This window comes from Stenotrophomonas sp. YJH_SMC_65 (assembly GCF_059369475.1).
This window is the reverse complement of record NZ_JCAFSR010000006.1, coordinates 341977-390205: the sequence shown is the minus strand read 5'-3', so window position 1 is coordinate 390205 and position 48229 is coordinate 341977. Positions and strand designations below refer to the sequence as shown.

General features: G+C 67.8%; 43 protein-coding genes and 1 pseudogene. 23 read left to right on the top strand and 21 right to left on the bottom strand.

Annotation, left to right across the window (positions count from 1 at the left end; translation table 11 throughout):
- Nucleotides 1-439: 439 nt before the first annotated feature.
- Together AC5P7A_RS14010 and AC5P7A_RS14005 are read right to left on the bottom strand one after the other, a co-directional pair.
- Nucleotides 440-1264: a helix-turn-helix transcriptional regulator gene (locus tag AC5P7A_RS14010; RefSeq protein WP_069117884.1), complete on the bottom strand. Its 825-nt coding sequence runs from the start codon at nt 1262-1264 to the stop codon at nt 440-442.
- Nucleotides 1261-1965, bottom strand: coding sequence for a VIT1/CCC1 transporter family protein (locus tag AC5P7A_RS14005; protein WP_014648397.1), 705 nt, complete (start codon nt 1963-1965; stop codon nt 1261-1263). The genes AC5P7A_RS14010 and AC5P7A_RS14005 overlap by 4 nt, the downstream gene beginning before the upstream one ends.
- Before the next feature lie 152 nt (nt 1966-2117).
- Here AC5P7A_RS14005 and AC5P7A_RS14000 point away from each other — a divergent pair, with 152 nt between their 5' ends.
- On the top strand, nt 2118-3482 hold the full coding sequence (locus AC5P7A_RS14000) for a glutamate--cysteine ligase (protein ID WP_014648396.1): 1365 nt from the start codon (nt 2118-2120) through the stop codon (nt 3480-3482).
- A gap of 122 nt (nt 3483-3604) precedes the next feature.
- Here the strand turns inward: AC5P7A_RS14000 and AC5P7A_RS13995 are convergent, their stop codons facing one another.
- Nucleotides 3605-4663, bottom strand: coding sequence for an NAD(P)-dependent alcohol dehydrogenase (locus tag AC5P7A_RS13995; RefSeq protein ID WP_329768578.1), 1059 nt, complete (start codon nt 4661-4663; stop codon nt 3605-3607).
- A gap of 107 nt (nt 4664-4770) precedes the next feature.
- Here AC5P7A_RS13995 and AC5P7A_RS13990 point away from each other — a divergent pair, with 107 nt between their 5' ends.
- Complete coding sequence (locus AC5P7A_RS13990; RefSeq protein WP_014648394.1) at nt 4771-5655, top strand: LysR family transcriptional regulator; 885 nt, start codon at nt 4771-4773, stop codon at nt 5653-5655.
- 152 nt (nt 5656-5807) lie between these two features.
- On the opposite strand, the gene AC5P7A_RS13985 is transcribed toward AC5P7A_RS13990, so the two are convergent.
- A complete protein-coding gene (locus tag AC5P7A_RS13985; protein ID WP_032960688.1) occupies nt 5808-6470 on the bottom strand; it encodes a TetR/AcrR family transcriptional regulator in 663 nt (220 codons plus the stop codon).
- Nucleotides 6471-6545: 75 nt separating this feature from the next.
- Between AC5P7A_RS13985 and AC5P7A_RS13980 the strand changes: the two genes are divergently transcribed.
- Complete coding sequence (locus AC5P7A_RS13980; RefSeq protein WP_032960687.1) at nt 6546-7241, top strand: DAPG hydrolase family protein; 696 nt, start codon at nt 6546-6548, stop codon at nt 7239-7241.
- A 12-nt stretch (nt 7242-7253) separates the two neighbouring features.
- Here the strand turns inward: AC5P7A_RS13980 and AC5P7A_RS13975 are convergent, their stop codons facing one another.
- Complete coding sequence (locus tag AC5P7A_RS13975; protein WP_495220219.1) at nt 7254-7670, bottom strand: VOC family protein; 417 nt, start codon at nt 7668-7670, stop codon at nt 7254-7256.
- Between the two features lie 114 nt (nt 7671-7784).
- Here AC5P7A_RS13975 and AC5P7A_RS13970 point away from each other — a divergent pair, with 114 nt between their 5' ends.
- Nucleotides 7785-8462, top strand: coding sequence for an SMI1/KNR4 family protein (locus AC5P7A_RS13970; RefSeq protein WP_317222417.1), 678 nt, complete (start codon nt 7785-7787; stop codon nt 8460-8462).
- Between the two features lie 101 nt (nt 8463-8563).
- Here the strand turns inward: AC5P7A_RS13970 and AC5P7A_RS13965 are convergent, their stop codons facing one another.
- A complete protein-coding gene (locus tag AC5P7A_RS13965) occupies nt 8564-9667 on the bottom strand; it encodes an alkene reductase (protein WP_495220218.1) in 1104 nt (367 codons plus the stop codon).
- A gap of 129 nt (nt 9668-9796) precedes the next feature.
- Here AC5P7A_RS13965 and AC5P7A_RS13960 point away from each other — a divergent pair, with 129 nt between their 5' ends.
- From AC5P7A_RS13960 to AC5P7A_RS13935, 6 genes are all read left to right on the top strand, one after another.
- Nucleotides 9797-10702 (top strand): LysR family transcriptional regulator, encoded by a 906-nt coding sequence (locus AC5P7A_RS13960; protein WP_495220217.1) that lies wholly within the window; start codon nt 9797-9799, stop codon nt 10700-10702.
- A 70-nt stretch (nt 10703-10772) separates the two neighbouring features.
- Nucleotides 10773-11048: a formaldehyde-responsive transcriptional repressor FrmR gene (frmR, locus tag AC5P7A_RS13955; protein ID WP_005411009.1), complete on the top strand. Its 276-nt coding sequence runs from the start codon at nt 10773-10775 to the stop codon at nt 11046-11048.
- A 58-nt stretch (nt 11049-11106) separates the two neighbouring features.
- A complete protein-coding gene (locus AC5P7A_RS13950; protein WP_053496254.1) occupies nt 11107-12216 on the top strand; it encodes an S-(hydroxymethyl)glutathione dehydrogenase/class III alcohol dehydrogenase in 1110 nt (369 codons plus the stop codon).
- Nucleotides 12217-12224: 8 nt separating this feature from the next.
- Nucleotides 12225-12581 (top strand): YqcC family protein, encoded by a 357-nt coding sequence (locus tag AC5P7A_RS13945; protein WP_053496250.1) that lies wholly within the window; start codon nt 12225-12227, stop codon nt 12579-12581.
- 63 nt (nt 12582-12644) lie between these two features.
- The gene (gene fghA, locus AC5P7A_RS13940) at nt 12645-13475 is read left to right on the top strand and encodes an S-formylglutathione hydrolase (protein WP_262088137.1); all 831 of its coding nucleotides are present in this window, start codon (nt 12645-12647) and stop codon (nt 13473-13475) included.
- Between the two features lie 159 nt (nt 13476-13634).
- Nucleotides 13635-15080: a GGDEF domain-containing protein gene (locus AC5P7A_RS13935; RefSeq protein WP_049408786.1), complete on the top strand. Its 1446-nt coding sequence runs from the start codon at nt 13635-13637 to the stop codon at nt 15078-15080.
- A 39-nt stretch (nt 15081-15119) separates the two neighbouring features.
- Here AC5P7A_RS13935 and AC5P7A_RS13930 read toward each other — a convergent pair.
- Nucleotides 15120-15589 (bottom strand): annotated as a pseudogene (locus AC5P7A_RS13930) (hypothetical protein).
- A 5-nt stretch (nt 15590-15594) separates the two neighbouring features.
- Nucleotides 15595-16041, bottom strand: a complete 447-nt coding sequence (locus AC5P7A_RS13925; RefSeq protein ID WP_046432504.1) for a universal stress protein — start codon at nt 16039-16041, stop codon at nt 15595-15597.
- Nucleotides 16042-16182: 141 nt separating this feature from the next.
- Between AC5P7A_RS13925 and AC5P7A_RS13920 the strand changes: the two genes are divergently transcribed.
- The 4 genes from AC5P7A_RS13920 to AC5P7A_RS13905 all read left to right on the top strand — a co-directional run bounded on the left by AC5P7A_RS13920 (nt 16183) and on the right by AC5P7A_RS13905 (nt 21295).
- Nucleotides 16183-17100, top strand: a complete 918-nt coding sequence (locus AC5P7A_RS13920; RefSeq protein ID WP_014648381.1) for a LysR family transcriptional regulator — start codon at nt 16183-16185, stop codon at nt 17098-17100.
- Nucleotides 17101-17253: 153 nt separating this feature from the next.
- Nucleotides 17254-18783, top strand: coding sequence for an MFS transporter (locus AC5P7A_RS13915; protein ID WP_495220216.1), 1530 nt, complete (start codon nt 17254-17256; stop codon nt 18781-18783).
- A 20-nt stretch (nt 18784-18803) separates the two neighbouring features.
- Entirely contained in the window at nt 18804-19886 is a 1083-nt protein-coding gene (locus AC5P7A_RS13910; protein ID WP_346601676.1) for an HlyD family secretion protein, read from the top strand.
- On the top strand, nt 19883-21295 hold the full coding sequence (locus tag AC5P7A_RS13905; RefSeq protein ID WP_495220215.1) for an efflux transporter outer membrane subunit: 1413 nt from the start codon (nt 19883-19885) through the stop codon (nt 21293-21295). The genes AC5P7A_RS13910 and AC5P7A_RS13905 overlap by 4 nt, the downstream gene beginning before the upstream one ends.
- 173 nt (nt 21296-21468) lie before the next feature.
- On the opposite strand, the gene AC5P7A_RS13900 is transcribed toward AC5P7A_RS13905, so the two are convergent.
- The 5 genes from AC5P7A_RS13900 to AC5P7A_RS13880 all read right to left on the bottom strand — a co-directional run bounded on the left by AC5P7A_RS13900 (nt 21469) and on the right by AC5P7A_RS13880 (nt 26246).
- Nucleotides 21469-21807 carry a hypothetical protein gene (locus AC5P7A_RS13900; RefSeq protein WP_005410998.1) on the bottom strand — a complete coding sequence of 113 codons (339 nt, stop codon included), beginning with the start codon at nt 21805-21807 and terminating at the stop codon, nt 21469-21471.
- A gap of 77 nt (nt 21808-21884) precedes the next feature.
- Entirely contained in the window at nt 21885-22826 is a 942-nt protein-coding gene (locus AC5P7A_RS13895; protein WP_032956590.1) for a DegV family protein, read from the bottom strand.
- 95 nt (nt 22827-22921) lie between these two features.
- Entirely contained in the window at nt 22922-23554 is a 633-nt protein-coding gene (locus tag AC5P7A_RS13890) for a 2-hydroxychromene-2-carboxylate isomerase (protein ID WP_495220214.1), read from the bottom strand.
- A 20-nt stretch (nt 23555-23574) separates the two neighbouring features.
- Entirely contained in the window at nt 23575-24837 is a 1263-nt protein-coding gene (locus AC5P7A_RS13885) for an amidohydrolase family protein (protein WP_262093055.1), read from the bottom strand.
- Complete coding sequence (locus tag AC5P7A_RS13880) at nt 24837-26246, bottom strand: amidohydrolase (protein WP_495220213.1); 1410 nt, start codon at nt 26244-26246, stop codon at nt 24837-24839. Before AC5P7A_RS13880 ends, AC5P7A_RS13885 begins: the two co-directional genes overlap by 1 nt.
- 255 nt (nt 26247-26501) lie before the next feature.
- Between AC5P7A_RS13880 and AC5P7A_RS13875 the strand changes: the two genes are divergently transcribed.
- From AC5P7A_RS13875 to AC5P7A_RS13865, 3 genes are all read left to right on the top strand, one after another.
- Nucleotides 26502-29888 (top strand): autotransporter domain-containing protein, encoded by a 3387-nt coding sequence (locus AC5P7A_RS13875; protein WP_495220212.1) that lies wholly within the window; start codon nt 26502-26504, stop codon nt 29886-29888.
- Between the two features lie 117 nt (nt 29889-30005).
- Entirely contained in the window at nt 30006-30782 is a 777-nt protein-coding gene (locus AC5P7A_RS13870) for an AMP nucleosidase (RefSeq protein ID WP_005419211.1), read from the top strand.
- Between the two features lie 43 nt (nt 30783-30825).
- Nucleotides 30826-31365, top strand: coding sequence for a DUF924 family protein (locus tag AC5P7A_RS13865; RefSeq protein ID WP_014648372.1), 540 nt, complete (start codon nt 30826-30828; stop codon nt 31363-31365).
- Nucleotides 31366-31484: 119 nt separating this feature from the next.
- On the opposite strand, the gene grxD is transcribed toward AC5P7A_RS13865, so the two are convergent.
- Entirely contained in the window at nt 31485-32411 is a 927-nt protein-coding gene (gene grxD, locus AC5P7A_RS13860; protein ID WP_049440649.1) for a Grx4 family monothiol glutaredoxin, read from the bottom strand.
- A gap of 59 nt (nt 32412-32470) precedes the next feature.
- Here grxD and AC5P7A_RS13855 point away from each other — a divergent pair, with 59 nt between their 5' ends.
- Nucleotides 32471-33250, top strand: a complete 780-nt coding sequence (locus AC5P7A_RS13855; RefSeq protein WP_049440647.1) for a polysaccharide deacetylase family protein — start codon at nt 32471-32473, stop codon at nt 33248-33250.
- Nucleotides 33251-33350: 100 nt separating this feature from the next.
- On the opposite strand, the gene AC5P7A_RS13850 is transcribed toward AC5P7A_RS13855, so the two are convergent.
- Genes AC5P7A_RS13850 through AC5P7A_RS13840 form a run of 3 tightly spaced genes read right to left on the bottom strand, consistent with a single transcriptional unit; the run spans nt 33351 to nt 35970 of the window.
- The gene (locus AC5P7A_RS13850) at nt 33351-34070 is read right to left on the bottom strand and encodes a class I SAM-dependent methyltransferase (RefSeq protein ID WP_134809270.1); all 720 of its coding nucleotides are present in this window, start codon (nt 34068-34070) and stop codon (nt 33351-33353) included.
- A gap of 4 nt (nt 34071-34074) precedes the next feature.
- Nucleotides 34075-34692, bottom strand: coding sequence for an SGNH/GDSL hydrolase family protein (locus tag AC5P7A_RS13845; protein WP_032956572.1), 618 nt, complete (start codon nt 34690-34692; stop codon nt 34075-34077).
- A 3-nt stretch (nt 34693-34695) separates the two neighbouring features.
- Entirely contained in the window at nt 34696-35970 is a 1275-nt protein-coding gene (locus AC5P7A_RS13840; protein WP_227864568.1) for a pyridoxal phosphate-dependent aminotransferase, read from the bottom strand.
- Between the two features lie 114 nt (nt 35971-36084).
- On the opposite strand from AC5P7A_RS13840, the gene rsgA reads away from it, so the two are divergent.
- Together rsgA and AC5P7A_RS13830 are read left to right on the top strand one after the other, a co-directional pair.
- On the top strand, nt 36085-37194 hold the full coding sequence (rsgA, locus tag AC5P7A_RS13835) for a ribosome small subunit-dependent GTPase A (RefSeq protein WP_032956568.1): 1110 nt from the start codon (nt 36085-36087) through the stop codon (nt 37192-37194).
- A gap of 126 nt (nt 37195-37320) precedes the next feature.
- On the top strand, nt 37321-38574 hold the full coding sequence (locus AC5P7A_RS13830; protein ID WP_053495753.1) for a flavohemoglobin expression-modulating QEGLA motif protein: 1254 nt from the start codon (nt 37321-37323) through the stop codon (nt 38572-38574).
- A 439-nt stretch (nt 38575-39013) separates the two neighbouring features.
- Here AC5P7A_RS13830 and AC5P7A_RS13825 read toward each other — a convergent pair whose 3' ends face one another.
- From AC5P7A_RS13825 to AC5P7A_RS13810, 4 genes are all read right to left on the bottom strand, one after another.
- Nucleotides 39014-41311 carry a TonB-dependent receptor gene (locus AC5P7A_RS13825; RefSeq protein ID WP_126411349.1) on the bottom strand — a complete coding sequence of 766 codons (2298 nt, stop codon included), beginning with the start codon at nt 41309-41311 and terminating at the stop codon, nt 39014-39016.
- Between the two features lie 228 nt (nt 41312-41539).
- Nucleotides 41540-42280 (bottom strand): acetoacetyl-CoA reductase, encoded by a 741-nt coding sequence (gene phbB, locus AC5P7A_RS13820; RefSeq protein WP_005419193.1) that lies wholly within the window; start codon nt 42278-42280, stop codon nt 41540-41542.
- A 24-nt stretch (nt 42281-42304) separates the two neighbouring features.
- Nucleotides 42305-43633 carry a CitMHS family transporter gene (locus AC5P7A_RS13815; protein ID WP_005419191.1) on the bottom strand — a complete coding sequence of 443 codons (1329 nt, stop codon included), beginning with the start codon at nt 43631-43633 and terminating at the stop codon, nt 42305-42307.
- Nucleotides 43634-43708: 75 nt separating this feature from the next.
- Complete coding sequence (locus AC5P7A_RS13810) at nt 43709-44848, bottom strand: OprO/OprP family phosphate-selective porin (protein WP_053496099.1); 1140 nt, start codon at nt 44846-44848, stop codon at nt 43709-43711.
- Between the two features lie 242 nt (nt 44849-45090).
- On the opposite strand from AC5P7A_RS13810, the gene AC5P7A_RS13805 reads away from it, so the two are divergent.
- From AC5P7A_RS13805 to AC5P7A_RS13795, 3 genes are read left to right on the top strand one after another with little or no spacing between them, the layout of a single operon-like run.
- Nucleotides 45091-45780 carry a response regulator transcription factor gene (locus AC5P7A_RS13805; protein ID WP_005419188.1) on the top strand — a complete coding sequence of 230 codons (690 nt, stop codon included), beginning with the start codon at nt 45091-45093 and terminating at the stop codon, nt 45778-45780.
- Nucleotides 45773-47164, top strand: a complete 1392-nt coding sequence (locus AC5P7A_RS13800; protein WP_014648362.1) for a sensor histidine kinase — start codon at nt 45773-45775, stop codon at nt 47162-47164. Before AC5P7A_RS13805 ends, AC5P7A_RS13800 begins: the two co-directional genes overlap by 8 nt.
- A complete protein-coding gene (locus tag AC5P7A_RS13795; protein WP_014648361.1) occupies nt 47161-48216 on the top strand; it encodes an ABC transporter substrate-binding protein in 1056 nt (351 codons plus the stop codon). Before AC5P7A_RS13800 ends, AC5P7A_RS13795 begins: the two co-directional genes overlap by 4 nt.
- Nucleotides 48217-48229: the final 13 nt, after the last annotated feature.

Sequence of the window (48229 nt, the reverse complement as noted above, 5' to 3'; positions counted from 1 at the left end):
CGGCTGTGCGTTCGGGCGCTTGCGAAGCAGTGCTTCGCAAGCAAAGCGCCCTCACCCATGGGGGCTTGGCCGCGGCATCCATGCCGCGGACACTCCCGCAACCGGACCCACCCCGCCTTCGACAGTTTTCCGCGATCTGTCAGCTCGCGGGGTCAGATCCGTTTTCCGCAGGAAAACGGATCTGACCCCGAACTTCATTCGATATCTGACAGATGTGTCGACCAAGGTCGACACCTACCAACAGCCGCGAAGATCTGTCAGAGGTGGGGCGGTGTGGGTGGGCAGGACCGTTGGCGCCATGGATGGCGCCATCGAGCCCCCATGGATGGGTTTACGGCGTGTCCTGCCCACCCACATCGCCCCGCCCTCCCACGGATAGCCGCTGTTGCTGTTGCTGTCGCTTCGGCCGTTGCCCTGGCTCGTAGCGGCTGCAGGGCCCTCAAATGTCTGTCGGAGCCAGCCCGTACTGCTCGGCGAAGCGCTTGCTGAAACTGGCCGCAGACCGGTAGCCCGCGCGCGCGGCCACGGTCTTCAACGGCAGGTCGGTGGTGTAGAGCAGCTGCATGCCATGTGCCAGCCGGGCCTCGGTGAGCAGCTGGCGCAGGCTGGTGTCCTCGGCCGCCAAGCGACGGCGCAGGGTCGCGCCGCTCAGCGCGAACTGTTCTTCCACATCGCGTGATTGCCAGTCGCGTGCTGGTTCGGCGGCGATGCGGTCGCGGATCTGTTCGCCCAGGCTCGGCGCCTGCGGCAGCAGCAGGTTGCCGTGGCCCTGTCGGCACAGGGTCAGCACCAGCGAGGCCAGGGCCAGCCGCGCGTCGCTGTAACGGCCGTCCTGCAGCGATTGCCGCCACTGGCGCAGCACCGCGCCATGGTCGATCAACGGCAGTCGCGCCATCGCCTGGCCGGGGGCGGGAAGCTCTTCATTCCAGAGCGTACGCGCCGCCGCCAGCACTTCGGTGCAGAGCGGCACGATGGCACTGAGGTAGCGGCCGCTGCAGGGATCGGGGGTGTTGACCACGTCGATGCGGCACCGCTGGGTCAGCAGCAGGATGTCGCCGGGAACGAACGTCAGCGACTGGTGTGCGGTACGTACCTGCTTGCGGCCTTCCAGCAGGATCGCGAACTGCGGTTGCGGAACCTCCACCGAGCTGGCGCCATGCTCGCGGCGTGCGGTGATGCAGGCATAGCCCTCGGCGCGCCCGCAGCCGGCCAGGCTGGCCATCTCGGCCAGCAACGCAGTGGCCGCTGGCAGCATGCCGGTCATGACACCTGGGCACCGAACAGGCGACCGACGCCGGCCGCCGCAGCCATCGCCAGCGCGCCCCAGAACATCACCCGGACCGCGCCGCGTACAGGCGGTGCGCCCCCGGCCTGGGCCGCCACCGCGCCGGTCAGGCACAGGCCGAGCAGGGTGCTGGCCGTGGTCATCAACGCAACCTTGTCGGTCGGCGCGAGCAGGGCGGTCAGCACCGGCAGCGCCGCACCGCAGGTGAACGCACCGGCGGAGGCCAGCGCCGCCTGCAGCGGGCGCGCGCGCAGGGTGTCAGTGATGCCCAGCTCATCGCGGGCGTGGGCACCCAGTGCATCGTGGGCGGTAAGCTGTTCGGCCACCTGCCGGGCCAATGCAGGCTCCAGGCCGCGGTGGCGGTAGATCGCGGCCAGCTCCTCCAGTTCGCTGTGCGGGTCTTCGCGCAGCTCGCGCTTTTCCATTGCCAGGTCGGCCGCTTCGGTGTCGGCCTGGGTCTGCACCGACACATACTCGCCGGCGGCCATCGACATCGCGCCGGCCACGGTGCCGGCCACGCCGGTGGCAAGGATAGTGGTGGCGGAGGCGCCGCTGGCCGCCACGCCGACCACCAGGCCGGCCACCGAGACGATGCCATCGTTGGCCCCCAGCACGGCGGCACGCAACCAGCCGACGCGCTCGGAGCGGTGCAGTTCGGGGTGTCGCGAATGACGGTTCATGACGCCGAGTGTACGAGGGTCAAGAGGGCGTCGGTAGGATGCTGAAACCCGTCACCGTCGCATGACGCAACGGGGTGCCACGCTATAGTGCGCCCTTGCGATGGAAGGCCGCGAGCCCCACATCCCCCGCCACCGTCCAGCGAGCCTTCCCCTTGTCGAGCCCCAGCCACGTCGCCGATACCCCCATTACCGACCGCTCGCAGCTGGTGGAGGTGATCGCCTCCGGCGAGAAGCCCCGCGCGCAGTGGCGCATCGGCACCGAGCACGAGAAGTTCGGGTTCCGCCTGGATGACCTGCGCCCGCCGACCTTCGAGGGCGAGCGCGGCATCGAAGCGTTGCTCAACGGCCTGGTCCGCTTCGGCTGGGAGCCGGTGCAGGAAAACGGCAACACGATCGCGCTGCTGCGCGACGGTGCCTCGGTGACGCTGGAACCGGCTGGACAGCTGGAACTGTCCGGCGCGGCGCTGGAGACCATCCACCAGACCTGCGTGGAGACCGGCACCCACCTCAACGAAGTGGCACAGGTGGCCGGCGAACTGCAGCTGGGTTTCCTCGGCATGGGCTTCCAGCCGAAGTGGAAGCGCGATGAAATGCCCTGGATGCCGAAGGGGCGCTACAAGATCATGCGCTCGTACATGCCCAAGGTCGGTTCGCTGGGCCTGGACATGATGACCCGCACCTGCACGGTGCAGGTGAACCTGGACTACGCCACCGAAGCGGACATGGTGAAGAAGTTCCGCGTGTCGCTGGCGCTGCAGCCGATCGCCACCGCGCTGTTCGCCGATTCGCCGTTCACCGAAGGCAAGCCGAACGGCTACCTGAGCTACCGCTCGCACATCTGGACCGACACCGACGCCGACCGCACCGGCATGCTCGACTTCGTGTTCGAGGATGGTTTTGGTTACGAGCGCTATGTCGACTACCTGCTCGACGTGCCGATGTATTTCTCCTACCGCGATGGCATCTACCACGACGCCAGCGGGCAGAGCTTCCGCGATTTCATGCAGGCCAGGCTGCCGGTGCTGCCGGGTGCGCTGCCGACGCTGCGCGACTGGTCGGACCACATGACCACCGCGTTCCCGGAAGTGCGCCTGAAGAAGTACCTGGAAATGCGCGGTGCCGATGGTGGCCCGTGGAGCCGCCTGTGTGCGCTGCCGGCATTCTGGGTGGGCCTGTTGTATGACGACACCGCACTGGATGCCGCCTGGGACCTGGTACGCGATTTCACCCTGGCCGAGCGCCATGCACTGCGCGACGGCGTGCCGAAGCATGCGATGAACCTGCCGTTCCGCAATGGCACGGTGCGCGACCTGGCCCGCGAAGCGGTGAAGATTTCCGTCGAAGGCCTCAGGCGCCGTGCGGCGCGCAATGCCGACGGCCAGGACGAGAGCAAGTTCCTGGACGTGCTGCAGGAGATCGTCGAATCCGGCCTGACCCCGGCCGAGCGCAAGCTGGCGCTGTTCCATGGCCGCTGGCACGGCGACGTCGATCCGGTGTTCCGCGAGTTCGCGTACTGAGTGGATTGCGGTAGTGTCGGCCGCTGGCCGGCAGATGTATGGGGTTGCCGGCCAGCGGCCGGCACTACCAGAAGAAAAACCCCGGCATTGCCGGGGTTTTTCTTTTTCGCATCTGCCCTGGATCAGGCGGCGTTCTGCATCGTCGCCATGTCGATCACGAAGCGGTAGCGCACATCGTTCTTCGCCATGCGTTCCCAGGCTTCGTTGACGTTCTTGATGTCGATGATCTCGACGTCGCTGACGATGCCGTGCTCGGCACAGAAGTCCATCATTTCCTGGGTTTCGGCCATGCCGCCGATTGCCGAGCCGGTCAGGTGCTTGCGGCCGAAGATCACGCTGCCGCCGGTCAGCGGCGGGTCCAGTTCGGTCAGCACGCCGACCAGGCACATGGTGGCCTCGCGCTTGAGTAGGCCCATGTACGGGTTGGTGTCATGGCCGACCGGGATGGTGTTGAGCAGGAAGTCGAAGCTGCCGGCGTGCGCCTTCATCTGCGCGGCATCGCGCGAGACCAGTACCTCATCGGCGCCCAGGCGCTTGGCATCGGCACCCTTTTCCGGCGTGGTGGTGATCATCACGACGTGCGCGCCCAGTGCCTTGGCGAACTTCACGCCCATGTGGCCAAGGCCACCGAGACCGATCACGCCCACCTTCTGCCCCGGGCCGACCTTCCAGTGGCGTAGCGGCGACCAGGTGGTGATGCCGGCGCACAGCAGCGGGGCGGCCGCCTTCAGGTCGAGGGTGTCGGACACCTTCACCACGAAGCGCTGCTCGACCACCACGTGGTCGGAATAGCCGCCGTAGGTCGGCGCGCCGGTTTCGCGTTCACGGCCGTTGTAGGTCCAGGTCGCGCCTTCGGCGCAATATTGCTCCAGATTGTGCTCACAGGCGTCGCAGTGGCGGCACGAGTCGACCATGCAGCCGACGCCGGCGTGGTCGCCGACCTTGAAGCGGGTGACGTTGCTGCCGACTTCGGTCACCCGGCCGATGATCTCGTGGCCCGGCACCATCGGGTAGATCGAGCCACCCCAGTCATCGCGGGCCTGGTGCAGGTCGGAATGGCAGATGCCGCTGTAGAGGATCTCGATGCGCACGTCGTCCGGGCCGACCGCGCGGCGTTCGAACTCGTACGGGACAAGCGGGTCGGTATGGGAATGGGCGGCGTAACCACGGGCGAGGGACATGGGGAATCCTTGGCAGGGTTTATCGAAAGGCGTTTTACAATACGCCCCGCAACCAGCAGCAAGAAGCGCGGATATCGGCATGATTCATCAAGTGAAACTGCACAATCGTGGCCACTGACAACCTCTCCCACCTGGCCGCGTTCGCCGCGGTCGCCCGCCACCGCAGCTTCCGCCGTGCCGGCGCCGAGCTGGCGCTGTCGACCTCGGCGGTGAGCTACGCGATCCGCGCGCTGGAGGAACGGTTGGGGGTGGGCCTGTTCCATCGCACCACCCGCAGCGTGGCCCTGACCGAGGCCGGGCAGCGCCTGCTGGAGCGGTTGCAGCCGGCCCTGGGGCAGGTGCATGACGCGCTGGAGGAGATGAACCACTTCCGCGCAGCCCCGGCCGGCCTGCTGCGCATCAACGCCACCCGCGCGGCGGTGCCGACCCAGCTGGGGCCGCGGCTGGCGCGCTTCCTGCACGCCCATCCCGACGTGCGGGTGGAGCTGACCGAAAATGACGGCCTGGTCGACATCGTCGCCGAAGGCTATGACGCCGGCGTGCGCCTGCATGAGTTCGTGCCGGAGGACATGGTGGCGGTGCCGATGGGGCCGCCGCTGCGCGGGCTGATCGTCGGCTCGCCGGACTACCTGCGGCGTCGGCCGGCACCGCAGCATCCGCGCGACCTGGCCGCGCACGAATGCATCCGCTTCCGCTTCGCCAGTGGGCACCTGTACAAGTGGCAGTTCGAGCGCGATGGGCAGGCGCTGGAGATCGACGTGCCCGGGCGGTTGACCCTGTGCGAGCAGGGCACGATCGTGCGCGCCGTTCTGGATGGCATCGGCCTGGCGTACGTGCTGGAAGACACGGCAAGGCCGTACATCGAATCGGGGCAGATGGTGGCGGTGCTGGAAGACTGGAGCGAGCCGTTTGCCGGCTTCGCGCTGTACTACCCGAAGCAGCGGCAGATGCCGGGCGCGTTGCGTGCGTTCGTGGATATGTTGCGCGAGTGAGTTGCGATGGATGACGTGGTGCCGACCAACGGTCGGCACCCACCGGGGCAGGCCATTGCCAACCAACGGTCGGCACCTGCCGGGGCAGGGCGTTGCCGATCAACGAATCGACATCGGCCGGTAGATCCACGCCATGCGTGGATGGCACCACGCTACGGCCCTTGCAACACCGGCGCCAACAACGCCACGCACTCACGCAGATGCATCTCCACCGGCGCATCCTCGGCCACCACGCCGATCACGCGTTCGCGCAGCGGCTCGGCCACGGCCATCGCCAGGATCAGCCGCGCCATGCATGCGGAATCTCCCTCGCGCAGCAGTCCACGCTGCTGCTGACGTGCCAGCCAGTCGGCCAGCAGCGCACGGCCGCGTTCGATGCCGTTGTCGAGGTAGGCCTGCAGCAGCGCGTCCTTGCCGGGGAAATCGGTGGCCAGCAGGCGGAACACCTGCACCGCCTGCGCCGATAGCGCCTGCGTGCACACCGCGTGCAGGATGTCCTGCAGCAACGGCACGACCTCTTGGGCATTGCGCGCATCACGCTGCAGCTGTGGCGCGAAGCCGTCGGTCCACTCACGCACCGCCAACCCGACCAGCTCCTCGCGGTTGCTGGCATGGCGGTACACGGTCTTCTTCGCCACCCCGGCGTGCGCCGCCACCGCTTCAATGGTGGTGGCCTCGTAACCCTGTGCCAGCAGCAGCTCCAGCGTGGCCTGCAGCACCGCGTGGCGGACTTCGGCTTCCGGTCGCGCAGGGCGGCCACGGCGGCGGATCGGCGATGTGGGCGCGGGCAGGGTGGTGCTGTTCATTGCGCCCATCTTACCGCATCCGGTTAATTGCGAAACGTAAAGCGTTTCCGTATTTTCGGGTCTCCCAACCCGTAGGAGACTCCCATGGATACCGCTGTGAACGCTCGCCCCTGGCTGGACCACCACGATCTGCTGGACCCGGCGCCGATGCATCTGGAAACCGGCATCCAGCGCCGCGAAGACGGCACGCTGCTGGTGGCGGTGCGCACCGATCTGCACGGCTGCAAGGGCCGCATGCTGGACTGGTGGTTCACCTTCTTCGAGACCACCCAGCACATCCGCTGGTGGCATCCGGTCGATCATGTCGAGCATCGCGGCTGGGACGAGGCCTGGCAGCGCGGGCGCAGCTACCACGGCGCCAGCATCCATGCGGTGGAATCGCTCGCTGACATTCCGCCGGTGGCGGCGCGCCTGAAGTTCCATGACCCGCGCACCTTGCTGGTGCCCGAACGCCTGCAGGCGGCACAGGATGCAGGCCATGTATCGGCGGTGATCGCCGCGCGCATCGGCTTCGGTGATCACGTGCGTCTGGATGTACAGGGCGATCCCTGCGATGGGCAGATGCTGCATGTGGCGCGCGATACGCCGTTTGGCTGCGTGCTGCGCAGCCGCTTCGTGCTCGGCCTGGATAGCGCCGATCCGCGTCGCGATGCCGGCGACGCGGTCGGCCTGGGCCTGCTCAAGCATTGCTACACGGAGTTCAGTTTCCTGTCGCGCCTGCTGCCCTCGCTGTACTACGGCGAGCGCGCCAACGGCGAAGCGGTGCCGTTGCCGTGGTGAACGGTGCAACGGTCATTCAACCAGCGCGTCGTAGCCCTCGCCACTGAACTGGATCAGGCAGAAGCCGTGGCCGAAGGGATCGGCCAGCACGGCGATGTGCCCCCAGCGATGCTCGCGCACGGACTGCTCGAGTGTCGCCCCGGCTGCAACTGCACGTGCCAGCGCGGCTTCGATGTCATCCACCACCCAATCCAGGTGCAGCGGCGTCCAATGGCGCTCGTAGTCGCGCAAGTCGCCGTCTTCGGTGGCGGCGCTGCCGGCCTCGTTGTGCAGCAGGTAGAGCGGCGTTGGCCCACCGAGCAGCTCCACGGCGCCCGGGCCGAGACGGCGGCCGATGCGCAGGCCGAAGGCCCGGATGTAGAAGTCTGCGGCGGCGGCCAGGTCGGGCACGTCGAGGTTGACGATGAAGCTGTGGGCTGTGGCGTTCATGGCAGCGATGGGCGGCATCCGGTGGTCGCAGTCTAGTCCTGCCGCGTGGTGCCGCCGGTTCATCTCCTGCGCGGATTCGGGCAAGCTGGGCGGTCTCCATCGACAAGGACATCCATGAGCGCGCTATCCGGCATCGAACAGGCCACGGGCCAGACCTTCCCGCCCCTGTTCAAGCAGTTGCATGCAGCGGGTCGGTTGAGCTGGGGTGCTCCCCATCCGGAATGGTCCGAGGTGGTATTCCCGGCGCTGCAGGCAGAACCGCCGGTGCTGCTGTACGCCCAGGACTATGAGCCGTTGGAGGACGATGAACTGCTCGAGGCGTGGCAGGAGCTGACCGCAGAGGATCATTACAATCCCCTGCGCACTGACCTGCAGTTGCTGCCCTTTGCGCGGACCGGCGCGGGTGACAGCTACTGTTTCTGGAGCAACGCGCCCGGTTTCAGCGAACCGCCGGTGGTGATGGTGTGGCATGACGACGACCGTGCCGATGTGCTGGCCGCCAGCTACCAGGATTTCGTGTTCCGCAAGATGGTCGAAGCGGTTGCCGACTACCAGCGGCCGTACACGCTGCTGTCGCGCGGCGAGCTGGCCGGGAATCTGCAGCGCTGGCTGCAGACTCACCATTCCTTCCTGCGCGGCGACCAGTACGCGGCATTGCAGCGGCTGTTCGCCCGCGTTGACGATATTGAAGAAGGGAACTTCAGCGAAGACGAGGCACAGGCCATCGTCGCTGAAGTGATCGGCTTCGAGCGGCTGGACGAGTCGTTCGCCTACGTGCGCGAGGACGCCTGAAGGCCGGGGTCGGATCCGCGCGCAGCGTGGCTCTGACTCCTTGTTCGCCGAGCAGGGGTCAGAGCCCTTTCCGTTGGAAAGGGATCCGACCCCGTGCGGGATCAGCCTGCGGCCGGGTAATCGAGATAGCCCGCCTCGCCGCCCCCGTAATAGGTGCTGCGGTCGGGCGTGGCCAACGCGATGTTGCGCTGCAGGCGTTCGACCAGATCCGGGTTGGCGATGAACGGCTGGCCGAACGCGGCAAGGTCGATGGTGCCGGCCTCGACCAGCTGCAGGGCGCGTTCGCGGGTCATGCCGCCGGCCAGGATCACGGTGCCACCGTAGGCCTGCTTGAACTGCTGCAGGAAGGCCTCGCCCAGCACCGACTGGCCCGCCTGCTGGTTGTCGTTGAGATGCACATAGGCCAGGCCGCGCTTGCCCAGTTCCTCGGCCAGGTACAGATAGGTGGCCTCGTTGTCGGGGTAGAACGGCATGTCGAAGGTGAGATTGTTCGGTGCCAGGCGCACGCCGATGCGCTGCGCACCGATGCGCTGGGCCATCGCATCGACGGTGTCCAGGATCAAGCGCGCGCGGTTGGGCAGCGAGCCGCCGTAGTGATCTTCGCGCTGGTTGATGACCGGGTTGAGGAACTGTTCGAACAGGTAGCCGTTGGCGGCATGCAGTTCGATGCCGTCGAAGCCGGCGGCGATGGCGTTCTCTGCGCCGCGCACGAAGTCGTCGACGGTGCCGGGGATCTCTGCGGTCTCCAGTGCACGTGCCGGGGTGGGATCGGCGTGGCCGCGGCTGCCATCCTCCAGGTACACGAACGAGGTGTTCTTCGGTGCGCTGGCCACCGGGCGGGTACCGGCGCTGACCGGCTGCCCACCGTCGGGCTGCAGCGAGGAATGCGACATGCGGCCGACGTGCCAGAGCTGGGCGAAGATCGTGCCCTGTGCGGCATGCACCGCCTCGGTGACGAGCTTCCACCCGGCCACCTGCTCGGCCGACCAGATACCCGGGACGTCGATGTAGCCCTGGCCCTGCGGCGAGACCGGGGTGCCTTCACTGATGATCAGGCCGGCGCTGGCGCGCTGCCGGTAGTACTGCGCGGTGAGTTCGTTGGCGACCGCACCGGGGTTGCGGGCGCGGGTCATCGGGGCCATCGCGATGCGGTTGCGCAGGGCGGTGCCTGCCAGATCGAAGGGGCGGAACAGGGCGGCGATCATGTCGGTCATCTCGGTGTGGGGGAAGGCGCCAGCGGCGCGATGCACACAGGATGGAGTTGACATGCGGACGCATAAAGCGCTTCGATCTCCCTGGGCGCGGGACTATTTGTCCCCAATGGAGCGTGATAGATGCTGCCGCTGGAATCGTTGAATGGCCTGGTGACCTTCGTTACCACGGCCCGCTCAGGCAGCTTCACCGAGGCTGCCGACGCGCTGGGCATCTCGCGCTCGGCAGTGGGCAAGGCCATCGCCCGGCTGGAAGCGCGGCTGGGCGTGCGCCTGTTCCACCGCACCACGCGGCGCATCGCGCTGACCACCGATGGCGAGGCGTACTACGCATCGTGTGCGGCGGCGCTGGAAGAAATCTCCGCCGCCGAAGCCTGCCTGGGGTCGGCCGGCCTGCCCAGCGGACGGCTGCGCATCGACATGCCGTCCTCGTTCGGGCGGCTGGTGGTGCTGCCCGTGCTGCTGCGCCTGTGCCGGCAGTACCCGGACCTGCAACTGACGATGACCTTCACCGATCACTTCGTCGATCCGGTCGAAGAGGGCATCGACCTGCTGATCCGCTTCGGCGGGTTGCACCAGGCCGAGCACCTGGTCGCGCGCCGGCTGGGTCGCCAGCGCCTGGTCACCTGCGCATCGCCGGAGTACCTGCAGGCGCATGGCGTGCCAGCGACCGTGGAGGAACTGGCGCAGCATCGCAGCATCGTCGGCTTCCGCCATGGGCAACCGGTGGCGTGGCGGATTGGCAGTGATGACGCCGAGGGAACGTTCATCCCGAACGCGGCCTACCAGCTCAACGATGGTGACGCAGTGATCGATGCGGCCATCGCAGGACTGGGCATCTGCCAGATGCCCATTTCACTGGTACGCCGACATCTGGAATCCGGCGCGCTGCACTCGGTGCTGGATGCGCACATGCAACGGCATATCGACATCCATGCGCTGTGGCCACCGACCCGGCACCTGCGGCCGAAGGTGCGCTATGTGGTGGATGAGCTGGCGCGGCTGGCGGATGAGGGCTTGTTCGATTGAAACGGCACGATTGAGCGGGATGGTTGCCCGTGTATACTATCCCCCAGTATAGTTTCGAGGTGGCCTGATCATGCCGCACTCCCCCGAAGAGAAGAAGAAGGTCCTGGCCCGCGTGCGCCGCATCCGTGGCCAGTGCGATGCGCTGGACCGCGCGCTGGAAGCTGGCGCCGACTGCGGGCCGGTGCTGCAGCAGATCGCCGCCATCCGTGGCGCGGTCAACGGCCTGATGTCCGAGGTGATGGAGGCCCATCTGCGCGAGGAGTTCGGGCAACCCGCCGCCTCCGACGAACAACGCGCCGAACGCGTGCGCGACATGAGCGCGTTGATCCGTTCGTACCTGAAATAAACGACGGCGCAACATGGCGCCGCCCATCCTGTCATTGCCTGTCTCTGGAGAGTCCACCATGAAGTCCCGTGCCGCCGTCGCCTTTGGTCCCGGCCAGCCGCTGCAGATCGTCGAGATCGACGTCGCCCCGCCGAAGAAGGGCGAAGTGCTGGTGAAGATCACCCACACCGGTGTCTGCCACACCGATGCGTTCACGCTGTCCGGCGATGATCCGGAAGGCCTGTTCCCGGTGGTGCTGGGCCATGAAGGCGCCGGCATCGTGGTTGAAGTGGGCGAGGGCGTGACCAGCGTCAAGCCGGGCGACCACGTGATTCCGCTGTACACCGCCGAGTGCGGCGAGTGCCTGTTCTGCAAGAGCGGCAAGACCAACCTGTGCGTGGCCGTGCGCGCGACCCAGGGCAAGGGCGTGATGCCCGATGGCACCAGCCGCTTCAGCTACAACGGTGAGCCGCTGTACCACTACATGGGTTGCTCGACCTTCAGCGAATACACCGTGGTGGCCGAAGTGTCGCTGGCCAGGATCAACCCGGAAGCGAACCCGGAGCACGTCTGCCTGCTCGGTTGCGGTGTCACCACCGGCATCGGCGCGGTGCACAACACCGCCAAGGTGCAGGAGGGCGACAGCGTTGCGGTGTTCGGCCTCGGCGGCATCGGCCTGGCGGTGATCCAGGGCGCGCGCCAGGCCAAGGCCGGCCGCATCATCGCGGTGGACACCAATCCGTCCAAGTTCGAACTGGCGCGCGAATTCGGCGCCACCGACTGCATCAACCCGAAGGACTTCGATAAGCCGATCCAGCAGGTCATCGTTGAAATGACCACCTGGGGCGTGGACCACAGCTTCGAGTGCATCGGCAACGTCAACGTGATGCGCGCGGCGCTGGAATGCGCGCACCGTGGCTGGGGCCAGAGCGTGGTGATCGGCGTGGCCGGTTCGGGCCAGGAGATCTCCACCCGTCCGTTCCAGCTGGTGACCGGCCGCAAGTGGATGGGCACCGCCTTCGGTGGCGTGAAGGGCCGCAGCCAGCTGCCGGGCATGGTCGAGGATGCGATGAAGGGCGATATCGAACTGGCCCCGTTCGTCACCCACACCATGGACCTGGACAAGATCAACGACGCCTTCGACCTGATGCATGAAGGCAAGTCGATCCGTTCGGTGGTCCACTACTGAGCCGCGGCGTGGGCTGGTTCGACGCCCTGCGCAGGCCGCGTGCGGAGGATCCACGCGCGGCCCTGGTCGACCCGATCGAGCAGGCGCTGCGCGCGCTGGGCTGGGTCGAGGGCGACGTGGGTCCACCGCGCGTGGTGGACTCGCCCTTCGGCATTGATGAAATGCCGTTCGAGCACTGGCTGGCACAGGTATTCCTGCCGCGCCTGCACGAAGCCCGCGCCGACGGCCTGTGGCCACCGCGCAGCGACGTGGCGGTCGCGGCGTATCGCAACCTGGACGGCCAGCCTGGCGTCGAATCGTTGCTGCGCCTGCTGGCACAGCTGGATGAACTGATCAACCAAGGCGTCCACGCCGGGCGTGGATAAGCCGACCAAGGTCGGCATCTACCAGAAGCACGCGTGCGCTGACGCGCCGCGCAGGAGAGCACCATGGAACGCATTGAACACCGCGCCTGTTTTGGCGGCTGGCAGGACGTCTACCGCCATCATTCGACCACGCTGGGCTGCGACATGCAGTTCGCCGTGTACCTGCCGCCGCAGGCGGAAACGCAGACGCTGCCGGTGCTGTACTGGCTGAGCGGGCTGACCTGCACCGAGCAGAATTTCATCACCAAGGCGGGCGCGCAGCGCTATGCGGCCGAACACGGCGTGATCATTGTCGCGCCTGATACCAGCCCGCGCGGTGATGACGTGGCCGATGCCGAAGGCTACGACCTGGGCAAGGGCGCAGGGTTCTACCTCAACGCCACCCGTGCACCGTGGGCGAAGCACTTCCGCATGCATGACTATGTAGTGCAGGAGTTGCCGGCGCTGATCGAAGCGGAGTTCCCGGCGACCGGCGCACGCGCCATCAGCGGGCACTCGATGGGCGGCCACGGTGCGCTGGTGATCGCGCTGCGCAATCCGGGGCGCTACCGCAGCGTGTCGGCGTTCTCGCCGATCGTCGCGCCCAGCCATGTTCCGTGGGGGCAGAAGGCCTTCCACGCCTACCTTGGCGACAACCCGGCCGACTGGGCGCAATGGGACGCCTGCGCATTGATTGCCGCGGCCAGCGAGCGCCTGCCGTTGCTGGTCGACCAGGGCGAGGCGGACGAGTTCCTGCAGACCCAGCTGCAGCCGCAGCGCCTGCAGGAGGCCTGCGCCGCTGCCGGCCATCCGCTGACCCTGCGCCTGCAGCCCGGCTACGACCACAGCTACTACTTCATTGGCAGCTTCATCGGCGAGCACATCGCCCACCACGCCCGCGCCCTGCAGGGCTGAGCCCCCGGAAAAAAGGGGACGGAGGGGATTAAGTCGCATTTGCCGCTGTGCCGCAAACGACTTAATCCCCTCCGTCCCCTTTTTCAGCGATGGATCACACCCTCGTGGCGTCGCCCCGCGCTATCGTGCGCGTAGACGGCCTTGCGGATCGGGGGATGCATGCCGGTAGTGCTGGCGCTGCTGTATGTGCTGTGCCATGGCCTGGTGCTGGCCTTGTGGCCTGGTCCGGCCGGGGTAGGCTCCTTCGTTTTCCTGACCGGTGCCCCGTTGCTGGCGGCGGCCGCCTGCCTGTGGCGGGCCCGCCGCGACCGCGCGGCACTGGGGTGGCGCGCCACGGCATTGGCGCTGCTGCTGTGGGCCGGCGGCATGGCGTTCAACATGATCGACGCCCTGGGCGCCGGGCGTGCCGATTTCACCCCGCGCGCAAGCCTGTTCCTTTACGTGCTCTACGGTGTGCCCCTGGTGTTCATCCTGGCCAGGGCGCGCCGGGAACGGGTCAGCATCAGCCTGATCGATGCGGCCATGGCGGCGCTGCTGGGCGTGCTGTTCTTTGTGCACGCGCAGTCGTTCGCCGCCCGCGTTGACATCGACGACCACGCGTTGTCCAACATGCAACGCATGTTCGATATCCAGAACCTGTGCATCGCCGTGTTCGCGGTGGTGCGCTGGCTGGCCGGCGACGTTCCCGAGCGGCGTACCTTTTTCCGCGCGCTGGCGATGTATGCGGCGACCTACCTGTTGGTGGCGTATTACATCAACCACTACACCTCCGGTGATGCGTTCGGTGCCTATGCCGATCTGCTGATCGATCTGCCGTTCCTGCTGCTGGCGCTGCTCGCACTCAGCCAGGCACCGGCGCGGGTCCTGACGCCGCATCCGCGGATGGCGCGCACGGTGCAGGCGGCGGGCCCGATGATCCTGCCGCTGCTGCTGCTGGTGGTGGGCACCCTGGTGGTCGACCATGCCCGGCCCCTGGCCGTGAGCGGTTTCGTGGTGGCGACGCTGGGGTTCGGCCTGCGCAGCATCCTGCTGCAGGTGGACCTGATGGAACGGCAGGCCTCGCTGGACCAGCTGGCGCGCCAGGATGGCCTGACAGGCGTGGCCAACCGGCGCGAGTTCGACGCGCTGCTGCTGGCCGAGTGGAATCGCGCACGGCGCAGTGGCACCGAGCTGGGCCTGCTGCTGTTGGATATCGATCATTTCAAGGCCTTCAACGACCGCCACGGCCATCCCGCCGGCGACCGCTGCCTGCAGGCCGTGGCAGCGGTACTGAAGGCGAGCGCCGGTCGCGCCGGTGACAGCGTCGCACGTTATGGCGGCGAGGAATTTGCGGTGATCGTGCCCGGAAGCGCGCTGTCGGGCGTTCTGGCGCTGGCCGAGCGCCTGCGCCAGGCGGTGGAAGCGCTGCCGTTGCCGGAAGGATCGGTCAGTATCAGCATCGGCGTGGGTTACCTGCATCCGCCGGCTCTGGCCAGTGCCGATCAGTTGCTGGCAGACGCCGATGCCGGCCTGTATGCCGCCAAGCGGGCTGGCCGCAACCAGGTGATCCTGCATGCGCACGTGCTGGATGACGAGGGCAGCACGCACGGAACGATGGACTGTTGAGCAGCTCTCTGCATGCGATCACACGGGGGGCGTGACGGCTTATCGCTGCCGCAACCAGCCGGTCGGATCGAGCAGCCTCAGCCCGACCGGTGACAACGAGCGCTGCCGCAACGGCAGGTTTGCCGCCTGCACGGCCATCGCACAGCGTGCCAGTTGCCGGCGCAACGGTGCCAGCGTGTCGTCTTCGCGGGGCCGCGCATGCCGCCATTGTGCGATGCGCAGCAGGCAGACCAGCAGGTCCAGTTCGCTGGCGGCAATGAAGGGGGAGCCGGCGGGCAACAGGTCGATCGGTGCCGCCGGCGCGGCCAGCAGCGGCAGCAGGCCGATGAAGGCGTCGCAGCCCTCCCGGCCAAGCCCGAGTCCGCTCAGCTGGGCAAGGCCATCGGCCTGCAGATCGGGGTCGCGCAGCTGGCGTATCGCGCCCAGCAGCGCCTGTTCGCCCCGGCCGAACTGTCGACCGAAGGCGCGGTAGTTGACCCGGGGGGAAACAACGGGGAACGGGAGGCCATGGTGGCTAGGGCTGTGGGTCGCGGGTTTCCACCAGCACCGGACAGGGCGCGTGGTCGATGGTCCATTGCCCGATCGAGGGCTCGAACAGGCGTTCCAGCCGGGACAGGTGGCGATGGCCGATCACGATCAGGTCGCACTCCAGGCGCCGGGCCTGCTCGCTGATCACTTCGCCGGGATCGCCGGAGGGGATCTGCGCGATGGCATCGACGCCGCGCTCGCGCAGTTCGGCCAGAGCTTCGGCCAATACTGCCTCGGCGCGGGAGCGCTGGCGGGCGGCTTCCGGATACTCGGTGCGATCGGCTTCGCTGGCATCGGCCGCCAGCGCGAATTCGGGGTCGAGCACGCACAGCAGGTGCAGGCGGCTGTGGGGGCCGGCGATGGCGGCGGCCAGGTCCAGCACGCGTGCGTGCTGGGGGCCACCATCCAGGGCGACCAGCAGGGTAGTGAACATGGATGTCTCCTTGGCGGGACGGGGATGGTCGCCGATGTCACCGCGCGCACCCATGCCGTGCGCGGCAGTCAATGAATGCGTCGAACGCAATCCACGGTGGTCGCAAGTGCCGTAGAGTCATCTGATTTACTGGAGACTGTCATGCCCCTGCCGGACCTGAACCTGTTGCTGGCACTGGACGTGCTGATTGACGAATGCAGCGTGGCCGCCGCCGCGCGCCGGATGAACCTGAGCGCGCCGGCGATGAGCCGCACCCTGGGCCGGATCCGCACTGCGCTGGGTGACCCGGTGCTGGTGCGTGCCGGCCGCGGTCTGGCGCCCACGCCCCGCGCGCTGCAGCTGCGCGAGCAGGTCCGCGATGTGATCGAGCAGGCCCACCGCGTCTTCAACGCCGGTCGTGAAGTGGACATGCGCGTGCTCGAGCGAACCTTCAGCGTGCGCGCCAATGATGTCTTCATCGGTGGATTTGGCGGTCGCCTGCGCGAGATCTTCCGCCAGCAGGCACCGCGCGCGGTGCTGCGCTTCGTACCCGAGGGCGATACCGACGATGATGCGATGGCGCAGGGCCGGATCGACCTGTACATCAGCACCGCCGGCAAGCATGCGCCCGATACCAAGGTGCAGAACCTGTTCAGTACCTCGTTCATGGGCGCCGCGCGCGAGGACCACCCACTGTTCGACGAGGAGATCAGTGCAGAGCGCTTTGCCGCGTGTGACCACATCGCGGTGTCGCGCCGTGGCCTGCCGCGTGGGCCGATCGATGATGACCTGGCCACGCTCGGCCTGCAGCGCCGCGTGGCGCTGATCAGCCCGACCTTCCACGGTGCGATCTTCGCGGCGGCCGAATCAGACCTGATCCTGCCGCAGATGCCAAGCGTGATGCTGGAGCGGATCGTCAGCATGCGCCTGCCGCTGCGCCTGTTCCCGCTGCCGATCCCGGTGCGTACCGCGGCCATCGTGCAGGCCTGGCATCCGCGGCTGGACAACGATGCCGCGCACCAGTGGCTTCGCCGTTCGATCAAGACCATGTGCGAGCGCGTCGAGGACGCCCACCGCTGAGACCCGCAGGCGTGCGCTGGACGCACGCCTGGGATGCCGGCGACGCCATTTTTCACAGGGTACCGGCTCCCTAGACTGCGCTCCCCGGAGTTTCACTGAGCGCATTCCAATGACCCTCAACATGCCGTGCACTGCACGGATCGGCGCCTGGCGATGAGTGCGCCGGCCGCCGCTGTCCCGGCCGCCGCAGCGCCCCGTCCTGCCGCCGCCCCCGGGCTCGATCGCCGCATTCTGGTCGGCCTGTGTGGCGTGCTGCTGGCGGTGCTGGTGTCCGGCTTCAACGAGAACATCACCAAGGTCGCGCTGGCCGACATCCGTGGCGCGATGGGTTTCAGCGTCGACGACGGCAGCTGGATCGTCGCCCTCTACAGCGCGATGTCGGTCAGCGCGATGGCCTTCGCGCCGTGGTGTGCCGCCACCTTCTCGCTGCGCCGCTTCGCATTGGCGATGATCGGTGGCTTCATGGTGCTGAGCGTGCTGTGCCCGCTCGCCCCGAACCTGCAGGTGTTCCTGCTGCTGCGTGCATTGCAGGGCCTGTGCGGCGGTGCACTGCCGCCGTTGCTGATGAGCGTGGCGCTGCGCTTCCTGCCGCCTGGCATCAAGCTGTACGGCCTGGCCGGCTACGCGTTGACGGCGACGTTCGGCCCGAGCATGGGCACGCCGCTGGCCGCGTTCTGGGTCGAGCAGGTGGGCTGGCACTGGGCGTTCTGGCAGATCGTGCCGTACTGCCTGGCCGCCATGGCGATGGTCGGCTGGGGCCTGCCACAGGACCCGCTGCGGCTGGAACGCTTCGCCCAGTTCGATGGCGTTGGGCTGCTGCTCGGCCTGCCGGCGCTGGTGCTGCTGGTGCTGGGCCTGGTGCAGGGCCCGCGGCTGAACTGGTTAGATTCGCCGATGATCACGCTGATGATCGGTGGCGGTGCCGGCCTGATGGTGCTGTTCATGATCAACGAATGGTTCCACCCGCTGCCGTTCTTCAAGCTGCAGTTGTTGGCCAATCGCAATCTCAGCTACTCGCTGGTCACGCTGGGTGGCGTGCTGTTCGTGCTGCTGGCGGTGATCTCGATCCCGTCCGGCTTCCTGGCCAGCGTGCAGGGCTACCGGCCGCTGCAGACCGCACCGATGCTGCTGTGGGTGGCACTGCCACAGGTGATCGCGCTGCCGCTGGTGGCGGCCCTGTTGAACATCCGCGCGGTGGACTGCCGCTGGGTGCAGGCCACCGGCCTGGCGATGCTGGCACTGGCCTGCTGGCTGGGCTCGCACCTGGACGTGGCCTGGATCCGCGACAACTTCCTGGGGGTGCAGCTGCTGCAGGTGTTTGCCCAGCCGATGGCGGTGCTGCCGCTGCTGATGCTGGCCACCGGCGGCCTGGCGCCACAGGATGGCCCGTTTGCCTCGGCCTGGTTCAACACGGTCAAGGGCTTCGCTGCGGTGTTCGCCGGTGGCGTACTGGATGCCATCGCCCAAGGCCGCCGTCATTTCCATTCCACCGTGCTGGTCGACCGCCTTGGCGAGCAACCGTGGCTGGCCGATGGCCCGCAGCTGGGCGCGCGCCTGCATGCACAGGTACAGGCGCTGACTTCGGCCGACCTGTACTGGGTGGTCGCACTGGTGGCGCTGGCCTTCATTCCCCTCATTGCCTGGATGCCCACCCGCATCCATCCGCCACGCGCCGTGGCCTGAACCTTTCGCAGGAACCCCTCATGACGATCAATCGAACCCCTCTCAACACCGGCCTGGGCCTGGGCGTGCTGGCCCTGGCCATCGGCGCGTGGCTGCTGCTGCGCGATGGCGGTCACCAGACCACCAACAATGCGTACGTGGTGGCCGACTACACCCTGGTAGCGCCGAAGATTGCCGGCTTCGTCAGTGCCGTGGACGTAGAGGACAACCAGTCGGTGAAGGCCGGTGACGTGCTTGCCCGCATCGACGACCGCGACTACCAGGTGGCACTGCAGGCTGCGCGTGCCGACCTTGCCAATGCCCGTGCGCAGCTGGCCAATGCGCAGGCCGCACTGGCCCAGCAGGACTCGCTGATCGCGCAGGCCAGGGCCAGCGTCGATGTCAGCCGTTCCGAACTGACCCTGGCCAGTGCCGACCAGCAGCGTTACCGCGAACTGGCCCGTGATGGCGCCGGTACCGTGCAGAACGCGCAGCAGGCGCAGTCGAAGCAGGCCGTGGCCAGTGCGCATCTGCAGCAGGGCCAGGCCGCACTGTCGACCGCACGCCAGCGCACCGACATCCTCAGCGCGGGCGTGCAGGCTGCACAGGCGGCGGTGCAACGTGCAGAAGCGGCACAGGCACGCGCCGAACTGGATCTGTCGCACACCGTGCTGCGCGCGCCGATCGATGGCATGGTCGGTCGCCGCGCAGTGCGCGTCGGTGCCTACCTGACCCCGGGTACGCCGGTGGCTGCGGTGGTCCCGCTGAAGCGCGCCTTCGTGGTCGCCAACTTCCAGGAAACACAGATGACCCGCATGCAGGCCGGCCAGCAGGTCGAACTGAAGGTGGACGTATTCCCGGGCACGCCGCTGCGCGGGCACATCGACAGCATTGCACCAGCCACCGGCGTCACCTTTGCTGCAGTCGCACCAGAGAACGCCACCGGCAACTTCACCAAGGTGGTGCAGCGCATTCCGGTGAAGATCGTGCTGGAGCCGGGCCAGCCGCTGCTGGACCAGCTGCGTGCCGGCATGTCGGTGGAAGCCAGCGTTGACCTGGGCAGCCGCGCGCGTGCGCAGAGCATGCAGCACGGACCGGGCCACAAGCGCGGGGAGGGCGCATGAGCGCCATTACCGTTTTCCGCACCTTAGTTGCGGCCACCCTGTGCACGGCCCTGGCTGCCTGCGCGATGGGCCCGGACTTCGTACGCCCGCAGGCGGAACTGCCCGGCCACTGGCAGGGTGGGGCTGTCGCCGGCAACGCCATCGATCAGGACGCCGCCTGGTGGGCCGGCTTCGACGATCCGCTGCTGGGGCAGCTGGCCCACCAGGTGCTGGCGGCCAACCTGGACCTGCAGCTGGCCGCCAACCGCGTGCAGCAGAGCCGCACCGCGCGCGGCATCAGCGCCGCCGATCACCTGCCCAGCGTCAGCGCGAGCGCCAGTGGCGTGCGTGCACGCAACAGCGAAGTGGGCCTGAATGATCCGTCCGGCAACGGCGGCCGTGATGACTACGGGCTGTTCCAGGCCGGTATCGGCCTGGGCTGGGAACTGGACCTGTGGGGCCGCGTGCGGCGCCAGGTGGAAGCGGCCGACGCGCGCGTGCAGATGGCCGAGGAGGATGCACACGCCGTGCGCATCGCGCTGCTGGCGGAAACCGCGCGTGATTACCTGCAGCTGCGTGCGACGCGGCAGCTGCTGGCGATCACCGAGGACAACCTCAGCATCGCGCATGACATCAAACGGCTGACCGAGGCGCGCCAGAAGCAGGGCGTGGCCAGCACGCTGCAGGTGTCCAGCGCGGCCGCGCAGGTGGCTTCGCTGCAGGCGCGCATCGCGCCGCTGCGGCATCGCGAATCGCAGCTGCGCAATGCGCTGGCGTTCCTGCTGGCACAGCCGCCGCAGGCACTGGACGCGCAGCTGCAGGATGCACGCCGTGACTGGCCGGCGTTGCCAGCGGTGGCGGTGGGTCTGCCGAGTGAACTGGCCGAGCGTCGCCCGGACATCCGTCGTGCCGAGGCGGCACTGCATGCGGCAACGGCCGGCATCGGCGTGGCCAAGGCCAGTTTCCTGCCGCGCATCACCTTGAATGGTGACGCAGGCTTCCAGGCCAAGCAGCTGGATGACCTGGATGGCTGGAACGCGCACCGTTTCAGCATCGGGCCGTCGATCAGCCTGCCGATCTTCCAGGGCGGGCGGCTGAAGGCGAACCTCGCGCTGAGCAGGCTGCAGCAGCAACAGTCGGCCCTGCAGTTCCGCCGTACCGTGTTGCAGGCCTGGCATGAGGTGGACGACGCCATGGATGGCTACAGTGCCGCGCAGCAGCGCACGGTGCAGCTGCACGTGGCGGTGGATGAGAGCGAGACGGCACTGGGGGGGGCGCGCCGGCAGTACCAGGCCGGCGTGGTCGACATGCTGGACGTGCTGACCACCCAGCGCATCGCGCAGGACAACCAGGCCGCGCTGGCCAACAGCCAGGCCGCCGCCGCGATCGCGCGGGTGGAGCTGTACCGCGCGCTGGGCGGTGGCTGGTAGCGATAGGGAAACGCCGGGCCATGCCCGGCGGTTCGTCGGTAGTTGCCAACCTTGGTTGGCAGCTTTTTTGGAGCGCCAACCAAGGGTGGCGTCTACCAGAGCATGGTCATCGGCACCGGGTCGATCACGACACGGGCACGGTAGCGCCGGGCCATGCCCGGCGGGCGGGTGCCTCAACGCACGTCGCGCAGTTCCCAGTGGCTGCCGGCCAGCAGGCGCAGGCGCTGCTTGAACACGTCACTGTCGATGCGGGTGGTGGCGACCAGGTTGATGCGCAGGTCCTTCTGCTCGCCGGTCACGGTGGCCTCCGGGTCGGTCACGCCCCACTGCGGTTCCACCGCATCCGGGTCGGGCTGCTTGGCCTTCCAGCGTTCGAACAGCGTGCCGCTGCGCAGGGCATCCTGCAGCTCTTCGGCGAAACCGGCGGCGCCCTGGGAATGGAAGGACAGGTCAGGGTCGTTGCCGCGGGCCTTGGACGGATCGGGCAGGCTGATGTGGTACTGCGCAGGCATGGAGTTCTCCTTGAAGTGCGGCAAGGCTGGCACAGTCGGGGTGGAATCGATGTGCAGATTCCTGCCGTGGCCAGCGCTCATTCGAACCGATGCGGCCCATCGGCAAATCCCACGGTGACCGCGCCCTTGCCGACGTTGACCATGCCGGTCAGGCTCATCACCGATTCGTACACGGTCACGCCATGGCCGGCGCAGACCTCTTTCATCTGTGCATAGCCGGGCAGGCTGCGCAGCTCGTCCAGTTCGCCGCCGTAGCTGACGCACACCGTCGGCGTCATCAGCCCGGCACGCACGCGCTGGCCGACCACCGCGAACAGCTTCTGCACGGCGCTGTCGAAGCCCTTGATCTTGGCCACTGGCCCGGTCTCGCCACGGTAGCCGTGCAGCACCGGCTTGATGTCCAGTGCACTGCCCAGTGCCGCGCTGAGCAGGCCGACACTGCGGTCGCCCTTGTGCCGCGCGCGTGCGCGCATGTAGTACAGGTCGCGGGTGATCATGTAGCCGTGCACGTTGCCGGCCAGTTCTTCCAGCCGTTCGCGGATCTGCTGCACGCTGGCGCCACTGTCACGCAGGCGGACAGCCTCCACCGCGGTCACGGCCTGCGCGGCGAACAGGTTCTGGGTATCAAGTACGCGCAGCGCGAACGGCGAGTTGTAGCCCGCTGCCTGCCGCACCGGCTTGTAATCGTTGAGGATGGCGAAGCTGGCCTGCAGCGCGTTGTCGTGGATCGGGCTGCGGGTCTTGGTGATGGTCATGCAGAACACGTGGTCGTAATCGATCACCAGCTGCTGCAGGAACAGGTCGCGGATCTGGTTGACGCTGAAGGGGATGGTTTCCGCTTCAGCGCCATGTTCGGCCACATGCGCGTGCAGGAAGCTCAGGGTGGCCTGCTCATCGCGATGATCGGCCAGCACGGCTTCGCCGATCCGTACGGTGATCGGCAGCAGCACGATGTTGTGCTCGGCAATGAAGTCCTGCGGCAGGTCGCAGGCCGAGTCGACGACGATTCCGATGCGCATCCGCGGCTCCCCCTCCAGGGCGGTTGTAGGTTCGGAAATGTGAAATCTATCTCAAATTCTGGCGTGGCGCGCGAGGGAAACGCGGCACGCCCTGTTCAGCGACTGCGCTGCACGGCCACCGGAAGCTCGGCCAGGCGCTGCCATTCGGGCTGCCGCAGCAGATCCGGGTCGGCCAGCACCGCCGCCATCAGTGGGTGGGCGTCGTTGCCCCAGAACAGTTCGCCATCGATGGCCAGGGTCGGCACGCCGAACACGCCGGTTGCAATGGCGGCCTCGGTGTTCCTCCGCAGCTGCTCCTTGACCGCGGGAGTCGCGATGGCGCTGGCGACATCCTCGATCCCCAGCCGCGCGGCTGGTTCGGGCAGGGCCTCGGCGCTGTCGGCGGCATTCCCGTCGCGCCAGATCCAGTCGAACAGCACGTCCACCGCCTGTGCGCTGCCACCCGCGGCCAGGCACAGGCGCAGGGCAGACAGCGGATTGAACGGGTGGCCCGGCGGGAACCGCAGCGGTGTGCCTTCGGCCTGCGCGGTCCACAGCAGCTGGCGGTAGATGAAGCGGCGCTTGGCCGGAATCTCGGCCGGCCCGAGGTTGCCCAGGTGATGCAGCACGGCACCAAAGGCGATCGGCACCGGCTGGATCCGCGGGAACTCGGGCAGCTGCTTCAGCTTCTGCCAATGCAGGTAGGAGTACGGCGAAACGAAGTCGAAATACCAGCGCAGGGTGGCCATGGTGGTGTCCTTCAATGCGGTCAGGGCTGCGCGTTGCGCAGCAGGTAGCGATCGCGCAGCTCGGTCTGGCGCGAGCGCATCGGCATCGCCCGGCCGCCCAGCCAGACCTGTTCGGCATAGTGCGCCACGTCCAGCGGGTCGCCCTCCCACAGCACCAGGTCGGCACGCTTGCCCGGCTCGATGCTGCCGATCTGGTCGGCCACACCGAACGCCTGCGCCGGCACCCGGGTCAGGCCGGCCAGGCCGTCGGCCCAGGGCAGTCCATTGGCCACGGCATTGCCGGCCAGCTGGCGCATCTTGCGGGCGTTGTGCGAGGCGTCGCCACGCTGCACGAACGAGACCGCCACGCCGGCCCGTTGCAGGCGTGCCGCATTTTCCAGGGTTGCACCGATCTGGTCGAAGCTGGCCGGCAGGTTGGACAGCACGTCGACGAACACCGGCACCTGCGCGGCGGCCAGCTCCGGTGCCAGCTGCCAGGCTTCGCTGCCACCGGCAATGGCGATCTTCACCTTCTCGCGGGCGGCCCAGCGCAGCAGCTGGCGGATGTCCGCCGCACGGTCCACCTCCACCACGATGCGGCCCTGGCCGGCCAGGTAGCGGCCCAGCGTGCGGCGCCCGGCCGGGGTCAGCAGCGCATGCGGTGAGTCCGCGGCGACCTGGCCACGCGCCTCGTCCACCATCTGCTGCAGCAGCATCCATTGCGCCGCACGCGAATGCCCGGTCAGTTCCACTGCGGCCGACCCCAGGCGCAGGAACAGCGCGCGCGGCCCGAGGGGATCGGCGCTGCCGTCCAGCCGCATCACACCGCCCTGGCCAGCGACGAAGCCGCCACCGGTGGCGGCCCCCAGGGCGGTGAAGCCGATGCCGTCCAGGCGCGCCACCGGGATCAGCACCGAGGCCGGGTTGTAGGCCAGGGTGACATCGAATTCGGGGCGCAACGGTTGTTCACCGATCTTCAGCGTGCTGTCGACCGTGCTCGCTTCACCGGAGACTTCTTCGATGCCGATCTCGGTGATGCCCCCGAACAGCGCGGGTGTCAGCGGGCGGCCATCGGCCTCGACGACGTTGGCCCCGGCCGGTGCGGACAGCCCGTTGCCGACTGCGCGGATGATGCCGCCCTGCACCAGTACATCGGCGTGCTGCAGGCTGCCGCGCGCGCTGGCCGTATGTACGGTGGCGTTGCGGACCAGCAGGTCCTGCGCCTGCGCAGCTGCGGAGAGGTAGACCAGCACCATGACCGTAGCGCCGAGCCAAGCCCGGCGACGCTTGTTCAACGCGCCCATCAGTGCACCTCCTGGCCGAGCTGGAAATCGGAACGCGGCGTCGCTGCCGGCGCACTGCGGTCGTACAGGCGGCGGCCGTCGATGAAGACCTGTTCGGCCAGCGCGTAGGAACCGAAGGGGTTGCCGTTCCACACCACTACGTCGGCCATCTTGCCGGCCTCCAGGGTGCCGGTCTGGCCTTCAATGCCCAGCGCTCTGGCGGCATTGGCCGTCATCCAGGTGATGGCATGTTCGGGCGTGATCTCCGGCATGTGCGCGCGGCGCGCGGCGGCGATCACCTTGGCCGCTTCCTGGTTCAGGCGCTGGATGCCTTCGGGCGAATCGGAATGGACGATGGCGCAGCTGTTCTTCGGCCGGTCGACCAGTGCGATGTTCTCCGGAATGCCATCGAAGGCTTCCATCTTGAAGCCCCACCAGTCGGCCCACAGCGCACCGCAGACGCCGTCGGCGGCCAGCCGGTCGGCCAGCTTGTAGGCCTCTACGCCGTGGTGGAAGGCCGCCACCTTGAAGCCGAATTCCTTGGCCAGGTCGAGCATGGTGGCCATCTCGTCGGCGCGGTAGCAGTGGATGTGCACGCGGATGTCGCCTTCGATCGCGCCGGCCAGCGTGTCCAGCTTGAGATCGCGCTTGCCGCCGGCATCACCGGCGCTGTCGCCCTTGTCGCTGCCGAACCAGCCCTTGCGCTTGGCCGGCTTGGGTTTGTTCTTGGCGATGTAGTCGGCAGCATCGATGAAGGCGGCGCGGTAGCCGGCAACGTTGCCCATCCGCGTGGCTGGGGCGACGCCCTTGCCTTCGCCGTAAACCCGTTTCGGGTTCTCGCCGCAGGCCATTTTCAGCCCCCACGGAGCACCCGGGAATTTCATGGCCTGGTAGGTGATGGCCGGCACGTTCTTCAGGGTCACGCCACGGCCACCGACCAGGTTGGCCGAGCCAGGCAGCACCTGCATGCTGGTCACGCCTCCGGCCAGGGCTGTAGCGAAGCCCGGGTCCTGCGGCCACACCGAGTGCTCGGCCCAGACATTGGCGGTGACCGGTGCGGTCATCTCGTTGCCGTCGCTGTGCGCGCCGACGCCCGGGCTGGGGTACACGCCCAGGTGCGAGTGCACGTCGATCAGGCCCGGGGTGACCCACTTGCCCCGCGCATCGATGCGGGTGACCCCGGCATCGGCCTGCAGCTGGCGGCCCACGGCGGCGATGCGGCCCTCGCGCAGCAGCACGTCGGCGTTGTCCAGGCGCTGGCCGGTGCCGGTGAGCACGGTGGCGTTCTGGATCAGCACCGGCGCATCGGGATGCGCCCGGTAGGTGCTGGGGTAGGGATCGGCGACGAAGCGCGAGGCGCCCACCGCCGGTGCCGTGCTCAACGAAACCAGCGCCATCCCAAGAGCGGCGCGCAACACCATCGATGCCATGCAGAGATCCCCAACCCACGCGTGAATCCGCCGACGCTATCCGTCGTCGATACCACTTGCCAAGTGACCTTGGGCAGGGGCAGGGGTGGGGATTTTCCTATACAAAAATTCTGAACGAAGCATTAATTTTTTGTGACACCTGCCGCTACCAACCGGTGGGACAGCGAGCGCTGACCCGCCGTGAGGTGTGCTTTCCATTGCTCCATGACGGAGCTGCACCTGAAATATTTCAAGGAATCAAGGACGTAACTGCAGATGATTGTCTTCCCGTCGTATCGCTCCACCGCTTCCCGCCGCTCGATCCTCCCCTCACCCCTGGCCTCGGCCATTGTTGGCTCGCTGCTGATGGCCGCCGCTCTGCCGGCGCTGGCCCAGGACAGCAACGCAGACGCCTTGTCGCGTTACCAGTTCCAGCGCAGCCTGCAGGCCGCGTCTGCCGCACCGGTCCTCACCGCTTCGCCGTCGCTGGCCGTCGCCGCCGCCGATGTGGAAGTCGATCCGGAACCCATCATGGGCAAGCCGGGTGATGCCGCCAGCTGGCGCACCACCGAATTCAACAGCGACTGGGGCCTGCAGGCGATCAACGCCGATGTGGCCTACGCACGCGGCCTGACCGGCACCGGCATCCGCCTGGGCGTGTTCGACAGCGGCACCGGCCTGGACCACGACGAGTTCGCCGGCAAGGACCACCGCAGCATCCATCTGGCCGACGTGCTGGCCGATGGCAGCCTGTGCGCGCGCGAAGTGCTGAGTGGCCCGGACGCCTGCTTCGCCAGCGACGGTGACCAGGTGGCCGTGTCCTACCAGCTGCTCGACCCGGACTATGCCGATCTGCTGGAGCGCAATGGCTTCTACGAAGGCCTGAGCTACAACGTGCACGGTACCCACGTGTCGGGCACCATCGCCGCCAACCGTGATGGCCACGGCACCCACGGTGTTGCCTTCGGCGCCGACCTGAGCGTGGCCCGCCTGTTCTCCAACAGCGCCACCTACCTGTCGGTGGTGAATATCGGCGGTTCCCTGTATCTGGACGAACAGACCATCGCCGCCATCCAGGCCGACGATTCGATCTACCCGCAGCTGTATGCGCAGATGAACGAGCAGGGTGTGCGCGCCATCAACCACAGCTGGGGCCTGGCCAACGAGCCGACCACAGCGGAAGACCTGGACATGTACCAGTCGCACCCGGTGTTCGCCGCCAGTCTGGCTGCGATGGCCGAAGGTTCGCGCAGCAGCGGACTGATCCAGGTATGGGCCGCTGGCAACACCGATTCGCCCAACACTTCGCCGGAAGAAGCGCCGATTGCCGGCATGTATGCCTCGCTGCCGCGCGCCGTCGCCGACGTCGAGCCGTACTGGCTGGCCGTGGTCAACGTCAATCAGGACCTGGAGCTGAGCAACCGCTCGATGCGCTGTGGCCTGGCGGCGAACTGGTGCCTCGCCGCGCCCGGCTCGAACATCAACTCGACCGTGTACGGTCCCGATTCGGTGATCGAAGGTGATTTCTACGATGACAATGGCAACCTGGTGGTGGACATCATCAGCCAGACCCCGTCGTCCGATTACGAGGAACTGAGCGGCACGTCCATGGCCGCCCCGCACGTCACCGGCGCGCTGGGCCTGCTGTTCGAGCGCTTCCCGTACCTGGACAGCGCGCAGGTGCGCGACGTGCTGCTGACCACCGCCACCGACCTGGGTGCTGCAGGCGTGGACGATGTCTACGGCTGGGGCCTGATGAACCTGGCTGCGGCCGTCGAAGGCTACGGCTCGCTGCGCGTGGACACCGAAGTGGTGATGAACCAGAAGGCCGGCGGCCTGAAGGTGTGGGAAGGTGATGCATGGGACGACTGGACCAATGACATCGGCGGCCCGGGCAAACTGACCAAGAGCGGCATCGGCTGGCTGCGCCTGAGCGGCGACAACAGCTTCAACGGCGCGGTGGTGCGCGAAGGCGTGCTGGAACTGGACGGCGTGAACACGCTGACCAGCGCCGTGGACGTGACCGGCGGAACCTTCCTGCTGAACGGCACCCTGCAGAACACAGCGCTGAACAGCCTGGGCGGCAGCAGCCGCATCACCGCCACCGGTGTGCTGGACGGCTCGGACCTGACCGTCACCGGTGGCGTGGTGTCCTTCAACGGCGTGCAGACCGGCGGCAGCACCTTCGTGGGTGAAAAGGGCACGCTGAAGGGCGTGGGCCAGCTGGGAAACACCACCGTGGCCGGCATCATCGCTCCGGGCAACTCCATCGGCACGCTCACCATCAACGGTGACTATGTGCAGACCGCCACTGGCGTGTACCAGGCCGAGGTGGCCCCGGGCAGCCGCAGCGACCAGCTGCACGTGACCGGCACCGCCACCCTGGGCGGCACCCTGGTGGCGCTGCCGGAACCGGGCACCTACTACCTGGGCGAGCAGTTCAACTTCATCCAGGCCGACGGCGGCGTGAACGGTCGGTTCGCCAGCACCGATTTCAGCGCCTTCTCGCCCTTCCTGCAGTTCGGCCTGGCCTACTCCGCCGCCGGCGCGCGCATTGAAGTGACCCGCGGCAACGCGCTGGCTACCGCGGCCACCACCGCCAACCAGTTGGCCGTGGCCACCGTGGTCGACGGTCTGGCGGTCAACCAGGGCCTGCCGCGTCCGCTGACCATGCTGTTCCCGGAACAGGTGGGCAGCGCACTGGACAGCCTCAGCGGCGAACTGCATGCCGCCACCAGCGCTGCCCTGCTGGAAGGCAGCCGCTACGTGCGTGATGCCGCGCTGGCCCGCCGTGCCGGTGCCGCTGCACCGGGTGCCGAAGGCGGCGACGCCACCGGTGTGTGGGTGCAGGCCCTGGCCGGCAGCACCACGCTGGATGGCAACACCAACACCGCCCGCACCGAAGCCAACAGCAACGGCCTGCTGGTCGGTGCCGACCGCGAGTTCGGCGGCTGGCAGGTGGGCGTGCTGGCCGGTACCGGCCGCACCGACGTGAAGCAGGGCGAAGGGCGCCGTGCGAGGTCGAAGGTGGACAACACCCACTTCGGCGCCTACGCCAGCCACAATTGGGGCGGTTTCGGCCTGCGTGGCGGCCTGGCATGGAGCGAACACGATGTGGACAGTACCCGTGAGCTGGCGTTCGCCGGTTACAGCGACACCCTGAGCGCCCGCTACGACGCGCGTACCCGCCAGGCCTTCATCGAAGCGGCCTACCGCTTCGGTGGCCGCGAGGCTGGCCTGGAGCCGTACGTGCAGGTGGCCCGCGTGGAAGTGGACACCAAGCACGTGAACGAGCGTGGCGGTGCTGCGGCCCTGCAGGGTTCGGTGGACGACGTGCGCACCACCCTGGCCACGGCCGGCGTGCGCTTCGACAAGGGCCTGAAGGCCTCGTTCCAGCAGGACAGCTGGTTGCACGTGCGCGGCGCGGTGGCGTACCGCCACGCCAGCGGCGACCGCAACCCGTCGGCCCGCCTGGGCTTTGCCACCGGCGGTGACAGCTTCGTGGTCAACGGTGCACCCATCGCCGACAGCGCGGTGGTGGCCGAACTGGGCCTCTCGGCCTGGCTGACCGCCAAGCAGCAGCTGGAACTGGGCTACAGCGGCCAGTTCGGCGACGAAAGCCGCGACCACGGTGCCAACCTGCGCTGGTCGGTGCGTTTCTAAGCCACCGGCTTCCGCAGGGAAACCAGGAGGGGCGGCCGTTGGGCCGCCCCTTCTCTTTGTGTGGCAGGGCAGGCGCAGCGTTGCCTACAATGGCGCCCCTGCAGAACCGGACCGGGCATGAAGAGCAAACAGGAAATCGTCGACAACTGGCTGCCGCGTTATACCGGCGTTCCGCTGGACCAGTTCGGCCAGCATATCCTGCTGACCAATTTCGGCGGCTACCTGCACACCTTCTCCGCGCTGACCGGCGCCCCGGTCATCGGCCTGGACCGGCCGATGGCCAGCGCCACCATCGATGGCATCACCATGATCAACTTCGGCATGGGCAGCCCCAATGCCGCGATCATCATGGACCTGCTGTCGGCGGTGATGCCCAAGGCGGTGCTGTTCCTGGGCAAGTGCGGTGGCCTGAAGCGCAAGAACCAGCTGGGTGACCTGGTGCTGCCGATCGCAGCGATCCGCGGTGAGGGCACTTCGGGCGACTACCTGCCGCCGGAAGTGCCGGCCTTGCCGGCGTTCGCGCTGCAGCGTGCGGTCTCGACCATGATCCGTGATCTCGGCCACGACTACTGGACCGGTACCGTCTACACCACCAACCGCCGGGTCTGGGAGCACGACGAGGCGTTCAAGGAGCGGCTGCGGGCGATGCGCTGCATGGCCATCGACATGGAAACCGCCACCGTGTTCGCCGCTGGCTTCGCCAACCACATTCCCAGCGGCGCACTGCTGTTGGTGTCGGACCAGCCGATGATCCCCGATGGGGTCAAGACCGAGGCCTCCGATGCCAAGGTCAGCTCCCAGTTCGTGGAAAACCATATCCAGATCGGTATCGAGGCGCTTAAGCTTATCCGGCGCAACGGCAAGTCGGTCCGCCACCTGCGCTTCGACGAATGATGATGATGGCCTGGCGCGGCGCGCCGGCCCTGGGGAGTAGGTGATGGACGTTGCCGCGCACGTGGTGGAATTCTGGAAAGAGGCGGGCCCTGCGAAGTGGTTCGCCCGCGATGATGCGTTCGACGCGCAGTTCCGCCAGTTGTTCCTGGATGAGCATTTCGCAGCCGCCTCGCGCGCGCGCGAACACTGGCTGGGCAGTGCCGAGGGCGCACTGGCGCTGATGTTGCTGCTGGACCAGTTCCCGCGCAACTGCTTCCGCGGTAGCGCCCATTCCTACGCCACCGATGGCCTGGCCCGGCACTACGCCATGCGCGCCATCGAGGAAGGCCTGGACCTGCAGCTGGTGCCCAAGCTGCGCGCCTTCATCTACCTGCCGTTCGAGCACTCCGAGGATCCGCTGGACCAGGACCGCTCGGTGGCGATGTTCGACGTGCTGGGCGACAAGGAATACCTGCAGTACGCCGAGCTGCACCGCGACATCATCCGCCGCTTCGGTCGCTTCCCCCACCGCAACGCCGTGCTGGGTCGCATTCCCTCACCGGAAGAACTGGACTACCTGGCCGAAGGCGGTTTCGCCGGCTAAGAAAAAGGGGACGGAGGGAATTAAGTCGTTTTTGCCACAAACGACTTAATTCCCTCCGTCCCCTTTTTAGGGGTCAGATCGCCTTTCCGCAGGAAAGGGCTCTGACCCCGGGCCTTCAATCAGTACTTCGGCACGCCGTTGTCGACGTCTTCCGACCAGGCGTTGATGCCGCCGGTGACGTTGAACACCTTGGTGAAGCCCAAGGCGCGGAACTGCTCGGCGGCCTGCGCGCTGCGGCCACCGTGGTGGCACATGAAGGCCAGCGCGGTGTCCTTGGGCAGGGCTTCCAGCGCGGCGCGGCCGTTGCCGTCGAAGGTCTTGAACGGCACGCCCACGGCGGCGATTTCACGCTCGTCGGCCGGGCGCACGTCCACCAGGGTGATGTTGCCGGCACGCACCAGGTCGTCGGCATCGCGCACGCTGATTTCCTGCACCGGCTTGGGCGCATTCGGGTTGTCGATGGCCAGGCCCTTGCCGCGGATGTCGTCCACCCAGTCGATGGTGATGCCGTTGGCGCGACGGGCGCTGGCCAGGTCGAACTGCACGCGCAGGCCGTTGGACTCGGCGGCGATGGCGCCTTCGTCGTGCGGGGCCAGCTGGAAGTTCGGCTGGAAACCGGCGTCGATGGACAGCTGCAGAGCAGCGCCCGGGGCATCGGCCAGCGCGCCCTTGAGCATTTCCACGGCCGCCGGGGTGACGGTGATGCTCGGCGGGGTACGGTCCGGCGCGGCCAGGCCCAGCACGCTGCTCAGCTCGCCGCTGGCAGCCATCTGCAGCACGATGTCGCTGCCGCCGATCAGTTCGCCGTCGATGTACAGCTGCGGAATGGTCGGCCAGTCGCCATAGGCCTTGATGCCTTCACGGATTTCCTGGTCGGCCAGCACGTTGACGTGGGCGAACTCGACGCCGAGGTCCTGCAGGGCGCCCACGGCCTTGGCCGAGAAACCGCACTGCGGCATCGACGGCTGGCCCTTCATGAACAGCACGACGCGGTTGGCGTTGAGGATGGATTCGATGCGCGAACGCAGGGCGGGATCGAGGGACATGGACGTCGGGGTTCCGGGAATTCGAATCATCAATTCTACCCCTCATGGCATCATGGGGGATGAGCAACGCAGGAACATTGCATCGCATCCCGACCCGGCCCTGGCGCTGGCTGCCCTGGCTGGTGGCGTCGCAGCTGGCCGTGATCCTGGTCTGGGCCCTGGCCGGCTGGCACTGGGGGCTGCCCGTGATGGTGGCCAGCCACGCACTGTTCCTGGTGCCGGTATTCCTGCCCAACAGCCGCTTCTACGCGCCGGTGCTGAGCCGGATGGGAGAGGCCGGAAACAGCGTCTGGTTGACCATCGATGACGGTCCCGGCCCGGAGACCCGTGCGGTGCTCGACCTGCTGGACCGCTACCAGGCCCGCGCCACCTTCTTCCTGGTGGGCGAGCGTGCGCTGGCACAGCCGGACCTGGTGCAGGAGATCCTGCGCCGCGGCCACGACCTGGGCAACCACAGCCACAGCCATCCGCAGGCGCGCTTCTGGCGGCTGGGCCCGGCAGCGATGCGTGCCGAGATCGAGGGCTGCCAGCATGCGCTGCAGGCGGTAAGCGGCCGCCCGGTGCGCTGGTACCGTTCGGTGGTGGGCATGACCAATCCGTTCGTGGCGCCGGTGCTGAAGGCGCTGGGACTGGTGCGCGTGGGCTGGAGCGCCCGTGGCTACGACGGTGTCGGCTGCACGCCGGAAGGCGTGCTGTCGCGGCTGCTGCCGGACCTGCGCCCGGGCGCCATCGTGCTGCTGCATGAGGGGGCCGCCCACGGCCACAACCTGGCGATCATCGAACGCGTGCTGCAGGCGCTGGACGAGCGGGGGCTGAAGGCGCGGCTGCCGGTTCCGTAACGCCGGGCCCTGGTGGTGTGGAGCAGCCGAGCATGGGCTCGGCGCCACAAGGGTTGGCGATCATCCTGTGGCGCAGCGCCGGCACATGCTGCACTCGGCGCTACAACGCGGGGCGTTCGGCCACCAGCAACCAGCTGTTGAACGGCGTGCGCCCGTGCAGGGGGCGCGGTGCCGTCACTTTCAATCCGGCCTCGGCCAGTGTCGCCTGCAGCACCTGCGGGTCGGGGTAGTGGCGCGGCCGCGTGCCCATCCAGCCGACCAGCCAGGCCAGCCGGTCCGCCACCCGCGTGGTGCGGTCGCGGCCATCGCCGGTGGCCAGTGGCGTGCGCAGCAGCAGGCGGCCGCCGGGAGCGACCCGCATACTGGCCTCACGCAGCAGTGCCTGCTGTGGGCCCGCGTCCAGGTACTGCAGCACATCCAGCAGCAGCACATGCCCGGCCTGCGCCGGCAGCGGCGCCTGCACGTCCAGACAGTCGAAGCGCACAGCGGGCAGGCCGGTGGCGGCACGCTGGGCACGGGCGATCTTGCCGGCATCCACGTCCACGCCCAGGTAGGGCTGGCAGCCACCGCGCTGGCGCAGCACGTGGGCGAACAGGCCCAGCCCGCAGCCCAGGTCCAGCACGGGTTGCCCGTCGCCAGGCAGGTGCTGCAGCACGCCGTCATACAGCGGGTCGCTGCCCAGCTTGCTGCGGGTGTAGTAGTAGTCGCGGCGGCTGGCCCAGGCGTGTGCGGGGCGGAATGCCTCGGCGATCGCGCGGGCCTGCGCGGCGCTCAAGGGTGTGCAGGGCAGGGGCGGGCCGTTCCGTGGCGTGCCATCCATCGGGTCAGTCCGTTCCGCCGAGCAGGTGGGCGGCGACCGGCAGCGCGCGCGCGCTCCACAGCGCGTACATCCGTGCTGAAGGGTGCAGGCCGTCGTCGGCGATCATCGCCGGGTCGCCACCGTGGTCACGGCTGATGTCTGTGATGTCGACGAAGGCCACGCCCTGCTGGGTGCAGATCACTTCAGCGGCCGCGTTGAATTCGTCGGTCTCGATCTCGATCGCGGCCAGGTCACGGCCGCTGCCGATACCGAACGGCGTCGCGCCCCAGTCGGGGAAGGACAGCACCAGCACACGCCCGGGGCGGCCACCGGCAAAGCCGATCGCCCGCTGCAGCAGGGCGTGGAACTGTACGCGGTACTCGTCCAGCGGCCGGCCGCGGTACTGGTTGTTGACGCCGATCAGCAGGCTGACGAAATCGAACGGGCCCTGCGGCGCGGCCGCATCGATGCCGGCGTCCAGCTCGTCGGTGGTCCAGCCGGTGGTGGCGATGGTCTGCGGGTCGGCCAGCGCCACATCCTGCGCACGCAGGGCGGCGGCCAGCTGGTGTGGCCAGCGGCCTTCAACGGCAACGGCTTCTCCGATGGTGTACGAATCGCCCAGCGCCAGGTAGGACAGCGCCACGGCTCAGGCCACCGAACGGCGCGGCTTCAACGGTACGACCTTGGTCGCGTCCTCGGCACGGCGGGCCAGCACGCGGTCGATGCGGGCGAACACATCGCGCATCACCGAGGCTTCCGGCAGCAGGGTCACGCGGAAATGATGGCGGTAGGGCACGTTGAAGCTGGAACCCGGTACCACCAGCACGCCTTCATTGTTCATCAGATCCAGCGCGAAGTTGTGGTCGTCGAAGCCCTTGGCGGCGGCACCGACCACGGCCGGGAACGCGTACAGCGCACCGGCCGGCGCGACCAGCGACAGGTGCTCACTGGCTTCGCAGGCTTCGATCACCGCGCGGCGGGTTTCATACAGGCGGCCGCCCGGGGTGCACAGTTCGGAGATGGTGTCCGGGCCGTTCACTGCGGCCTCGATGGCGTACTGGCCCGGCACGTTGGCGCACAGGCGCAGCGCGCCGAGCAGGTCCAGCGCAGCGCGGAAGTCGCCCAGGCGCGCGTCGTCGCCGCTGAGGTGGGCCCAGCCCACGCGCCAGCCGCAGGCACGGTGCACCTTGCTCAGGCCACTGAAGGTCAGGCACGGGTGGTCGCCGGCCAGCGGCGCGACCGGCTCGAATACCGCATCGTCGTACAGGATCTGGTCGTAGATCTCATCGACCAGCAGCAGCAGGTTGTGGCGGCGCGCGATCTCGACCACGCGCTCGAGCAGTTCACGCGGGTAGCTGGCGCCGCTGGGGTTGTTCGGGTTGATCAGCACGATGGCGCGGGTGCGCGAGGACACCAGCGTCTCGATCTCGCTCGGGTCCGGCTGGAAGCCGTTCTCGGCGGCGCAGCGGTAGTACACCGGGCGGCCATCGTTGAGGATGGTCGAGGCCGACCACAGCGGGTAGTCGGGTGAGGGCACCAGCACTTCGTCGCCCGGGTTGAGCAATGCGCGCAGCGACAGGTCGATCAGTTCGCTGACGCCGTTGCCGACGAACACACGGTCGGGGTGCGCATCCGGTGCGCCACGGCGGGCGTAGTACGCCGCGATGGCTTCGCGTGCGACCGGCAGGCCCTGCTGGTGGGTGTATGGATCGGTGCGGCCCATGTCATCGGCGATCGCGCGCTGCAGGTGCTCGGGCGCGCGGAAACCGAAGTTGCCCGGGTTGCCGATGTTGAGCTTGATCAGCTTGCGGCCCTGCGCCTCCAGCTCCCGGGCTCGCCGCGCCAGTTCTCCGCGGATTTCGTAGCGCACTTCGGAAAGGCGCTCGCGGATGGCCAGGGGCTTGGGCGAGTTGGTGGACATGGGGGCTGGGCCGTCAAAAGGCATGGGGATTCCATCCTACCGGAATTGCTGCAGTGCATGGCAAGGGTGCCGGGCTTGTCATTGCTGGGCTGGCAGGGCGCCGGCGCAGGTAGAATGGCGGCGATGACCCAGACCCCCGATTTCATCGCCCTGCAGACCATCGGTTGGCCCTGGCCGGGCCCGGCGCAGCAGGCCGACTGGCAGGCCGTGATGGCCGCGCACCCGCAGGCCCGCCCGGCGCGGGTGATCGAACAGCACCGCACCCACTACGTGGTGGCCGATGGCCCGGATGCGTCGATCAAGGCCGAATCGCTGCCGGAATGGCAGCGCCCGCGCTTCCCCAGCCACGAGCGGCCTGCAGTGGGCGACTGGGTGCTGCTGGACGGCATCCGCATTGTCGCGCTGCTGCCACGCCGCACCGCGATCAAGCGTGGCGCCGCCGGCGAGCACTACCACCAGCAGGTGATCGCGGCCAACATCGACACGGTGTTCATCGTCTGCGGCCTGGATGCCGACTTCAATCCGCGCCGCATCGAGCGCTACCTGCTGCTGGTCGGCGGTGGTGGTGCAGAACCGGTGGTGGTGCTGACCAAGGCCGACCAGACCGAGTACAGCGAGGATGCGCTGGCGGTGCTGGAAGAGCTGGAGATGCAGGGCATCGCGCTGCATGCGATCAACGGCCTGGATGCCGACAGTGTGGCGGTGCTGCAACCGTGGCTGGGCCCGGGCCGCACGGTGGTGCTGGTCGGTTCCTCCGGTGCCGGCAAATCCACGTTGACCAACACCCTGCTTGGCGAGCAGCGGATGAAGACCAACGCGGTGCGCGCCAACGATTCGCGTGGCCGCCATACCACCACCCACCGCGCGCTGATGCCGTTGCCGACGGGCGCCTGCCTGATCGACACCCCGGGCATGCGCGAGCTGAAGCCGACCGGCGAAGAGACGCTGTCCGAAGGTGGCTTCGCCGACATCGAGGCGCTGGCCGCACAGTGCCGTTTCAACGACTGCAAGCACCAGCAGGAACCAGGCTGTGCGGTGCGGGCGGCGATCGAGGCGGGCGAGATCGAAGAGAGCCGGTTGCTGAACTATTTCAAGCTGAAGGAAGAAGTGGCTGCCGCTGCCGCCAAGCTGGCGGTACGCCAGGCCGAGACCGCGCAGGAGCGCGGCGGCAAGAAAGGCAAGGGCCAGCAGTTCCGCCCGGCAGGCAAGCCGCGTAGGCGGTAACAAGGCAGCCGAGCATGGGCTTGGCTCTACAGCTGGTCCGCGGTGGAGTCATTTCATGTAGCGCCCGAGCCAATGCTCGGGCGGCGGCGCACCGCGCCGGGCACGGCAGGGCGTTATAGTCCGCGCATGGAACCGACTGCGACGCTGGACCGTGATGTGGCCCACCATGCAGCGCTCGATGCGCGCCTGGTCGAGGCCGTGGGAGGCATCCGCCTGCTGGGCCTGACCAGCTGGCCGGCCACGCTGCAGGCACCGTTCCTGGACAGCGTGGCGCGCGGCCAGCCGGTGCTGCCGAAGGTGGATTACCCACGGCTGGACTTCAGCGAAGAACGTCGCGCGCTGGCCGCGATCGCCGCCGACTGCGACGACACTCATCCGCTGGGCCACTACGTGCGGCAGTCAGCGCAGAGCTGGGACCTGGCCGCGCAGCTGCTGGAAGGACTGGGCACCGCCGCCGTTGATACCTGTTCGGTGCAGCTGTTCGGCGCCCCCGAGCAGCCGCTGCCGGGCAATGGCCCGAGCACGCGCGACGCGGCGCGCCACTTCATACAGATTGCCGCCGAACTGGACCACGAACTGCTGGCGCCGGAAGAACAGGTGCCGGTCTCGGCCATCGCCCTGCAGCTGCAGCTGCAGAATGATCTGGATGCGTTCTTCGAATCGCGCATCATCCAGGTGCAGCTGGATCCGGAGCTGGTGTCCAAGGCCGCCGCCGGCCCGACCCGCATCCGCCTGCGCACCAGCGCGCGCTTCAGCGCCTACGACCGCGCGCAGTTGTTCCACCACGAAGCGCTGGTGCATTCGCTGACCGCATTGAATGGCCGCGGCCAGCCGGTACTGCCGAGCCTGGCGTTGTCCTCGCCACGGGTAACGGCGACCCAGGAAGGGTTGGCGACCTTCGCCGAGCAGATCACCGGCAGCATCGACATCGAGCGCCTGAAACGCATCAGCCTGCGTACCGAAGCGATTGCGATGGCACGCGAAGGCGCTGATTTCATCGAAGTGTTCCGCTATTTCTGCGATGCCGGGCAGAACGCGGAAGAGAGTTTCGCCTCGGCCCAGCGCGTGTTCCGTGGCGTGCCGCCGAGTGGCGGCCTGGCCTTCACCAAGGACACGGTGTACCTGCGCGGCCTGGTATCGGTGCATACCTTCTTCCGGCACATGCTGGCCGAGGACCGCCTGCAGGTCTGCCGCTGGTTGTTCGCCGGCAAGATGAGCCTGGCCGATGCGATCGCGTTCGCGCCGCTGTTCGAGGCGGGAATACTGAAGCCACCGCGCTGGCTGCCGCATTGGGTGAGCCGGGCGAACGGCCTGGCCGGCATGCTGGCGTTCTCGCTGTTCGCCAACCGGATACGGATGGACCAGCTGGCGCCGGAATGAAATGCGTTGGCGGATCCTCCTGCGCCTGCCTGCTATCGGCTGGGAGGAGGCGGGGCACCCTGGTCAGGACACGCAAAAGCCCCTCCATGGTGCTCGATGGCGCCATCCATGGCGCCAACGGTCCTGACCAGGGTGCCCCGCCTCCTCCAGACAATTTCCTGCGGGCGCGGCAGCAGGTCCACCAGAGGGATTGCGTTTGAGAAGCTTGAAAAGCAAAGCGCCGGGCAATGCCCGGCTCTTTGCTTTTGCTCTTGCTTTCCATTGCCTCCGCGCCGGCGCTGGGAATTGTCGAGCGCGGGTAGGCAGGCCCATGCAGGACCGTTGGCGCCATGGATGGCGCCATCGAGCCCCCAAGGACGGGTTTACGGCGTGTCCTGCATGGGCCTGCCTACCTGCGCCATGCAGGAACAGTCAATGCGCCGCAGCGCCCGCTTCTGACCTAGAACTCCGCCGCCACCGTCATGAACAGCTGCCGCGGTGCGCTCGCATGGATCGCATAGCGCGTGCCCTTCGGATCAGTCGGTGCGAACGAACTCAGCTGGCCGGCGTAGCGCTTGTTGGTCAGGTTGGTCGCGTTCAACGACACCCGCACGTTGCGCAGGCCCAGGCCCGGGCCGAAATCGTAGCCCGCACCGGCGTCGAAGGTGGTCACGCCCGGCACCGACTGGTCGTTGGTGTAGGTGTAGTAGCGCTTGCCGGTGTACTTCGCACGCAGGCTGGCGAAGAAGCCGTCGCGGTTCCAGCTGATCTCGCTGGAGGCCATGCGCTGCGGCGTATCCACCGTGATCTTGCCGGCCACCGGAACGATCGCACCGCCCGAGGTGTAGTCATCCTCGTAGGTGGTCTTGTTCCAGGACAGCGCGTTGTACCACTGCAGGCCATCAATCGGCTTGAGGATGAAAGTCAGTTCCGCGCCATGGCTCTTCACCGAACCGACGTTGATGAAGCGCGTCACGCACTCCGGGCGCGTGCCGACTTCGATGCTCGAACACGGGTTCAGCGACAGCAGGCGGTTGTCGAACTTGACGTTGTATGCAGCGATCGAGGCCTGGTACTTCTCACCGAAAGTGCGGAAGCCGGCTTCCAGGCTCTTGGACTTCTCCGGCTCCAGCCCGGCGCTGGCCGCGAACGATTCCGGCGACACCTGCAGCGGGCCGCCGCTGCCACCGCCGACGAAGGCGGCGATGTTCTCGGCGTAGGAGGCGAACAGCTCGTTGTTGGCGTTGAGCTTGAGGCCCAGGCCTACCTGCGGCAGCACCGATTCCTTGGCGGTCAGTGTGCCCGACGCAATGCGGGTTTCAACGCCGGGCTGCGCGGTGGCGCGCATGCGGGTGTTGGGACTCTTGATGCCCACGTCCACGGTCAGGCGCTGGTCCAGGAAGCGCATGCGGTCCTGCACGTAGAACTGGCGCGTGCGGATGTCGAAGTCCTGGTTGAACAGCAAGCGGTCGGGGTTCTTCAGGTACAGGTCGTCCAGGAACGGGCCGCTGATGTAGTAGAAGTTGCGCGACACGTTATGGTCGTTCTGCTCGTACCACAGGCCGGCTTCCAGCTCGTGGATGCCCACCGTCCACGACAGCGCGGCGGTCAGGCCATCGCGGTTGATCGTGTAGTTGGTGCTGCGGATAGAGATCGGCAGCATCCTGTCGGTACCCGGGTAGGACGGCTGGCCCGGTGCCCACCAGTGGCCCTGGCCACGGTTGTCGTGGTGGTAGGCCAGCAGCTTCAGGCGGCCCTGCTCGCCCAGGCGCAGGTCGGCATCGACCGAGTACAGGTTGTCGTCGCGCAGCGCACGGCTCTGATAGTACGCATCGTCGATGCTGTTGACGCCGCCGCTGAACTTGCAGCGCGCCTTGTTGTAGGTGCCAGGCGCGCAGTACGCGGCGGCGACGGCGCGATCCCAGTCCGGCGCGTAGATGTTCCAGTCATACCCCAGTCCGCGTGCCAGCATGTCCTTGGACAGGTAGGCATAGTTGGCCTGGCTGGCGCGCGAGGTCGCCACGAACGCACCGAAACGGTGGTCGCCAACGTTCCACACTGCCTTGGCATTGAACTGGCGGGTGGTCTGGTTCTGGTACGGCGCGGCCCACATGTCCTGGTCCTGGTGCACGCCGGACACATAGGCCGAGAAGCCGTTGAGGTCGCCGGTGTCCACGCGCAGGTAGCCGCGGCGCTGGTGGTTGTCGCCGACGGTGACGCTGGCGCGGCCACCGAATTCGGTGGACGGATCCATCGAGAAATACTGGATGGTGCCGCCCAGGTTGCTGGTCGAGGCCACGCCCAGCGAACCAATGCCCTGCGACAGTTCGGCGCCGGCCAGGTTCTCGGCGATGATCGCGCGGGCGATGCTCAGGCCGTTGTAATTGCCGTAGCTGTTGTCGCCCAGCGGGATGCCGTCCAGCGTGTAGCCCAGGCGGCTCTTGTCGAAGCCGCGCAGGCTGATGGTCTGCGATTCCTCGTTGGCGCCAAAGGCATCGTTGGACTGCACCGACACGCCCGGAAGGCGATCGAGGATCTTCTGGCCACTGGTGCCCGGCGGCAGCACCTGCTTGTCCACGGCAGTGATGCGCTGCACCTGGCGGGTCTCGCCCTGACCGATCACAGAGACGGTATCCAGCGTCTGCGCGCTCAGCGCGGCATCGGTGCTGGCGCCGGTATCGGCGGTGGTGGCGGCATGGGCGCTGGCAGCGGCGGAGAGCACGATCGCTACGGCGATCGTCAGGTGTCGGGTCTGCATGGTGGTCCGTTGCATGGGGGGTGATCACCGGCACGCGTGCGCGGTGCAGGGCCACTATGCGAACGGAACATGAAACCTTCTTTACGGAAAACCAACGAATGGTGCAGGGCACCCGCGCAGGTCCCGCAGCCGGATGAAAAAAGGGGCCGGATTCCCTTCGCAAGCAAAGGTTCACCGGCCCCGCGCACTCCGTGGGGGAGGCGGTCCACGCGCAGCGTGGAGACTGGCTTACCCCATGTACAGGCCACCGTTGACCGGATAGTCGGCGCCGGTCACGTACGAGGCTTCATCCGAGGCCAGCCAGGCGCACAGGCCGGCCACTTCCTCGGGGCGACCCAGGCGGCGCACCGGCACCGAGGCCGCCAGCCGGTCCAGTACATCCGGCGGGAAGCTGCTGATCGCCTGGCTGGCGATGTAGCCCGGCGAAAGCGTGTTGACGGTGACGCCGCGCGAAGCCACTTCGGCGGCCAGCGCACGGCTGAAGCCATGCATCGCGGCCTTGGCGGTGGCGTAGTTCACCTGGCCGATCTGGCCCTTGTGGGCGCTGACCGAGCCGATGTTGATGATGCGGCCCCAGCCCCGCGTGGCCATGCCGTCGACCACCTGCTTGGTCAGGTTGAACAGCGCATTGAGGTTGGAGGCGATCACCGCGTTCCAGTCCTCCACCGTCATCTGCCGGAACAGCAGGTCGCGGCTGCCGCCGGAGTTGTTGACCAGTACATCGACCTCACCCACTTCGGCGCGGACCTTGGCGAACGCGGCGCTGGTCGAGGCCCAGTCGGTCGCGTTGCCTTCGGAGGCGATGAAGTCGAAGCCCTGTTCGCGCTGCTCGCGCAGCCAGTTGGCCTTGCGCGGCGAGTTCGGCGCGCAGCCGGCAACCACGGTGTGGCCGCTGCGGGCCAGGCTCTGGCAGATGGCAGTGCCGACACTGCCCATTCCACTGGTGACGTAAGCGATTCGAAGCGTCATTGCAGAAGGCTCCTTGGCAAAGGGTCAGGCGGCGAGGGGATACAGGCCGAACAGCAGGCTGCCGATCATCAGCAGCATCGAGATGGCGATGGCCCACTTCAGGGTGAACTTCTGGTGGTCGGCGAATTCGACCTTGGCCAGGCCCACCAGCAGGTAGGTGGACGGCACCAGCGGGCTGAGCAGGTGCACCGGCTGGCCAGCCAGCGAGGCGCGCGCCATTTCCACCGGAGTGATGCCGTAGTTGCCGGCGGCCTCGGACAGGATCGGCAGCACGCCGAAGTAGAACGCGTCGTTGGACATGAAGAAGGTGAACGGCATCGACGCCACCGCGGTGATCACCGCCAGGTACGGGCCCCACGACTCCGGAATCACCGCCAGGAAGCTGTGCGACATCGCTTCGACCATGCCGGTGTTGTTGAGGATGCCGGTGAAGATGCCTGCGGCGAAGATCAGCGACACCACCGACAGCACGTTGCCGGCGTGGTTGACCACGCGGCGGCGCTGCTCGGCCAGGTTCGGGTAGTTGATCACCAGGGCGATGGCGAAGCCGACCATGAACAGCACCGGCATCGGCAGCACGCCGATGATCAGCGCGGTCATCAGCGCCACGGTCAGGGCCAGGTTCACCCACAGCAGCTTCGGCCGCTTGATGTCCTCGGCGTCTTCCACGGTCGGCAGCGGATTGCTGTCGTCCGATACGCTGTTGTCCATCCAGCTGCCGCCCTTGGGCAGGGTCACCACGCCGAGGCGACGGCGTTCCTTCAAGCCCAGGTACCAGGCCAGCAGCAGCACGCCGGCACAGGCGATCACCATCGACGGGATGAGCGGCACGAACACATCGGCCGGGTCCACGTGCAGCGCAGTGGCCGCGCGTGCGGTCGGGCCGCCCCACGGGGTCAGGTTCATCACGCCGCCGGCGAGGATGGTCACGCAGGTCATGTTCAGCGCGTTCATGCCCAGCCGCTGGTACAGCGGCAGCATCGCCGAGACGGTGATCATGTAGGTGGTCGAACCGTCGCCATCGAGCGAGATCAGCATCGCCAGCACGGCGGTGCCAAGCACGATCTTCATCGGATCGCCCTTGACGAAGCGCAGAATCACCCGCACCAGCGGATCGAACAGGCCTGCGTCGATCATCACCCCGAAGTAGAGGATGGCGAACATCAGCATCACGCCGGTCGGCGCGATCTTCTTGATGCCCTCCAGCATCATCTCGTCGATGCCGGCACCGAAGCCACCGATCAGCGCGAACAGGATGGGGATGGTGATCAGGGCGACGAGCGGCGACAGGCGCTTGCTCATGATCAAGTACATGAACGTAATGACCATGCCAAAGCCGAGGATGCTCAGCATCATCTGCGGACTCCTTGCGAAAACAGGACGTGGGGAGTGGAAGGGGCCGGGCGCCGCGCGCCCGGAATGTCAGGCCTAGAAGTCGTACTGCAGGCGGCCGGTGACCGCGCGGGTGCGGTCCACCGTGACCCCGGCCAGGCGGTCGCGGTTGCGGCTTTCGATCACGTTGAGCATGAAGCGCAGGTTGTCGCGCAGGTACCAGTTGCCACCCAGCGTCCACGCCTCAGTGCTGCCACGGCGCAGGTCCGGCGCGCCGTCGAGGTGCTGTGCGCCCCACATCTGGTCGTAGCGCAGCGCCACTTCGAATGCACCGGCCTTGTGGCGGATGTCCTTCACCCGCGCGAAGCGCCCGGTCTTGCGGTCATAGGCGCGGCTTTCGCCGGTGACGAACCAGCTGAGCATGCCGTAGGCGGCCATCACGTCGCCGCGCTGGGCGCCGTCATCGAAGGTGGCGCCACTGAACTCGCCCTGCCACGACAGCGGGCCGCGCACCTGCGCGTATTCCAGCGACCACTTGTTGACGTCGGTATCGCGGCCGGCGGAGAAGTCGACCAGGGTCAGGCGGCTCTCGTCGGACAGGTGGCCGGCCGGGCGCGGACGGATGCGCAGGCCGGGCACGCCATTGGCGCCGGGGTTGTCGTACGCCTCGCGGGCCAGCGACAGGCCCAGGTGCAGCACGTCGCCGTCGCTGGGCGAGGGCGCCCAGGTGATGCGACCACCCGCCGCGCGACCCTTCACCTGCCAGGCGTCGATGCTCTCCAGGCTGTAGAGGCTGGCCGCCCAGGTGAAGTCGCCCGGGTTGGCCTGCCAGGACGCACCCAGGCGGTACAGCGGCGCCAGCGTGGTGCCGGCGTTGCCGCGCTCCAGGAAGCTGCCGTAGTTGGAGCTGGTACGGTCATCCAGCGAGAAATACTGCTTGAACTGGCCCACGGTCAGCTTGCCCGCCTTACCGAAGCTGCGGGCCAGGTAGACATCCTTGGCCTCGACGCGGTCGCCGGAGAAGTCGGCTTCCAGCTTGTAGTCGACCACGAAGAACTTGCCGGACACATCGACCCATGCACGGCGGATCTCGGTGTCATCCTTGTTCGGCGTTCCGCGGTTGTCGTTGTCGAAGGTGGCGAAGTCCAGGTGCAGGCGGCCCCCCAGGGTGGCGGTGACCGGACGGTCGTCTTCGGCGGCGAAGGCCGGCACCGACAGGACAGCCAGCGCCATCATGGCGGCAGGACGCCGCCAGGCAAACGTGAATTCCACAAACCCTCCCAGGTGCGCGCCAGGCGCGCGGCAATCGTGGGCACCGGACGGTGCGCGGCCGCAGTCTGGGTCGGGCAAGCTGTCATCGTCCTGTCAACGGATTGTGCAGTGCAGCGAAAAGCAGGCCGCTGGGCTCGCCGTGCCGCGCCCGGCGAGCCCAGCGGCGGCATGCGGTAGCATTCGGTTCCCCTCCCACCCGAGTGCCCATGCGCCTGCTGCTGGTCGAAGACAATCCGGATCTGGCCGATGCGATCATCCGCCGGATGCGCCGCAGCGGGCACGCCGTGGACTGGCAGGCCGATGGCCTGGCCGCTGCCAGCGTGCTGCGCTACCAGAGCTTCGACCTGGTGGTGCTGGACATCGGCCTGCCCAAGCTCGATGGCCTGCGCGTGCTGGCCGGCATGCGCGAGCGCGGTGACAGCACGCCGGTGCTGATGCTGACCGCGCGTGACGGCATCGAAGATCGCGTGCAGGCGCTGGATGTGGGGGCCGACGACTACCTGGGCAAGCCGTTTGATTTCCGCGAGTTCGAAGCGCGCTGCCGCGTGCTGCTGCGGCGTGCGCGCGGCCAGGCCAGCGAAGTGGTGCAGATTGGCGGCTTCCAGTTCGACAACGCGGCGCACCGGGTCAGCCTCGACGGGGAGCCGATCGAACTGCCCAACCGCGAGTACCGCCTGCTGGAGATCCTGGTCGGCCGTCTTGGCCAGGTGGTCGGCAAGGACGAGATCGGCAACGGCCTGTTTGGTTTCGATGACGAAGCGGGCCCGAATGCCATCGAGTTGTACGTTGGTCGCCTGAGAAAGAAGCTGGCGGGCGCGCCGCTGCGCATCACCACGGTGCGTGGCGTCGGTTACCTGCTGGAAGCCAGCGATACCCATGCCGACGCCGATGGCTGACACGCGTGCTGCGACTGCGGCGCCGGGTTCGCTGCGGCGCACGCTGCTGCTCTACCTCGGCGTGCTGCTGGCGGTGTTCGCGGTGGCCCTGCTGTTCGCCGCACGCGATTACGGCCAGCGCGCCGCCAACCGATCCTACGATCACCTGCTGGTGTCCTCGGCGCTGTCCATCGCCGATTCGGTGGCCCTGGTCGACGGCCAGTGGCAGGTCGATCTGCCCTATGCGGCGCTGGACCTGCTGGCGATGGCGCCGGAGGACCGCGTGTTCTACCGGGTGGCCGACAGCCGCGGCACGCTGATCACCGGCTACGGTGATCTGCCGACACCGCCGCGCAGGCCCGGTACCCAGCCGCAGCTGTTCGACGCCCCCTACAGCGGCGAAACCGTGCGCTTCGTGGTGGTCGGCCGCAGTTTCGCCGCGGCCTCGGCGCAGGGCGAGGTGCAGGTGCAGGTGGGCCAGACCCGGCGCGCGCGCGAAGCCGTTGCGCAGGACATGGTCAATCGTGCATTGCTGGCGATCGGTGTGTTGTCCGGGCTGCTGCTGGCGCTGGTGGCGTTCGGCGTGCATCGTGCGTTCCGGCCGCTGGTGCGGGTGGAGCGCGAGCTGTCGCGCCGCGAGCCGTCCGACCTGAAGCCGCTCGATGCCCGCGTGCCGCGCGAGATGGACCAGATGGTGGCCGCGTTGAACCGCTTCATGGAACGCCTGTCCAGCAGCAACGAGACACTGCGCGCGTTCATGGCCGAGGCCGCACACCAGATGCGCACGCCACTGGCGGCATTGCGAGCTCAGGCGCAGTTGGCGCTGGATGATGACGATCCGGAGGACATGCGACGCAGCCTGCAGGCGATCGAGCGCAACGCCACGCATATGAGCCGGCTGCTCAACCAGCTGCTCAGCGATGCCAGCGTGATCCATCGTTCGCACCTGCAGCGCTTTGCGGCGGTGGATCTGGCCGAGACCGTGCACCAGGCGTTGCATGAAGCACTGCCGCAGGCAAGCCCGGCACCGCGCGTGCAACTGGCGATGACTGCCGAGCCGGTGCAGGTGCATGGCGACGCGCTGCTGCTGCGCGAGGCAATCAAGAACCTGGTCGACAACGCGTTGAAGTACGGCGGCGACGGCCCGTTGCAGATCGCGCTGACCGTGGAAAGCGGGCAGGCCGTGCTGACCATCGCCGACCATGGCGCAGGCATCGCGGCTGCCGATGCCGAACGCGTGTTCGAGCGCTTCGCGCGTGGCGAAGGCGCGCCATCCGGCGGTGCCGGGCTGGGCCTGGCCATCGTCAAGCGGGTGGTCGACAGCCACGGCGGCCGCATCGACCTCAGCAACCGCCCGCAGGGCGGGCTGATCGCCACCATCCGCCTGCCACGGAGCAGTCCATGATCCGCCTGTTTGCCACGGCCGTTGCCCTGCTGCTGGCCCTGCCGGTGCTGGCCGCGCCCGGCGATGTGCGTCGTTTTCCCGCACAGGGGGCGGCCACCGCGCAGCTGCGCATTCACGGCACTACCGACATCGAAGTGTTCGCGGTGGTGATTGCCGATTACCAGCGGCTGCACCCGGGCACCGAGGTGGTGTACGAGGACATCATCACCCAGGACCTGTACGCGCGTTACCTGCACGACCGCGGTGGACCGGCATCGCCGGACCTGCTGATCTCCAGCGGCATGGACCTGCAGACCAAGCTGGTCAACGATGGCCACGCGCTGCCACATCGCTCGGCGCTGACCGCTGCGCTGCCAGCCTGGGCGCAGTGGCGCAACGAGGCCTTCGGCATCAGCTACGAGCCGGTGGTGATGGTCTACAACACCCGCGCAATGCCTTCGGCAAAGGTGCCGCACACGCGCCGCCAGCTGCTGGACCGGCTGCGTGCCGAAGGTGCACCGCTGCGCGGCAGGGTCGGCACCTATGACATCGAGCGCAGCAGTGTCGGCTACCTGCTGGCAACCCAGGATGCGCAGCGCGGCAGCATCGCCGGCGCGCTGCTGGGGGCGCTCGGCGACAACGACGTGGTGCGCGAAGAGCGCACCGGCGTGCTGCTGGACAAGGTGGCCAGCGGCGAGCTGTCGCTGGTCTACAACGTGCTTGGTTCCTATGCGCAGGCACGTGTCGATGCCGGCGCGCCACTGGCCATCGTCGAGCCTGAGGACTACACGCTGGTGGTGCTGCGCACCGCGGTGATTCCGCGTACCGGCCCACACCCGGAAGAAGCGCGGCGCTTCCTCGACTACCTGCTGTCGCCCCGTGGCCAGCAGGTGCTGTCGCGCGAGGCGCGGCTGATGCCGATCGTGACCGGCAACGCACGTGGCGACGATGCGCCCGGCCGCAGCCGGCGTCCGATCCAGCTCGGCCCGGGCCTGCTGGTGTACCTAGATGCGCTCAAGCGCCGCCAGTTCCTTGATGCCTGGCGCAGCAGCGTCGAGCCGGCGGGGCGCTGAGGCTCCGGCCTGC

Bases quoted from the DNA above. Each gene is read 5' to 3' on its own strand.
- AC5P7A_RS13830 (WP_053495753.1), top strand. From the start codon at position 37,321: ATGGAACCGACTGCGACGCTGGACCGTGATGTGGCCCACCATGCAGCG.
- AC5P7A_RS13910 (WP_346601676.1), top strand. From the start codon at position 18,804: ATGACGATCAATCGAACCCCTCTCAACACCGGCCTGGGCCTGGGCGTG.
- AC5P7A_RS13905 (WP_495220215.1), top strand. From the start codon at position 19,883: ATGAGCGCCATTACCGTTTTCCGCACCTTAGTTGCGGCCACCCTGTGC.
- rsgA (WP_032956568.1), top strand. From the start codon at position 36,085: ATGGCGGCGATGACCCAGACCCCCGATTTCATCGCCCTGCAGACCATC.
- AC5P7A_RS13895 (WP_032956590.1), bottom strand. From the start codon at position 22,826: ATGCGCATCGGAATCGTCGTCGACTCGGCCTGCGACCTGCCGCAGGAC.
- AC5P7A_RS13800 (WP_014648362.1), top strand. From the start codon at position 45,773: ATGGCTGACACGCGTGCTGCGACTGCGGCGCCGGGTTCGCTGCGGCGC.
- frmR (WP_005411009.1), top strand. From the start codon at position 10,773: ATGCCGCACTCCCCCGAAGAGAAGAAGAAGGTCCTGGCCCGCGTGCGC.
- AC5P7A_RS13960 (WP_495220217.1), top strand. From the start codon at position 9,797: ATGCTGCCGCTGGAATCGTTGAATGGCCTGGTGACCTTCGTTACCACG.
- AC5P7A_RS13850 (WP_134809270.1), bottom strand. From the start codon at position 34,070: ATGGATGGCACGCCACGGAACGGCCCGCCCCTGCCCTGCACACCCTTG.
- AC5P7A_RS13980 (WP_032960687.1), top strand. From the start codon at position 6,546: ATGGATACCGCTGTGAACGCTCGCCCCTGGCTGGACCACCACGATCTG.
- AC5P7A_RS13865 (WP_014648372.1), top strand. From the start codon at position 30,826: ATGGACGTTGCCGCGCACGTGGTGGAATTCTGGAAAGAGGCGGGCCCT.
- phbB (WP_005419193.1), bottom strand. From the start codon at position 42,280: ATGACGCTTCGAATCGCTTACGTCACCAGTGGAATGGGCAGTGTCGGC.
- AC5P7A_RS13840 (WP_227864568.1), bottom strand. From the start codon at position 35,970: ATGTCCACCAACTCGCCCAAGCCCCTGGCCATCCGCGAGCGCCTTTCC.
- AC5P7A_RS13915 (WP_495220216.1), top strand. From the start codon at position 17,254: ATGAGTGCGCCGGCCGCCGCTGTCCCGGCCGCCGCAGCGCCCCGTCCT.
- AC5P7A_RS13965 (WP_495220218.1), bottom strand. From the start codon at position 9,667: ATGATCGCCGCCCTGTTCCGCCCCTTCGATCTGGCAGGCACCGCCCTG.
- AC5P7A_RS13885 (WP_262093055.1), bottom strand. From the start codon at position 24,837: ATGGGCGCGTTGAACAAGCGTCGCCGGGCTTGGCTCGGCGCTACGGTC.
- fghA (WP_262088137.1), top strand. From the start codon at position 12,645: ATGGAACGCATTGAACACCGCGCCTGTTTTGGCGGCTGGCAGGACGTC.
- AC5P7A_RS13795 (WP_014648361.1), top strand. From the start codon at position 47,161: ATGATCCGCCTGTTTGCCACGGCCGTTGCCCTGCTGCTGGCCCTGCCG.
- AC5P7A_RS13985 (WP_032960688.1), bottom strand. From the start codon at position 6,470: ATGGGCGCAATGAACAGCACCACCCTGCCCGCGCCCACATCGCCGATC.
- AC5P7A_RS13890 (WP_495220214.1), bottom strand. From the start codon at position 23,554: ATGGCCACCCTGCGCTGGTATTTCGACTTCGTTTCGCCGTACTCCTAC.
- AC5P7A_RS13900 (WP_005410998.1), bottom strand. From the start codon at position 21,807: ATGCCTGCGCAGTACCACATCAGCCTGCCCGATCCGTCCAAGGCCCGC.
- AC5P7A_RS13815 (WP_005419191.1), bottom strand. From the start codon at position 43,633: ATGCTGAGCATCCTCGGCTTTGGCATGGTCATTACGTTCATGTACTTG.
- AC5P7A_RS13975 (WP_495220219.1), bottom strand. From the start codon at position 7,670: ATGAACGCCACAGCCCACAGCTTCATCGTCAACCTCGACGTGCCCGAC.
- AC5P7A_RS13925 (WP_046432504.1), bottom strand. From the start codon at position 16,041: ATGTTCACTACCCTGCTGGTCGCCCTGGATGGTGGCCCCCAGCACGCA.
- AC5P7A_RS13855 (WP_049440647.1), top strand. From the start codon at position 32,471: ATGAGCAACGCAGGAACATTGCATCGCATCCCGACCCGGCCCTGGCGC.
- AC5P7A_RS14005 (WP_014648397.1), bottom strand. From the start codon at position 1,965: ATGAACCGTCATTCGCGACACCCCGAACTGCACCGCTCCGAGCGCGTC.
- AC5P7A_RS13935 (WP_049408786.1), top strand. From the start codon at position 13,635: ATGCCGGTAGTGCTGGCGCTGCTGTATGTGCTGTGCCATGGCCTGGTG.
- AC5P7A_RS13870 (WP_005419211.1), top strand. From the start codon at position 30,006: ATGAAGAGCAAACAGGAAATCGTCGACAACTGGCTGCCGCGTTATACC.
- AC5P7A_RS13920 (WP_014648381.1), top strand. From the start codon at position 16,183: ATGCCCCTGCCGGACCTGAACCTGTTGCTGGCACTGGACGTGCTGATT.
- AC5P7A_RS13970 (WP_317222417.1), top strand. From the start codon at position 7,785: ATGAGCGCGCTATCCGGCATCGAACAGGCCACGGGCCAGACCTTCCCG.
- AC5P7A_RS13810 (WP_053496099.1), bottom strand. From the start codon at position 44,848: ATGATGGCGCTGGCTGTCCTGTCGGTGCCGGCCTTCGCCGCCGAAGAC.
- AC5P7A_RS13880 (WP_495220213.1), bottom strand. From the start codon at position 26,246: ATGGCATCGATGGTGTTGCGCGCCGCTCTTGGGATGGCGCTGGTTTCG.
- AC5P7A_RS13995 (WP_329768578.1), bottom strand. From the start codon at position 4,663: ATGTCCCTCGCCCGTGGTTACGCCGCCCATTCCCATACCGACCCGCTT.
- AC5P7A_RS13825 (WP_126411349.1), bottom strand. From the start codon at position 41,311: ATGCAGACCCGACACCTGACGATCGCCGTAGCGATCGTGCTCTCCGCC.
- AC5P7A_RS13805 (WP_005419188.1), top strand. From the start codon at position 45,091: ATGCGCCTGCTGCTGGTCGAAGACAATCCGGATCTGGCCGATGCGATC.
- grxD (WP_049440649.1), bottom strand. From the start codon at position 32,411: ATGTCCCTCGATCCCGCCCTGCGTTCGCGCATCGAATCCATCCTCAAC.
- AC5P7A_RS14010 (WP_069117884.1), bottom strand. From the start codon at position 1,264: ATGACCGGCATGCTGCCAGCGGCCACTGCGTTGCTGGCCGAGATGGCC.
- AC5P7A_RS13875 (WP_495220212.1), top strand. From the start codon at position 26,502: ATGATTGTCTTCCCGTCGTATCGCTCCACCGCTTCCCGCCGCTCGATC.
- AC5P7A_RS13950 (WP_053496254.1), top strand. From the start codon at position 11,107: ATGAAGTCCCGTGCCGCCGTCGCCTTTGGTCCCGGCCAGCCGCTGCAG.